This is a genomic window from Phycicoccus sp. Root101 (assembly GCF_001426245.1).
Lineage (GTDB): Bacteria > Actinomycetota > Actinomycetes > Actinomycetales > Dermatophilaceae > Pedococcus.
Genome location: NZ_LMCM01000002.1, coordinates 1 through 54,134, shown reverse-complemented (window position 1 = coordinate 54,134; position 54,134 = coordinate 1). Strand labels below are relative to the sequence as shown.

Here is a 54,134-nt window from a genome sequence, read left to right as displayed (position 1 = left end):
GCTCGCGCCCACCCTTGCTGTGTTCCGTTCCTACCCCGAACCGCTGCGGCATCCCTTCGACACCCAGCTCAGCCTCGAACAGGCCGCCGCGCTCACCGGCAAGAGGGCCGCCTACTTCCGTCGCAGGGTGCAGCACGGCAACCTGCACGTGGTCCACGACGCGGGCGTTTACCTGGTCAAGACCCGTGACCTGGACGTGGACCCCGACATCACCCCGGCGGAGCTCGGCGACCCGCACCCGCTTGCACGAATCTCCTGCACGCTCGGCGCAGCCGCAGACTTGGCCGTGGCCCAGCGACAGGTCGAGCAGGCCCGCTTCATGGACGACGCACAACTGGCCGGCACCTACATCCACATCCTTTCCCTCACCTACTCTGCAGCACGTCACGCCCTGGCCCATGGCGCAGTAGTGGACGCCGACCGCCCGCTGGCCATCTCGCGATACGCCGAAGAGTCCATCGACGCGCTCCGCGAAGGTGCGCAGCGTCCCCTCGCGCTCGAGCGGCTCACCGCCACCTCGCCGGAGCCGGCTCCAGCGACAATCAACGAGCGCCTCGAAGCAGCCGTCGAACACTGGACGATAGCCGCCGAGCTGGAGCTCCTCCGGCTCGTTCCGAGCGCAGACACCCTGCGCATGCTGGCCAACCAAGGAGCCCTCCTGTACGCGGTTACGCACCAGGTACTTACCGCGCCCCATGGCAACCTCGAGGACGCGCTCGACGGAGCCAGCACCTCTCTGGTAGCTGGTGCACGCGCCTTCCAGTCCGCCGACAAGTCCTGGGCACGGCTCACCACCGCAAGCCGCAGCAGCACCGAGTTCGTCGCCGCCAGTCGTGAGCTCTTCAACGCCCTCAACGAAGTCGGTGTGCACGCATCCGAACCAGCGGATGTTTGGGACAGGCCACGAGGACTACGCGACCTCACCCACGGTGTCGAGACTCTTGGACGAGTCATCATGGAGCTGAGTCAGACGCTTCCAGACCGACTGCTCCGATCCGGACTCGTCTTCGCCCCCGCACGAGCCCTGCCGGTCTCCGTGACCCGGATGCCAGCCAAGAGTCAGGGCAAGTTCGTCGCCGTCTCCAGCCACGAGGTGCCCGACCTCCAGATGCTGTGGAACGAGGCGTATCGACAGACGCAGCAGGTCAAGCACTCCATGGCACGGCCCGACCTACATCCCGGTCCCTCGCCAGTCCAGAGACTGCTCGAGCTCTGACCCAGCCACAGGGCTCTCCACGCGAGCAAGGCTTGTCGCCGTCCGGTTTACCCTCCGGCTTTGGTCGAGAAGAGCCAGGAAATGACGAGCACCCTCACAAGCTCCATCCGCACATTTATGCAGGTCAGAGACTATTCATGAAGTAGGACGAGTAACGACGCGCGCTCCCTCCGGATAATCAACGGATTCGGGGCTCGAGAGCACACCACTCTCGTCTCGAACTCACTGCACGTGGTTGAGCAGCAGCGCCGGCAACGATCACGCAACTCCAAGGTCAACTGAATGTGCTGACGCCAGGGCCAAACGGCGACCTGGCGCGGATGGTGCCCCCTCGTCACCGTTGTCCAGTCGAGAACGACAAGGGAGAAACCATGACCGCAGTGGCAGAACGCGCACTCCTCGGCATCACGGAAACAATGGAGCTGCTCAGCATGAGCCGCACCGTCGTCTATGAGCAGATCCGTGCAGGCCGCTTGCAGACCGTGCACCAAGGGCGCCGCTGCTACGTCACTGCGTCGGCGATCGAACGTTACGTCGCCCTGCTCGAGTCCGAGGCGGAGGCGGATGGCCACACGGCGTAGTCGCGGCGAAGGTGGTGTCCACTTCTCGGAGTCACGCCAGCGCTGGATCGCGACCGCTCAGGTGGGCTTCCACCCAGACGGCAAACGCATCGTCAAGACTGGGACCGGTCGCACCAAGACCGAGGCCAAGGACAAGCTCCAGAAGCTTATTCGCGACCACCGCGCGTGGGCTTCCACCCAGACGGCAAACGCATCGTCAAGACTGGGACCGGTCGCACCAAGACCGAGGCCAAGGACAAGCTCCAGAAGCTTATTCGCGACCACCGCGATGGCATTTCGGTAGCAGCCCGCATGACAGTTGCGTCGGCCATCGAGGACTGGCTGGAGTTCGGTCTGGCCGGCCGGTCCGCGAAGACCATCACCACGTGCCGGATCCTGGCCAACGGACATGTCATCCCGGACTTGGGCGCCAGAAAGGTGCAGGAGCTCACAGCCGAGGACGTGTCCGCGAAGACCATCACCACGTGCCGGATCCTGGCCAACGGACATGTCATCCCGGACTTGGGCGCCAGAAAGGTGCAGGAGCTCACAGCCGAGGACGTGGACCGATGGCTCAAGCGGAAGTCACCCGACCTGAGCCGTGCCACCCTGCAGCGCATCCTCTCCATCCTGCGTCGAGCCCTGTCTCGCCAGGTGGCCCGTGACCGGCTCCGGCGAAACGTCGCGTTGCACTGCGAGGTCCCGCAGGGACGAAAGGGGCGCCCGTCCAGGGCGCTGACCTTCGAGCAAGCTGCGGCCGTGCTGGCCGCTGCGCGTGGAACGGACATGAATGCCTACATCACGCTCAGCCTCGTCACGGGCGCCAGGACGGAGGAGCTGCGCGCCCTGACCTGGGCTCACCTGGACCTGACCGGCGACCTCGCGTCGAAACCACTGCGGCCGCCGACCATTCAGGTCTGGCGGTCGGTGCGTGAAACTGGCGACACCAAGACCAAGCGGTCACGACGGACCCTTCGGTTGCCTACCGTCGCCGTCGAAGCGCTCACGCTTCACAAGCTGGAGCAGGACCGTCGCAGGGAGGCAGCCGGGGACAACTGGACCGACAACGACCTCGTCTTCTGCACCGATTCCGGGCTCGCCCTGGACTCGGCGAACGTCCGCCGTGCCTTCCGCAGCGTCGTGCGCCGAGCTGGCCTGGTCGACGGGACGTGGACACCCCGCGAGCTCCGGCACAGCTTCGTCTCGATCCTGTCCGAGGCGGGAGTCCCCCTGGAGGAGATCGCCCGGCTCGTCGGCCACCGGAGCACCACGGTCACCGAGGCGGTCTACCGAAAGCAGCTCAGACCCGTGCTGACCGAGGGCGCGGAGGCCATGGACCGCATCTTCGTGCCGGAGGACGTCCGCCCGCGTCCGGACTCCGTTTCGACACCGGAACCGGACCCAAAAACGGATCCTTAGTCAAGCAGTTAGTCAAGCATCGCCCTTGAGGGCCGATTCGAAGCCCTACGAACAACAGCCCCTGACCGGCGTTTCCGCAGGTCAGGGGCTGTTTCGTTCTGGTGGGCGATACTGGGTTTGAACCAGTGACCTCTTCCGTGTCAAGGAAGCGCGCTACCACTGCGCCAATCGCCCGAGGGTGGAGATTTCGGGTTCGTACGTAGTCGAGGTGGAGACGGGATTTGAACCCGTGTACGCGGCTTTGCAGGCCGCTGCCTCGCCTCTCGGCCACTCCACCGTGAAGGCGGTCAAACCCTCCGAGCGGATGACCGGGCTCGAACCGGCGACCTCAACCTTGGCAAGGTTGCGCTCTACCAACTGAGCTACATCCGCATTACACGCGCGTTGGTGACGAACGGGGAGTTTTTGCTACCCGCTGCGCGTGCGAAGAAAACTTATCGGATCAGGCGCTTCCTCTCCAAATTGGGTGTCGTCCGAGTCGTCCGGGACGGGGGTCAGCGGCTTGCGCGCCTCCTCCCGGAGACCCGCCAGGGACCCCACGAGCTCCTCCTCCGCGGTGGCGTCCGCCTGGGCCGCGAGCAGCCCGGCCACGCCGCCGGACGCGACTGCTCCGTTGCCCGCAGGGGCGCCGTGGGCGGTGTCGGCGGGGGTTCGGGTCGCCGAGGCGACGGAGGCCGTGCCGGCACGAGCGCCACCCGGCGCAGGGGCCGCGGACCCGGCGCGGCGGGAGGCGAGCTTCCCCTGGACCCACTCGACGACGCGTGCCCGCAGCGACAGTCGCTCCTCGACGGGCCACAGGGTGCGGATGGCGGCGTTGAGCGCGGCGCCGATGAGGACCGCGATGGCGAGGGCGTACAGGAAGATCAGCAGCACGATCGGGGCGGACAGCGGTCCGTAGATCGAGGTGCCGCCCTTCAGCGAGGCCGCGACGGTGCCGCGCAGGACGTACGACGACAGGGACCACAGCACCAGCGTCAGCACCGCTCCGGGCACGTCGCGGAGCCACGGGCTGCGCCGTGGGGTGGAGATGTGGAACAGCGTCGCGATGCTGGCGACCGCGAGGACGGTCACGACGGGCCAGTAGAGCCAGGCCAGGAAGCCCGTCTCCTTGGGCAGCAGGTCCTTGAGCCACGTCGGGCCGATCACGACCAAGGGGATGACGACGATGCCGACCACGAGCGACAGCACGTAGAGCGTCAGCGACAGGGCCCGCGTCCGGACGATCCCGCGCACCCCCGACTGGCCGTACATGATCGAGATGGTGTCGACGAAGACGTTGAGCGCACGCGAACCCGACCACACCGACAGCAGGAAGCCGACCGAGATGAGGTCGAACCGGCCGTCCTTGAACACGTCCTGGACGGTGGGCAGCAGCGTGTTCTGGATGAGTCCGGGCGTGAGGAACTGCCCGGCCCAGGTCTGGATCTGGGCGATGATCCGCGTGACGGTGTCGTCCCCCAGCCACTTGCCGAGGTACCCCACGCCACCGAACAGCCCCAGCACCAACGGCGGCAGCGAGAGCAGCATGAAGAAGCCCGCCTCGGAGGCCAACCCGGTCACGCGGTACTTCAGGCAGACCCTGATCGTCTCCACCGTCATCCGCGCGACCGGCATGGCTCCGGGCACGCGCACCAGCTCGCGACGGACCCGCGCCTTCACACTCACCTGCCCACGGTATCCCGCATACTCTGCGGTCGTGCCCACCCACGCCGTCACCAACCAGGTCCCCGCCCTCCCCGACTACAACGCGTTGACCAGCAACGCCGCGCTGGCAGAGGCCGTTCGGCGCTGGGCCGACGACGCGGCATACGCGGAGGTCGAGCAGCTCGGCGCGCGCTCGGGGTCGGCGCAGGCGCGCGAGTGGGCCGAGCAGGCGAACACCCACCACCCCGTCCTGCGGACCCACTCCCCCACCGGCGAACGCCTCGACGAGGTCGACTTCCACCCTGCGTGGCACTCCCTCATGGAGGTTGCCGTCGGTGGCGGGCTCACCGCAGAGCCATGGACCCGGCCCCCGGGCACCGGAGCGCACGTGCGACGTGCGGCCGGGTTCACGACCTGGTCGGAGGTCGAGGCGGGCCACCTCTGCCCCGTCTCGATGACGTATGCCGCCGCGCCGGCGCTGGCGGCCAACGCCGCGCTCGCGCAGCGCTGGATCCCCCCGCTCGCCTCACGCAGCTACGACTTCGGCCTGCGCCCGCTCGACGCCAAGGCCGGTGCCATCGCCGGCATGGGCATGACCGAGAAGCAAGGCGGCTCCGACGTCCGCGCCAACACGACCCGCGCCGTGGCCACGGACGGCGGCCCGGTGACCGGCGGTGACACCTACCGCCTGACGGGGCACAAGTGGTTCTGCTCGGCGCCGATGAGCGACGCCTTCCTCGTGCTGGCGCAGACGGAAACGGGTGTCGGGTGCTTCCTCGTTCCCCGGGTGCTCGACGACGGTGAGCGCAATCCCTTTGCGCTCCAGCGGTTGAAGGACAAGCTGGGCAACCGGTCCAACGCGTCCTCCGAGGTCGAGCTCGACGGCACGTGGGGGGTGCGCGTCGGCGACGAGGGCCGCGGCATCCGGACCATCCTCGACATGGTCGCGGCGACCCGCCTCGACTGCATCCTCGGATCGTCCGCGACGATGCGAGCCGCTCTGCTCCGCGCGATCCACCACGCCCGACACCGCAGTGCGTTCGGCGCCCTGCTGGTCGACCAGCCGTTGATGCAGAACGTGCTGGCGGACCTCGCCCTCGAGTCCGAGGCGGCCACCACACTCGCGCTGCGGCTCGCGCACGCCGTCGACGAGGGCGACACGGCCCTGTCCCGACTGGGTGTCGCGCTGGGCAAGTACTGGGTCTGCAAGCGCACCCCGGTGATGGTCGCCGAGGCCCTGGAGTGCCTGGGCGGCAACGGCTACGTCGAGGAGAACGGCCTGGCGCGCCTCTACCGCGAGGCGCCGCTCAACTCGATCTGGGAGGGCTCGGGCAACGTCAACGCCCTCGACGTCCTTCGAGCCGTAGGCCGTGAGCAGGCCTCCGTCGACGCCTACCTCGCCGAGGTCGGGCTCGCGCGGGGCCACCACCGCGTGCTCGACGACGCCATCGACGGGCTTCCGGAGCTGCTCGCTCGGGCGACCCGACCAGATGCCCAGGCCGGGGCACGCTCGGTGGTCGAGGGACTCGCCGTCACCCTGCAGGCGTCCCTGCTGGCCAGGCTCGCCCCCACCGTCGTGGCTGACGCGTTCATCGATAGCCGCCTGGGCGGTCGGCACGGCGCGACCTTCGGGACGCTCGACGTCGGCCTCAGCACGCAGGCGTCCAGGACCCTCGTGGACCGCGCATTCACCCTCTGACCGGCCGGAAACACGCGACGAACGGCTGATCGACGCGGAGTCCACGCCGCCGCATACTCGGCAGCATGAGAGGTCAACCCGGACGGGGAGCCTTGATCGGGCTCTTCCTCGGCGCCGTGACCGCGGCGCTGGTCATCCTGCTGCCCGCAGCGATGAAGGGGCTCAACTACATGGACGTCCTGGACCCGCTGCTCTACATCGGGGGCCCGATCGTCGTCCTCTCGGCCTGCGGTGGCGCCATGCTCGGCGCGCCGGCACCCCGACCGCAGCACGAGGTCTGGATGCGCCCGATCCGCAAGCCGGGACCTGCCGCCACCGTTGCAGGGGGAATCGTGCTGCTGACGATCTGCGGGATCGCCACCTGGGTGATGCTGTGGGGGTTCGGCAAGGTCCCGCCGCCGCCCGGGCTGAGCTGAGCGCAGACCGGGCAAGGGCGGGGGCCCGCGCACCGCGCCTCAGTCCTGCCTCAGTCCTGCCTCAGTCCTGCCTCAGTCCTGCCTCAGTCCTGGATGACCGACAGGACGTTCCCGGCCGGGTCCCGGAACCACGCGATGAGCGGACCGCCCCCGCGGAAGATGCCCTTGGCGTCCGTCGCCATCGGCGTCCCCTCGTACTTCTCGAAGCTCACCCCTGCTGTCGTGAGGCCGTCCACCGTCGCCTCGATGTCGGCCACGGGGAAGTTCAGCACGGTGAACCCGGCCGGCTCGTGGTCGCGCTTGGGGTAGATGATCGCGCGGTGGTCACCCCCGAGGTGCAGGCTGAGGATGCCCATCTGCTCGGTCACCTCGAGCCCGAGAACGTCCGAGTAGAACGTCCGCGCTGCGTCGATGTCGTTGGCGGAGAAGCCACTGAATGCCTTCGATTCGCTGAGCACGCCCAGCTCCCTTCGTCGTGGCGGCGCCCGACGTGGCACCACCTACCCGTGAAGACTCCGCCGGGGAGCGGAACTCATCGCACCCTCACGTCACGCGGAGGCGCTGCTGCTCCTTGCTGACGTCGTAGTCGACTGCCGGCCACCGGGGGTCCATCGCCTCGAGGTGCTCGAGCACCAGGCTCTGGACGGCCAGGCGCGCGTACCACTTGCGGTCGGCGGGGACGACATACCACGGGGCTGCGTCCGTCGAGGTGCGGTCGAGGACCGCTTGGTACGCCTCCTGGTAGTGCGGCCACTGCAACCGCTCGTCCACGTCGCCGGGGTTGTACTTCCACTGCTTGTCGGGCCGAGCGAGCCGCTCGGTCAGCCGGGCCTTCTGCTCGTCCGAGGAGATGTGCATCATCACCTTGATGATCGTGGTGCCGTCGGCGATCGCCTTCTCCTCGAACGCGTTGATCTGGGCATAGCGCCGCGACCACGTCGCCTTGGGCACGAGGTCGTGCACCCGAACGATGAGGACGTCCTCGTAGTGCGAACGGTCGAAGACGCCGATCTGCCCCGGCGACGGCAGCGCGTTGCGGATGCGCCACAGGAACGGGTGCCGGCGTTCCTCTGCCGAAGGGGCCTTGAACGCGGTGTACCGCACGCCCTGGGGGTCCATCTCGCCAACGACGTGGCGCATGATGCCACCCTTGCCGGAGGTGTCCATGCCCTGGACGACGAGCAGGAGCGACCGCTGACCGTCCATCTTGGCCTCGGCGTACAGGCGTTCCTGGAACTCGCCGATCTCCCCCGCGCGCAGCTCCAGGGCCGCCTGCCCGGCTTCCTTGTCGCCGTCGAAGGCTGGCGTCGAGCGTGGGTCGCACTCGGCGAGGACGAAGCCCTCCCGCACCCGCAGCGCCTCGCTGAACGTCACGGGAGCCAGCGGGGTGACCTCAGCCGGCTTCGACTCGGGATGCTTGGTGGCCTTCTTGTCCTTCTTGCCCATTGGCGCATCCTGTCACCGCTGGTCACCCCGCGCGAGGGCTGTGAGACGGGAGATGGCGCGGTAGTACTTCTTGCGGTAGCCGCCCGACAACATCTCGGCGGAGAAGACCTCTCCCAGTGGCTGACCGCTGGCGAACACCGGGATGTCTGCGTCGTACAGGCGGTCCGCGAGGACCACGAGGCGCAGCGCGACCGCCTGGTCGGTCACCGGGCGCACGTGGGTCCATCCCACGGCCGTGACCCCGTCGAGCAGGGTGCGGTACCGGCTCGGGTGCACGGTCGACAGGTGACGGGTCACGTCGATGAAGTGGTCGAGCACCGCGCCCTCCCGCTGGGTCGCCTCGGCGACCTCCGGCTCGGTCAGCGGCGGCGGGCTGTCGACCGTGTCGCGGTGCCGGTAGTCCGGGCCGTCGACGGTCAGCACGTCGAAGCGCGATGCCAGCGCCTGGATCTCGCGCAGGAAGTCCTCAGCGGCAAACCGCCCTTGCCCCAACGCATCCGGCAGGGTGTTGCTCGTGGCCGCCAGCGACACCCCGGCCTCGGTGAGGCGCGCGAGCAGGGTCGCCATGAGGACGGTGTCGCCCGGGTCGTCGAGCTCGAACTCGTCGATGCACACCAGGGTGTGCGCGCTGAGCGCCTCGACGGTCTGGGCGAAGCCGAGCGCCCCGACGAGGTTCGTGTACTCCACGAACGTCCCAAAGGACTTCGGTCCCTCCGCCTCGTGCCAGAGGCTCGCCAGCAGGTGCGTCTTGCCGACGCCGAACCCGCCGTCGAGGTAGATCCCGCGCCCGGCCTTCGCCCGCTTGCGACGTCGCCCGAACAGACCGGTGCTCCCAGTGGCTCCGCCCAACGACGCGGCATACGCCTCGAGCCGCTCCACCGCCGCGGACTGGCTGGGCTCCGCGGGATCGGGGCGGTACGTCGAGAACCGCTCCGCGTCGAACCGCGGCGGGGGCACGAGGTCCCGCACCAGCCGTTCGCGGTCGAGCTTCGGGGAGCGTTCGGTGAGTGAGGAGGGCACGGGGGAAGCGTAGGTGAGGCAGACTTCCCGCATGCGCCTGCTGCTCAGCGAGACCGGCTCCCCCGCCCCCGGCACCGATGTGGACGACGCTGCCCTGCGAGAGGCGTATGCCGCGCCGGCCGACCGCGCGTGGCTGCGCGTCAACTTCGTGGCCTCCCTCGACGGCGCGGTGACCGGTGCGGACGGGCGCTCGGGGAGCATCAACACCCCGGCCGACTTCCGGGTCTTCTCCGTGTTGAGGCAGCTCGCAGACGTCGTCGTCGTGGGCGCGGGAACCGTTCGTGCAGAGGGCTATCCGGCGTTGCGGGACGAGGACCCGGAGGCGCCCGTGCTCGCGGTCGTCAGCAACCGCGGGGAGCTACCGCCAACCGTCGCTGCGATGACGTCACCTCGGGGAGCGGCCCTGCTCATCACGTGCGAGTCGGCATCCTCGTCCAACGTCTCCGCCGCCAGGGAGGTCCTCGGAGACGACCATGTCGTGGTGGTCGGCAAGGAAACTGTGGACCTGCGGGCGGCTCGAGCGGCGTTGGAGGACAGAGGGTTCCGCAGCATCCTGTCCGAGGGCGGACCGTCGCTCTTCGGCACGATGCTCAGCGCGGGAGTCGTGGACGAGGTCGACCTCACCTGGGCGCCGACCCTGGTGGGTGGCGAGCACGGCCGGATCACCAGCGGGCCGGACCTCGACGTCGCGCTCACCCCGATGCTGCTGCTCGAGGAGGACGGGACCGTCCTCAGTCGCTGGCGCGTCGACCACTGACGCACTCCTCTCACCACTTCCACTGGCGGCGAGTGGACGGCGCCAATTCGGTTCTGCTCAGAGCGAATTCGTGGGATCGGGGTGTGGACAACCCTTCTCAGAGCATTCGAACACCTGTACGATTGGGGCATGTCGACAGTCCCGCTCGCAGCACTCCCGGACACCGGTCCGGACGGTGGCTGGGGCATGCGGAACCAAGCGTTGTGGGAGCGGACCGCTGCCGTTGCGGGTCGGTTGAACCGGGCGCAGGCCGAGCTGGTCGACATCATCGACGAGGTCATGACCGACCGGCACTGGGGCGAAGGCGGGTTCAAGTCACCCGAGCACTACCTCGTCGTCCGCGCCGGCCTGTCCCATGCCCACGCGGCCGACATCGTCGCCGTCGCCAGGCGACGCACCGAGCTCACCGACGCAGCTGTGGCGTTGGAGGCCGGGGAGCTGTCCCTGGACCAGGTCGCCGTCCTGGCCCGCCACGTCCCCGTCACCCACCAGGCCTCGGTCACCCAGTTCGCCCGGAACGCGACCGTGACCCAGCTGCGCAACGAGGACCTCGCGCCGCTCAAGGAGAGCAGACGTGGTCCTGGTACAACATCTTCGCGTTCTGGATGTCCGACGTGCACAGCGTCGGCGGGGACATCACCGCCGGCAGCCTCTTCGCCCTGCCGGGGAGCTGTCCCTGGACCAGGTCGCCGTCCTGGCCCGCCACGTCCCCGTCACCCACCAGGCCTCGGTCACCCAGTTCGCCCGGAACGCGACCGTCACCCAGCTGCGCCGAGCCGTCGCCCGCCACGCGTTCGCCGCCCCCGCACCAGCCGCACACGCCGCCCAAGGCACCGACGCAGCGGGCAGCGATCTGTCCGTCGAGCCGCACACGCTGGGGTTCGGCGACCTGGACACCGCCGCCCTGCCGTCCACCGCCTTCGAGTCGGCCGCCGAGCAGCGTGCCTGCGCCAAGCCCGACCTGACCATGTCCTACGACGCCGACGGCCGATTCCAGCTGCGCTACTCCGCCCCCGCCACCATCGGCGCGCTGGTCGAACAAGCCGTCAAGGAAGCCAAGGACGCACTGTTCCTGCGCCGCCGCGACACCGACAGCAGTGACGCCAGCGACCCCACCCGGACTGGCTGGGCTGCCGACGTCGACGACCGCTACGCGGGGTCGCCGACCTACGCCGACGCCCTCGAGGAGATGGCCACCCGCTCCCTCGCCTCGGTCACCTCCACCAGCAGATCGGCGCACTACCGGGTCTACCTGCACCTCGACACGACCGGCGCCTGGGTCAACGGCGGCCACGCCATCCCCCTGCGCCTGCTCGGCCGGTTCATCAGACCGGCGCCTGGGTCAACGGCGGCCACGCCATCCCCCTGCGCCTGCTCGGCCGGTTCATCAGCGACGGGCAGGTCCAACCCGTCTGGGAAACCGAAGGACGACCCGTGTCCGTCGGCCGAGCCATGCGGATCCTGCCCCACCGCACCCGCCGCCTCATCACCGACCGCGACCGCGGCTGCCGCTTCCCCGGCTGCCCCACCACCGGGTTCGTCGAGATCCACCACCTCCAGGCATGGGCCGACGGCGGCCCCACCGACACCGACAACCAGATCAGCCTCTGCACCGCCCACCACGACGGCATCGACCGCGGCGACTACACCATCACCGGCGACCCCACCCACCCCGACGGCCTCACCGTCACCAACCGGTACGGGCTCCCCATCCGACCACCCCAACCCCACGAAACCGCCCCACCACCCGAAGGTGACCCACCCGTCCCCGCAGGCACCTACCAACCACCCAGCGGCGGACCCATCACCTGGAACGACCTCGCCATCCCCTCCCCACCCGAAGGTGACCCACCCGTCCCCGCAGGCACCTACCAACCACCCAGCGGCGGACCCATCACCTGGAACGACCTCGCCATCCCCTCCGACCACGAACTCACCCACGGCACACCACCCCCACCCGGGCTCAGCCTCGCCCCACCACCGCCAGCGCAGACCATCTCCTGGCTCGACGACCCCGACAACCCCGACCGCGGACTCATCCGCACCAACTGGGGCCACCACTGAGCCGAGCCGCGCGTTGCCCCCGCCGCGCGGCGCCCCCTACTCGTTGCCCCCGCACGCCGCCGGCCCGAGACTGGGGCGGTGGGCGTACGCAACTTCCTGGTCGAAGGCGTCTCCGGCACGGGGAAGACGTCCGTGTGCGATGAGCTGGGACGACGCGGCTACCAGGCCATCCACGGTGACCGTGAACTGGCGTACCAAGGGGATCCGTTGACCGGCGTGAAGGTCAGTGGTTCGGGCCACGAGCACCACATCTGGGACGTCGAGCAGGTGCGCGCCCTCGCGGCGGATGACAGCCAGCCGCTCACCTTCTTCTGCGGGGGCTCGCGCAACTTCGCGATGTTCATCGACCTGTTCGACGAGGTGTTCGTGCTCGACATCGACGCCGAGACCCTGCACCATCGGCTGGACCGTCGTCCCACGGACGAATGGGGCTCGGAGCCGGCCGAGCGAGAGCTCATCGCCCGACTGCACCGGACCGGGGAGGACGTGCCCGCCGGGGTGGTCGTCGACGCGACGCAACCCCTCACCCAGGTGGTCGACCAGATCCTCGACCACGTCCAGCAGGCCTGGACGACCGGCCGCGGAGGCCACCCAACGGCACGGCCGGGACAGGGACGGCCGGGACAGGGACGGCCGGGACAGGGACCGCCGGGACAGGGACGGCCGGGATAGGGACCGCCGGGATAGCCCACCGTGGCCAAGGTGCGTGCTGCTAGCTGCTCACGAAGTCGGCGACCGACCGCTCCCAGCGTTCGGGGTCGACGTTCCACTCCTTGGTGTGGCGCGAGGTGTCCCAGTGCTCCATCGTCACGAGGTCGGGGCGAGCGGCAGCCAGCTCCTGCGACGGCCCGACCGGGACGAACTCGTCGTCCACCGAGTGGATGATGAGCATCCGGTGGCGCAGCTCGGACGCCTTGGCCACCCAGTCGGTCTGCGCCACGTCGACGGGGTCGTGCACCCCGACGAGACGGCGGGTCAGCCTTCGCCCCATGAGGTACCGGCTCAGGCCACCGATGGTGTCGGGCACCCCGTGCAGGCGCCCGTGGTGGATGAGGACGTCGGTCCAGTCGATCACCGGTGCATCGAGGACCACGTGGCTGACGTGGTCGGCGAGCCAGGACCGGCTCAGGGTCTGGAGCACGATCGCGCCGCCCATGGACCAGCCCACGAGGATGAGCTCACGCGCTCCCTGCTGCACCGCGAACAGCGCAGCGTCCTCGATGTCGCGCCATTCCGAGAGGCCGAGGTTGTACCGGCCATCGGCCCCGCGTCGGGCGCCCAGGTCGTTGCGGTAGGACGGGATGATCACGTTGATCCCGCTGTCGTGCAACGGCTTCACGGCACGCAGGCCCTCGTCGCGCCGCGCCCCGCGGCCGTGCACCAGCACCGCCCACCGGGTCGACGGCTGTTCGGCACGGACCACCCAGGCAGGCATGGTGCCGAGCTCGGTCAGCACGTCGACGTACTCGGTGCGCAGCCCCAGCGCGCGGTCCGGGGGGCCGGCGTAGAAGTACTGGTCCCACCGCCCGTACCCCGGCGCCAGGTGACCCGAGTCGACCCCGAGGAGCTCCCGGCGCACGCGGCCGCGGTCCTCGTCGACATCCAGGAGGTCACCCAGCCGCACGTGCCCCGACGACCCGTCGAGCCACAGCCCGTACCGGCCCGGCACGATGCTCTCGGGCGTGAGGTCCAGCGTCACGCTCCCCTCGTCGACGGCGAGGATCTGGGTGTCGTCCGGCCGCTGACGGTCGGGGGTCAGGGCCCGCCGGGCGACATAGGCGGCCACGCCCACCGACGACACCGCCGCCGTGGCTGCGAGGGAGCCCGCGGTGACCCCTGCGACCGTCGCTGCGGTGCGCAGCTGACGGCGGTCAGAGCTCATCGGCCGGCCTCACCCAGGACGTCGGCGAGGTCGAAGCTCACGGGTTCCTCCAGCTGCTCGTAGGTGCACGTGAGGGGGTCGCGGTCCTCGCGCCAGCGCACGAACTGCGCGGTGTGGCGGAAGCGGATCCCCTCCATGTGGTCGTACTTGACCTCCACGACGCGTTCGGGGCGCAACGGGGTGAACGACAGGTCCTTGCCCGCGTTCCACCGGCTCGTGGCGCCGCTGGTGGGCGTCCTCGTTCCTGCCTCCTGCTCGGCCCACGCCCAGGGGTGGTCCTCGAAGGAGGTCACCAGGGGCTGAAGCTCCTCGAACAGCTCGCGCCGCCGCGCCATGGGGAACGCACCGATCACGCCGACGCTCATGAGCGACCCGTCGTCGGTGTAGAGCCCCAGCATGAGCGACCCGATGAGGTCGTCCCCGGTCTTGTGGGTGCGGTAGCCCGCCACCACGCAGTCAGCGGTACGGACGTGCTTGATCTTGAGCATCGTCCGCTTGTCCTGCTCGTAGGTGCCCGACAGCGGCTTGGCGATGACCCCGTCGAGCCCCGCGCCCTCGAACTGCTCGAACCACTCCTGCGCCACCTCGGGGTCGCGCGTCGCCCGGGTGAGGTGGATCGGGGCCGCCACCGAGTCGAAGGCCTGCTCCAGCAGCGCCCGCCGCTCGGCGAACGGCCGCCCCGTCAGGTCCTCCCCGCCCAGCGACAACAGGTCGAACGCCACGAACTGCGCGGGCGTCTCGGCAGCCAGCTTCTTGACCCGGCTCGCGGCAGGGTGGATGCGCTGCTGCAGCGCCTCGAAGTCGAGCCGGTCCCCCGACGCGCCCACGACCACGATCTCGCCGTCGACGACCGCCTGCTCCGGGAAGTTCTCCAGCACCGCCGACACCACCTCGGGGAAGTAGCGCGTCATGGGCTTCTCGTTGCGGCTGCCGATCTCCACCGCGTCACCGGACCGGAAGATGATCGAACGGAACCCGTCCCACTTGGGCTCGAACAGGTAGTCCCCGGTCGGGATCCCCTTGACCGGCTTGGCGAGCATGGGCGCGACCGGGGGCGGCACCGGCCCCCACTGCTGCCGAAGCTCGGCGTCGCGGTCGGCCTTGGGGGTCATGTAGTCGTCGTCGGCCTTGTCCTGGCGTCGCTTGCTCGGCTGCACCCGTGGCGGCTCCCCCGGCATCTTGGGGTAGTCCGGCGGGAAGTTCAGCTCACCGAGCCCGCGCTCGTTGATGTCCTTGTCCCACAGGGCGATTGCCCCGGCCACGTCGCCGACGGCCTCGTCCATCCCGGCCCAGGCGTCACCGGACGAAGCGAGGATGCCGGGCACCGTGCGGACCGTGAACTCCCCCGGATCCACACCGACGAGCTGGTCCCAGCCCAGCGGCATACTGACCGGTGCGCCGGCGAGGGGGCGCGTGCTGTAGGCGGAGGCGATCGTGCGGTCGCGGCAGGCCTGGTTGAAGTCGACGAACACGCGCTCCCCCCGCTCCTCCTTCCACCACGAGGCCGTCACCAGGTCGGGCAGGCGCCGCTCGAGCTCACGGGCGATCCCGATGACTCCGTGGCGGACGTCGAGGAACTCGTGGGTCGGGGCGACGCGGACGAACACGTGGACCCCGCGGTTGCCCGACGTCTTGACCCACCCGGTGAGGCCGATCTCGGTGAGCAGCTCCCGGAGGGCGACCGCGGCCTCCACCGCGTCGGCAAACGTCCGACCCGGCTGGGGGTCGAGGTCGATGCGCAGCTCGTCCGGCTTGTCCACGTCGGTCGTGCGGACCGGCCAGGGGTGGAAGGTCACGGTGTTCATCTGCATCGCCCACACCACGGCCGCCGGCTCGTCGACGACGACCTGCAGGTGCTTGCGGCCCGACGGGTAGGTGCACATGACCGGGGTGATGAAGTCGGGCATCCCCTTGGGCGGGTTCTTGGTCCAGAACTCCTCACCCGCGATCCCCTCGGGGAAGCGCTGCAGGGTCACGGGGCGGTGGCCGAGCGCGTTCATGAAGCCCGAGCGGACGTCCACGGCGTACTGCGCCAGGTCGAGCTTGGTGATCCCCTCGTCGGGCCAGATCAACCGGTCCGGGCTGGAGATCCGCACCTCCCGCGCATCCCCCCAGGGTCCTTCGGGCACGTCCACCGTCGTCGCCGCTGCCGCCATGGGCCGACCCTATCCGGCGGGTACGTCACGGACCCGTAAGAATCAGGGTGGCCGGGGCGGGACCATTTCCGGCCCTGCCGGCGTTGAGCACGACGTGAGACTGTTCCGAAGGAGTCACGACATGACCATGGACAAGACCGACCGCACGTATGCCGTGTCCAAGACCGAGGACGAGTGGCGTTCCGAGCTCAGCCCGGCCGAGTACCAGGTGCTGCGCCAGGCGGGGACCGAGCGGCCGTACGTCGGCGAGTACACCGACACCAAGACCGAGGGCGTGTATGCCTGTCGCGCCTGCGGTGCCGAGCTGTTCACCTCGGGCACGAAGTTCGACAGCCACTGCGGCTGGCCGTCCTTCTACTCCCCGCTCGCCGGTGACAGCGTGGAGTACATCGAGGACGTGAGCATGGGGATGAAGCGGGTCGAGGTCCGCTGCGCCAACTGCGGCAGCCACCTCGGGCACGTCTTCGAGGGCGAGGGCTACGGCACCCCGACCGACCAGCGCTTCTGCATCAACTCGATCTCGATGACGCTGCGCCCGGCCGACCAGTCCTGACCACCCCAGGCTGACCACACGAGGTCGTTGAGGTATCCGGCGGGCCAGGACCCGTCGGATCCTCGACGACCGTCAACGACCGGGTCCGCCGTACCGCGGGTCGGACTCCCACCACGGACGGTCGGAGGCCGGCTCGAGGTCCAGGCGGGCGTCCACCAGCGCCGCCTCGACCCGGTCGGCACGCACCCACGCGGCCACCGTCGCCGCGAGCAGCGGGAGGCCCACGGCCTCGGCCAGCCCGAACATCGCACCGCCGCCGACGTGCTGCTGGAACAACGGGTCACGGGCCGCCAGGTAGGCCGCCACCGGAGCACCCAGCAGCGCAGGCGACGCCATCACCACCACGCCGGGCACGGCATCGAGCAACCCGTCCCCGAACCCGATGAGCACCCGTACCCCCGGCGTGCACCAGGCCGGGGCGAGCTCGTCGGCGAGCAGCGGCAGGACGAACAGCAGCCCGGTGCCGACGAGCAGCAGGTAGGTGAGCTCTCGCAGCCACCCGAGCTCCAGCGACCGGGCCAGCCACGGCGTCACGAACATGGCCAGGTGGACCCCTGTCGCCACGACCGAGCCGACGAGCGGGAACATCAGCACCCGGGCCACCCGACCGCCGAGGAACTCGCGGACCGCGGCAGCCCGGACGGGGCCCACGGCCCGCAGCCCGAGCCCCACCGGGTCACCGAGGGCGAGGCCGACCGGGGTGATGGCCGCCAGCACGCCGGACTGCGCGGCCGCGGCGACGAAGGACGTGTCGCGGAACGCAGCCAGGCCGCCGTCGGTGGCCAGCACGAGGGTGCCGATCCCCAGCACCGCGTACGTGATCACGCGCAGGACCGGCACGGGCTCGTGGCGACGTCGCAGCGTCCACACGGCCGCGGCATACGCCCCACCCAGGAGGACGGCCAGCGCCGTCCCCACCGGCGACAGGACCCACGCGGTGAAGACGTCGCCGAAACCGAAGGGTGCCACCCCGGGAGCCTGCTCCCCCCACCTGAGACGCGCCTGAGGACCGCCGCCGACCCGAGCGAACCACCGGGACAGGGAAGGGCCCCCGACCGTGGTGGTCGGGGGCCGTCCCCCCCTCCGCGCCGGACGCCTCAGACGGCGTGTGCCGGCGTGGCCGCCCTGCCGACACCGATCCGGACCTCTTCCTCGACCGGGACGGTGCGGCGGTGCCACATCCCGAGTCCGCTGAGGATGAACATCAGGCCGGAGCCGACCAATGCCGCGATCGCACCCCACAGGGCGATGGTGCCCATGGTGCCGAAGGCGTACGCGTTGAGGAGCAGGCCGCGCAACGTGTTACCCATGAACAGGGTCTGGCGCAGCTGCCCGAGCTCGGCGACGGTGGCCGGGTCGGAGGTCTTGTCCGCCGAGGCGGCGATGAACTCGCCACTGACCTCCTCGTAGGTCTTGCCACCACTGGCCTTGTTCATGTGGACGAGGATGTAGTGGTCGGCGTAGGCCTTGGCCTGCGCGCCGGTGGTGAGCTCCTGGCCCGCGTACTGGGACAGGTACGGCTTGATCAGCGGGTCCTCGATCGCCTTGCCCGAAGGCATCGTGATCTTCTGGTCGGCGAGCTGGCTGTGCACGTTGGCGCTGACGAAGCTGCTCGCCCAGGTCAGCAGTCCGCCGGCCGTGAGGAGCACCGCGGCCAGGATCAGGCCGCCGATCGTCAGGAGCGTGTCGAGAGTTCTGCGTCGCATGGTTGTCGTCTCCAGCTGGTCGGGGTTTGCGGCCCCGGGTGGTCATGCCCTTCTGGGCACCCCCAGCATCCGGGCACGCAGTCACCACCGACAGGGACCATCGTCCCCGACCCTGTGTGGTCCACGGCACATCCCTGTGCCGGCAAGGAGATCCGCAGTCGTGCGAAGCGTCAGCGCAGCGACGCGAGCAGGTCCGCGACCTCGACGCGGCGACCCGTGTGGAACGGCAGCTCGTCGCGCACGTGCATGCGGGCCCGCGACGCCCGCAGCTCGCGCATGAGGTCGACGATGCGGTGCAGCTCGTCGGCCTCGAAGGCCAGCACCCACTCGTAGTCGTTGAGCGCGAACGAGGCGATGGTGTTGGCCCGCACGTCGGGGTAGTCACGCGCCATCTGCCCGTGCTCGCGCAGCATGTCGCGGCGTTCCTTGTCGTCGAGCAGGTACCACTCGTAGGAGCGCACGAACGGGTAGACGCAGATGAAGTCCTTGGGCGTCTCGTCCGCGAGGAAGGCCGGGATGTGGCTCTTGTTGAACTCGGCCGGACGGTGCAGCGCCGCCGCCGACCAGGTCGGCTCGAGGAGGTGCCCGAGGTCGGTGCGCAGGAAGGCGCGGTAGGCCGCCTGGACGTCCTCGATCTTCTCCGCGTGCCACCAGACCATGAAGTCGCAGTCGGCCCGCATGCCGCCGAGGTCGTAGACGCCGCGCGTCAGGACCCCCTTCTCCTCGAGCTCGCCGAAGAGGGTCTCGACCTCCTTGGCCATCTGCTCGCGGTCCTCCCCCAGCGGCGCGGTGACGCTGAACACCGACCACATGGCATACCTGATGGAGTCGTTGATCTCGCGGATCCGGGACGGGGAGGGCTTGCTGCTCATGGGTTCATTCTCCCGCGTCCCCGTGGCGGGCGCGCAGGTGGGTGGTCACGGCCAGGGCCGCGGCCCGTCCGCTCGCGATGCAGGCCGGGATCCCCACCCCCTCGTATGCCGCGCCGGCCAGCTCCAGCCCGGGCACCGCCGCCGCTGCGGCCCGGATCCGGGCGACCCGGTCGACGTGGCCGACGGTGTACTGCGGCAGGGCACCGCCCCAGCGCTGGACGTGGGTGTCCACGACCCGTGGCAGCTGGTGGCCCAGCGCCTCGCTGACCTCGGCGACCGCGATCGCCACGAGCTCGTCGTCGGGTCGCTGGAGGTCCGAGGTCTCACCCCAGCGCCCCACGGAGGCGCGCAGGAACAACAGATCCCGGGCCGCCTCGGCGGTCCATCGCCACTTCGTCGACGAGAACGTGCTCGCCTTGATGGTGCGGCCGTCCACGGCCGGGACGAGGAAGCCGGAGCCGGGCAGCGGTCCACCACCGGAGTCGACGGCGAGCGTGACGATGGCCATGGAGGCGTACTCGACCTCGCGCAGGGACGAGGCGGCGGCGGCCGAGTGCGGCGCGATCAGCCGGGCGGCGGGGGCCGCGGGCACGGCCACGACGACGGCGTCGGCGGCCAGCCGCCGCGGGTTCGGCCGGGAGCCCGTGACGACGGCCCACCCGGCCCCGTCCCGGTGCAGCTCACGGGCGATGGTGCTGCTGAGGATCGTGACGCCCCGTGATCGCAACGTCTCCGACAGTGTCTCGGCGAGCCGGCCCACTCCCCCGTCGAGACCGGCGAACACCGGGGCCGACGACCCCGCGGACGACAGGGCCGACGTCTGGGCTGCGGTCGCGGCGGCTTCGGTGAGGGAGGCGCCGGCGGTCACGGCGGCATGCACCTGGGGGAGGCAGGCCCGCAGGGAGAGGCTCCGCGCCTGTCCTGCGTAGACCCCGGCGAGCAACGGCTCCACCAGGCGGTCGACGACCGCGTCCCCGAGTCGCGCGGCGACGTAGTCGCCCACGGACACGTCGTCGAAGTCCCCTCCACCCCAAGGCATCTCGGCCTCGGCTCGGGCGATCTCCTCGGGTGACAGCACACCCGCGGCCGAGGCCGCCGGCGAAGGGATGCCCATGAGAGTGCCTCGGGGCATCGGGTGGAGCTGACCTCGCGACCAGATGCTCGCCGTCGTCGCCTCGGGGTGGACGACGTGCTCGTCGAGGCCGAGCTCCGACATCAGGGTCAGCGCCTCGGGCCGCCGCGCCAGGACCGACTCCGCGCCCACGTCGAGCGCGACCCCGGCCACGGGCTCACGACGCAGCTTGCCGCCAGGGCGGTCGGACGCATCGACGATCGTGACGGTGACACCGGGCAGGGCGTCCAGCAGCTGCCAGGCGGCGGTGAGCCCGGAGATGCCTCCCCCGATGACGACGACGTGCGACCCGACCATCCCCCCACCCTTTCAGGCATCGTGACGGTTTCGACACCACGGGGTGGGAACGGGCCCGTGACGGGTGGAGTCCGAGTGGCATCACTCACCCGATCGACGCTGACCTGGGGGTCGCCATGTTCCGTGATCGTCCGCACCGCACTCTCGTCGGCCTCACGGCCGCGCTCCTCGCCACCGTCAGCCTCGCCGCCTGCAGCGGCGGCGGCAGCTCGAGCACCTCGGACAGCGCCGGCAGCAACGCGGTCGGCGCCGAACCGGGCCCGGCCGCCAGCGGCTCCGGCGCCGCCGGCGACTCGGCCAAGGAAGGGACGGCAGCCCAGCCGGGCACCGCCTTCCGGGGAGCGTCCGGAGGCCCGGCCGACACGGGGACCGGCGCCGTGGACCCCGCCGTCCTCACGGCCCCGGGGTCGACCCTCGCACGGCGGGCCACCGTCGCGCTCAAGGTCAGGAACCTCTCCCAGAGCGTCGCCGCGATCCGGTCCCTCTCGGTGGCCTCCGACGGCGTGATCCTCGCCGAGAACATCGGCACCGGTGGCACCTACGTCCCGCTGGAGGACCGTTCCAAGGTCACGGCGACGACCTACGGGGAGATCACCCTGTCGGTCCCGGCGACCCGGCTCGACACCGTCATGGCCGAGCTGGGCAAGCTCGGGACCGTCATCCGGTCCGAGAGCTCGAGCGAGGAGGTCGGCAAGCAGATCGTCGACACCCAGTCCCGACTGGAGACGATGCGCGAGAGCGTGGACCGGGTCAGGGCCCTGATGACCAAGGCGACCGACCTCACCCAGATCGTCAACCTCGAGGCCGAGGTCAGCCGCCGCCAGGCCGACCTCGAGGCGCTCGAGGCGCAGCTGGCGGCCCTGAAGAACAGCGTGGCCCGCTCCCCCATCCAGATCAGCCTCACCACCGAGACCGACGTCATCGCAGCCCCCAAGCCGGCCCAGGACACCGGGTTCATGGCCGGGCTGTTGGGCGGCTGGACGGCCTTCACCTCGTCCGTGCGGGTGGTCCTGACGATCGTCGGCGCGCTGGTGCCGTTCGCCGCCGCCTTCGCCCTCGTCGGGGTCCCGCTCTGGCTGGCGTGGCGTCGTCGGCGTCCGGCGCCGGCCACGGTGACCGTGCCGACGGTGCTCCCGGAGTAGCCCCGGGTCAGGCTTGGGTCAGGCTCGGGTCAGCGAGCGCCGACCTCGTGGACCAGCTCGACGACCCGGGTGATGACCTCCGGGTCGGTGGACGGCAGGACACCGTGCCCGAGGTTGAAGATGTGGCCAGGGGCAGCCCGACCCTCCTCGACGATCGACCGCACCTTCGCCTCGAGGGCCGGCCACGGCGCGAACAGGAGGGCAGGGTCGAGGTTGCCCTGCACGGCATACCCGTCCCCGATGCGGGCGAGGGCGTCGGTGAGGGAGACGCGGTAGTCGACGCCCACGACGTCGGCGCCGGCGGCGCCCATCGCGGGGAGCAGCTCGCCGGTGCCGACACCGAAGTGGATGGTCGGCGTGCCGTGCTTCGCCACCGCGGCGAGCGCGACGCGCGAGTGCGGCTGCACGTAGGTCTCGTAGTCGGCCCGGGGCAGGTTGCCGACCCACGAGTCGAACAGCTGGACGACCGAGGCGCCGGCCGCCGCCTGGACGTCGAGGAACGCACCGGAGATCTGCGCGAGCCGGGCGCACAGGTCGTGCCACAGCTCCGGGTCGCCGTACATCAGGGCCTTGGTGTTCTCGTGGTTCTTGCTCGGGCCGCCCTCGACGAGGTAGCTCGCCAGCGTGAACGGAGCCCCGGCGAACCCGATCAGCGGCGTGGCCCCGAGCTCGGCGACGAGCAGGCGCACGGACTCGGTGATGTCGGGGACGTGCTCCGGCGTCAGCTCCGGCAGCCGGTCGAGGTCGGCCCGGGTACGGAACGGCTCGGCCACCACGGGCCCGACGCCGGGGACGATGTCGAGGTCCACCCCGACGGCGGCAAGCGGCACGACGATGTCGGAGAAGAAGATCGCGGCGTCGACCTTGTGGCGACGGACGGGTTGGAGGGTGATCTCGGTGACCAGGTCCGGCCGGCGGCAGGACTCGAGCATGCCGACGCCCTCGCGGACGGCCCGGTACTCCGGCAGCGAGCGTCCGGCCTGGCGCATGAACCACACGGGGGTGTGGGTCACGGGCTCGCGGCGGGCGGCCCTGACCAGGGCCGAGTCGAGGGGGCTGTGGAGGGGGGAGGTCACGCGGGCAATCCTAGGTCGCGGTCGCGCGGCTCCTCACACCGCGATGATCGCAGCGCCGGCGAGGGACAGGATGGCCCCGACCTGCTGGATGGGGCGGAGCCGTTCCTTGAGGACGACGCGCGCCAGCAGGATGGTCATGACGGGGTAGAGCGAGCCGAGGACGCTCGCGATGCTCACCTCGCCCCGGGACGACGCGAGCGCGAACAGGCCGTTCGCCGCCATGTCCCCGCACCCGATAACCAGGAGGACGGGGACCTCGCGGGCGACGACTCCCCCCACGGAACGGGTGACCAGGGCGACGACGAGGAAGACCACGAGGGACGTGGAGCGCATGCCCCACAACGTCATCAGCGTCGAGCTCCGGGCACCGCGGTCGAGGCAGAACAGCGCGAGGCCGAACCCCACCGCTGCCACTCCCGCCAGCACGACCGGCCTCGTCGAGACGTCCCCACTGAGCTCGGGTCCGGAGGCGAGCGTCACGCCGATGACGGCCACGAGGATGCCCACCCACGTCCACGCCGACGGCTCGTCGCCGGTGGCCACCCCGAGCAGCACGGGCACGGCGACCCCGAGGGCGGCGATGGGGGCGACCACGCCCATCGTCCCGGTGGACAGGGCGGTGTAGAAGCACAGGAGGCCGCTGAGACCCGACAGTCCGGCAGCCACCGACCACAGCGGCCAGCCCGTCCACGTGACGTCCCCGAGCTGGGTGAGGACGACCACGCTGAGCACCAGGAAGGCCAGTGACTGGGTCCACCCGACCACGGCGACGGCCGGGCGTCGTCGGGAGAACAGCCCGGCGAAGAAGTCCGAGGTGCCCCACACCGCACTGGAGGCGAGCGCGAGGAGGGAGAGCACCCGCGCACGCTACCCGGCGGTCGCGACACGGCGCGGCCTCAGCCTCCCTGTGATACGCGACCGGTCGACATACTCTCTGACGGTGGGCAGCAGAACGGTCCCCGGCGACCAGTCACCCGAGTTCGCGCAGGCGCTCAGCGACCTGCGAGGTGCGCGGTTGCGCCCCGAGATCCGGCTCACCGAGGTGCCCGCGCCCCAGCGCATCGCCCCGTATGCCGTGGCCCTCACCGCCGAGGTGGTGGGTGCGGCCGCCGACGAGGACGAGCTGGCGTCCGGCCGCTTCGTCCTGCTGCACGACCCCTCGGCCCCGGATCCCTGGGACGGCGCCTGGCGGGCGGTGACGTTCGCGCGGGCCGAGCTCGAGCCCGAGCTGGCGAACGACCCGATGCTCGGTGCGGTGGGCTGGTCCTGGCTGACCGACGCCCTCGAGTCGCACCACCTCGGGTACACCGCCGAGGCCGGGACCGTCACGCGGGTGGTGTCCGAGAGCTTCGCCGGGCTGTCCGACCGCCCCGCCAGCGTCGAGATGGAGGTCCGCGCCTCGTGGACCCCCGTCGCCGGCAACGTCGGTGCGCACCTGGTGGCGTGGTCGGACCTGCTGTGCACGATCGCCGGCCTCCCCCCGCTGCCCGAGGGAGTCATTGCGCTGCCTGGGCCGCGGCGCTGAGCACCGCGCCGGGTAGGTTGGGCCGGTGACCGACACCGACGCCGAGGTCCCTGCAGGGGAAACGGCGCCCTCCACCGCTGACGCGGACACCTCCGTCGACGACTCGGGCACCACCGAGACCGTCGAGCTCATCCCTCTCGACATGCCCGCGGACGGCGTCCCCCCGGTCGTCGAGACCGAGCGCGGACTGATGGAGGCGGCAGCGGCGATCGCCGCGGGCGAGGGCCCGGTCGCCCTCGACGCCGAGCGCGCCAGTGGCTACCGCTACGGCCAGCGGGCCTACCTCGTCCAGCTGCGCCGTGAGGGTTCCGGCACCTGGCTCATCGACCCGATCGCCTGCCCCGACCTGTCCCCCCTCGACGAGGCCATCGGCAACGCCGAGTGGATCCTGCACGCCGCGACGCAGGACCTCGCCTGCCTCGCCGAGGTCGGCCTGCGTCCCCGTCAGCTGTTCGACACCGAGCTCGCCGGGCGCCTGCTCGGGCTCCCCCGGGTGGGACTCGCCGCCGTCGTCGAGCACTACCTGGGGCTGTCCCTCGCCAAGGAGCACTCGGCCGTGGACTGGTCCACGCGTCCCCTGCCCGAGCCGTGGCTGCGGTACGCCGCGCTCGACGTCGAGGTGCTCGTCGACGTCCGCAACCTCATGGGTGTCGACCTCGCCAAGCAGGGCAAGGCGGGGTGGGCCCGTGAGGAGTTCGAGGCGCTGCTCGACTTCACCGGGCCGGCTCCGCGCGTGGACCCGTGGCGACGGACGTCCGGCATGCACAAGGTCCGCCAGCGCCGCATCGCCGCGGTCGTCCGCGAGCTCTGGGAGACCCGCGACGCCATCGCGCAGGACCGGGACGTCTCCCCCGGCCGGGTCCTCCCCGACGCCGTGCTCGTCGAGATCGCCATGGCTGCCCCGACGACCCCGGCCGGCCTGCCCTCGGGTCACCGTTCCGTGCGCCGGTACCAGCGCCAGTGGCTCGAGGCGGTCACGCGTGCCAACGCCGTCCCGGAGGCCGACCTGCCCCCGATGACGCTGCGCTCGGACGGCCCGCCCCCTCAGCGCGCCTGGCCCGAGCGCGACCCGGTGGCCGCCGCCCGCCTCGCCGCCACCCGTGAAGCCCTCACGGCCTTCGCCACCGAGCACTCGATCCCGGTGGAGAACGTGCTGTCCCCCGAGCCCCTGCGCCGCGTCATCTGGAGCCCGCCGGCCGACCGCAGCGCGGCCGGGTTCGCCGAGGCCCTGCAGGGGCTCGGTGCGCGGCACTGGCAGACCGACGTCGTCGCGCCCCTCGTCGCCGCAGCCTTCGAGGCCCACCCCGACGAGTAGGTCGGCAGGTGCAGTGACCGGGGGTGACGGCTCTCACGCGCGGGGTCGGGTGACCGCCTTGTTACCGGGAAGTAGCATCGGTGGCAGGTGCACGGGCGGACCGCCCTGCGCCGAACCACCCGTCGCTCCAACACAGGAGGCCACCCGTGCCCCGCACCCTTCGTGAGGTCGTCTTCGTCGACGGCGTCCGGACGCCGTTCGGCAAGGCCGGGGAGAAGGGCATCTACGCCCAGACCCGCGCCGACGACCTCGTCATCCGCTGCATCCGCGAGCTCATGCGCCGCCACCCCGAGCTGCCCCCCGAGCGCGTCGAGGAGGTCGCCATCGCGGCGACCACCCAGATCGGCGACCAGGGCCTGACCCTCGGGCGGATGGCTGCCCTCCTGTCCGGCCTCCCCAAGACCACCCCGGGGTACTCGATCGACCGCATGTGCGCCGGCGCCATGACCGCGGTGACCGCCACCGCGTCGTCGATCGCGTTCGGCTCCATCGACATCGCCATCGCCGGCGGGGTCGAGCACATGGGCCGCCACCCGATGGGTGAGGGCGTCGACCCCAACCCGCGCATCGTCGCCGAGAAGCTCGTCGACCCCAGCGCGCTCGTCATGGGCTCGACCGCCGAGAACCTGCACGACCGCTACCCGACGCTGACCAAGGAGCGCTCGGACGCGTATGCCGTGGCCTCCCAGGAGAAGCTCGCCAAGGCCTACGCCAACCACCAGGTGCAGCCCGACCTCGTGCCCGTCGCCACCCGGCACCAGGACCTCGGCTATGGCCTCGCCATCCAGGACGAGCCGCCGCGCCCGGGCACCACGCGCGCGGACCTCGACGCCCTGAAGACCCCGTTCCGGCCGCACGGCAACGTCACCGCCGGCAACTCCGCGGGCCTCAACGACGGCGCCACCGCGTGCATCCTCGCCTCCGAGGCCGCCGCCCAGGAGCTCGGCCTCCCCATCCGTATGCGGCTCGTGGACTTCGCGTTCGTCGGTGTCGAGCCCGAGGTCATGGGCATCGGTCCGGTGCCGGCCGCCGAGAAGGCGCTCGGCAAGGCGGGGCTGTCCATCGAGGACATCGGCCTGTTCGAGCTCAACGAGGCGTTCGCCGTGCAGGTGCTCGCCTTCCTCGAGCACTTCGACATCGCCGACGACGACCCGCGCGTCAACCAGTACGGCGGGGCGATCGCGACCGGCCACCCGCTCGCGTCGTCCGGCGTGCGCCTGATGACCCAGCTGGCGCGCCAGTTCGAGGAGCACCCCGAGGTGCGTTACGGCATGACCGCCATGTGCATCGGCATCGGCATGGGTGGCGCCGTGATCTGGGAGAACCCTCACCACGCTGACTACGGCAAGGAGGTCGCAGCATGAGCGACCAGGCGACCACTCAGAACCCGGCCTTCGACGAGGTCGTGACCCACACCCCGGTCCGCGACATCACCCTTCCCGGCGACGCCGGCGTGCTGGCGCTCATCACCCTCGACAACGGGTTCGACCACACCAAGCCCAACACGTTCGGGCCGCAGACCATCGCCAACCTACTCTCCGTCGTCCAGGGCCTGCGCACCCGGGCCGAGGCCGGCGAGATCCAGGCGGTCGGCATCACCGGCAAGCCGTTCATCTTCGCCGTCGGAGCCGACCTCAAGGCCGTCGCGCAGGCGACCAGCCGGGACCAGGCCCTCGAGGTCGCCCGCGCCGGGCACGCCGCGTTCGGCGCGATCATGGACCTCCCCGTGCCGACGTTCGCGTTCGTCAACGGTGCCGCGATGGGTGGCGGCGTGGAGATCGCCCTGTCGGCCGACTACCGCAGCATCTCCGCCGGGGTCCCGGCGATCGCGCTGCCGGAGACGTTCCTCGGCCTGGTGCCCGGATGGGGTGGCTGCTACCTGCTGCCGAACCTCGTGGGACCGGTCAACGCGCTCAAGGTCATCATCGAGAACCCCATGAACACCAACCGGATGCTCAAGGGCCCGCAGGCCTTCGAGCTCGGTATGGCGGACGTGATGTTCGCCCCGGCCGACTTCCTCGAGGAGTCGCTGCTGTGGGCCGCAAGGGTCCTCACCGGCGAGACCGAGGTCGACCGACCCGAGGTGACCCGCGACGAGTCCGAGTGGGCCGGTGCAATCAAGGCGGCCAAGGGCCTGGTCGACCTCAAGACCGGCGCGAAGTCCCCCGCGCCGTACCGCGCACTCCAGCTCGTCGCCGCGGCACGCACCGCGACGCGCGACGAGGCGTTCGCTGCCGAGGACGAGGCGCTCGCCGACCTCGTCATGGGTGACGAGCTGCGCGCCGGGCTCTACTCGTTCGACCTCGTCCAGCGTCGGGCCAAGCGTCCGGCCGGAGCACCGGACAAGGCCCTGGCCCGCAAGGTCACCAAGGTCGGCATCGTGGGTGCCGGGCTGATGGCCAGCCAGCTCGCCCTCCTGTTCGCGCAGCGGCTCGAGGTGCCGGTCGTCATGACCGACCTCGACGAGGAGCGCGTGGGCAAGGGCGTGGGGTACGTCCACACCGAGGTCGACAAGCTGCTCGGCAAGCGCCGGGTCAGCCCCGACAAGGCCAACCGCATCAAGGGCCTGGTCACCGGCTCCACGAGCAAGGACGGGTTCGCCGACGCGGACTTCGTCATCGAGGCCGTCTTCGAGGAGATGTCGGTCAAGAAGCAGGTGTGGGCCGAGGTCGAGGCCGTCGTGTCGGCCGAATGCGTCCTCGCGACCAACACCAGCTCGCTGTCGATCACCGAGATGGCCGCCGAGCTGCAGCACCCGGAGCGGGTCGTGGGGTTCCACTTCTTCAACCCCGTCGCCGTGATGCCGCTGCTCGAGATCATCAAGGGCGAGCAGACCGACGACGCCACGCTCGCCACGGCCTTCGCCACCGGCAAGACGCTGAGGAAGACGACCATCCTGGTCAAGGACTCGCCGTCGTTCATCGTCAACCGGCTCCTCGGCCGCTTCATGGGAGAGGTCGCCAAGGTCGTCGACGAGGGCACACCCATCGAGGTGGCTGACCGCGCGTTCGCGGGCCTCGCACCGATGCCGCCGTTCATCCTGCTCGGCCTCGTCGGGCCCGCGATCGCCTTGCACAACAACGAGACCCTGGCCAAGGCGTTCCCCGACCGGTTCTACGTCTCGGAGAACCTGCGCAGGGTCGTCGCGGCGAAGAAGTCGGCCATCTACACCTGGCCCGAGGGCAAGCCGGTCGTGGACCCCGAGGTCGAGGCGCTGTTCGAGAAGCCCGCCGACCCCGTGGTCCTGACCACCGAGCAGGTGCGCGAGCGCGTCCTCGGCGTCCTGGCCGACGAGGCCCGACGGATGCTCGACGAGGGCGTCGCCCAGGCGCCGATGGACCTCGACCTGGCGATGATCACAGGTGCCGGGTTCCAGTTCTGGAACGGTGGGCTCACCCCGCTGCTCGACCGCGAGAGCGTCTCGGAGAAGGTCACCGGCAAGCGGTTTCTGCCCGCCGGAGCGGCGAGCGTCCCCGCCTAGTCCGTACCCGGCATACCCGACGACGCCCCGACAGCTCCTTGTCGGGGCGTCGTCGTCGGAGGACCATGCCTGCATGACCACGACCGCCGACGCCTTCGTCAACGCCCTGGCCGCCAAGGACGAGGGCCGGTTGCGACAGGTGCTGCGCGACGACGTGGACTTCCGCGGTCTCACCCCGAACGACACCTGGCAGGGGACGGGTCACGACGAGGTGCTGGGGGTCCTGCTCGGCCACTGGTTCGAGCCGCAGGACGAGATCGTCGAGGTGCGCGAGGTGGACGTCGACACGGTGGGTGACCGCGACCGCGTGACGTACCGGCTCGGGCTGAGCTGTGAGGGCGAGGCGCGGGTGACCGAGCAGCACGCGGTGTTCGAGACCGATGCCGAGGGGCGGATCGGCTGGTTGCGGATCATGTGCTCGGGTTTCCGTCCCGATGCCGCGAGCCGGTGACCTGGCCCGGCCACACGGAATCCCCACACACAGGTCCACCGAGAACTGTGGCTCGCCGCCACATGATCGACTCTGCACCGCGGACCTAGTCTCGCGGCATGCCGACGACGCCTGCGCTCCTCGACCTGACCGGACGGACCGCCCTGGTGACCGGCGCCGCGAGCGGGATCGGCGCCTCGTGCGTCGAGCGGCTCGCAGCGGCCGGGGCGCGGGTGCACGCGGTGGACCGGGACAAGGAGGGCCTCGAGCGGTTCGCGTCCTTCACCGGGGTCGAGACCCTGCCGACCGACCTGTCGGACCTCGCGGCCGTCGACCAGCTCCCGGGCGACGTCGACATCCTCGTCAACAACGCCGGCATCCAGCACGTCAGCCCGATCCACGAGTTCCCGGTCGAGACGTGGGACCTCATCATCCGGCTCATGCTCACCTCGCCGTTCCGGCTCACCCGCCGGGTGCTCCCCCACATGTACGCGCAGGGGTTCGGCCGGATCGTCAACGTCTCCAGCGTCCACGGCCTGCGCGCGAGCGCCTTCAAGGCCGCCTACGTGTCGGCCAAGCACGGCCTCGAGGGGCTGTCGAAGGTCACGGCCCTCGAGGGCGCCGAGCACGGTGTCACGAGCAACTGCGTCAACCCGGCGTACGTCCGGACGCCCCTCGTGGAGAAGCAGATCGCCGACCAGGCGTCGTCGCACGGCATCAGCGAGGACGACGTGGTCAGCCAGATCATGCTCGAACCCGTCGCGGTGAAGCGGCTCGTGGAGGCCGATGAGGTCGCCGAGCTCGTGGCGTTCCTGTGCGGCCCCTCTGCTGCCTCGGTGTCGGGGGCGTCCTTCGCGATGGACGGCGGTTGGACGGCCCACTGACCGCACCCGGCCGCCTAGGATCCGACTCGATGGACGCCCACGACGACTCAGCGATGACCCTCCTGCGCCTGCTGGCGGAGGGGGCACCCGCGTCGGAGCTGGGGACCGTGGCCGATCCCGGTGGTGAGGCCCGCGAGCTGGCCCTGCGGGTGCGGGCGGCGTTCGACTCACGGCGCCGCCGCGAGGCGGAGCTGACCGCGCTCGTGGAGACCGCGCGGGACCTCGCCGCCCTGCGCGACCCCAGCGGCATCCTCGAGGCGATCGTCCGGCGGGCCCGCACCCTCATCGGCACCGACGTCGCCTACCTCACGCTGTACGACCCCCGGGCCGGTGACACCTTCATGCGTGCCACCGACGGCTCGGTCAGTGTGGAGTTCCAGAGCGTGCGGCTCTCCCTCGGCGACGGCCTCGGCGGCCTGGTCGCCTCGACGCGCAAGCCCTACTGGAGCGCCGACTACCTGCACGACCACCGGTTCCAGCACACCGGGACCATCGACAGCGCCGTCGGTGACGAAGGCCTGGTGTCGATCTGCGGGACCCCGCTCACCGTCGAGGACGAGTTCGTCGGGGTGCTCTTCGCCGCGAACCGCTCACCGCGACCGTTCTCCCCCGACCAGGTCGCCCTGCTCGGCTCGCTCGCCGCGCTGGCCGCCGTCTCCATCGTGCAGACCCGCAGCGCCGAAGAGGTCCGCCGCCACACGGCCGGGGTCGAGCGGGCCGCTGCCGCGCACGACCGGTTCGCCGAGCTGGTGCTCGCCGGTGGTGGGGTCGACGACATCACCAAGGCGCTCGGCGACCTGCTCGGTGGCTGGGTCGTGCTGCTGGGTTCCGAGGGTGAGTGCCTCAGCACGCACGGTGACGCCCCGCCGACCGACGACTCCCGCGCCGGCCTGCTGGCCGACTCCCCCGTCGTCCGGATGACGCAGGCCTCGGGCCGCCTCGCGCACGACGCCCCGGGCGACCGGTGGGCCATCGGCGTCAAGGCTCCGCAGACCCCGCTCGGAGTGCTGGTGCTGGGCGGTGTCGGGGTCCTCGACGACGCCGACCGGCGCACCGTCGAGCGCGCCTCCGTCGTCACCGCCCTCGTGCTCCTGTTCGAGCGCACCGCCGCAGAGGCCGAGCAGCGGGTGCGCACCGACCTCGTCGCCGACCTCGTCAGCGGACGCGGCGACCCCCAGACCCTCGCCTCACGCGCGCGCGGCGAGGGCGTCGACCCCACCGTCCCCCACGCCGTACTGGTAGCGGACGCCGACGGCCAGGTGCCGCGCCGCACCCTGCTGCTCGCCGCCCACGCGGCGGCCGGACCGGACTCGGTGGTGGGCGAGCACGACGGTCGCGTCGTGGCGCTGGTCCCCTCCGACGACGCCCACCAGGCGGCCGGCGAGCTGGCCCGTCGGCTGGGCCGCCTCGGCCGGGTCAGCGTCGGCGCCGCAGGGCCCGTGAGCCTCGGCGACGACGTCCCGGCCACCTGGGCGGAGGCGGTGCGGACCGTTCAGGCGCTGGAGTCGCTCGGCCTCGGCGGCACCGGCGCCAGCTCGGCCCACCTCGGCTTCGCGGGCCTCGTCGTCGGTTCGGCCCCCGACGTGGACGGCTACGTCACCGACCACCTCGGCCCCCTGCTCGACTACGACGCCAGGCGCGGCTCCGAGCTGGTGAAGACCCTGCAGGCCTACTTCGACGCCGGTGGGAGCCCGCGGCACGCCGCGACCCAGCTGCACGTCCACGTCAACACGGTGAGCCAGCGGCTCGAACGCATCTCGGCACTGCTGGGCGCGCACTGGCAGCAGCCGGACCCGGCCTTGGAGCTGCAGCTGGCACTGCGGCTGCGCCGGCTCAGTGCAGGCGCGTCGCCAGCGACGTCGCCACCGCGTCGGCGGTGAGCCCCAGCTCGTCCAGGAGCTGACCGCGCGAGGCGTGGTCGAGGAACGTCTTCGGTATGCCGTGCAGGTGCACCGGCACGTCGAGGCCGGCGTCGCGCAGGGCGACCGTGACGGCCACCCCCACACCGCTCGTGACGAGGTTGTCCTCGACGACCGCGACGGCACCGGCGGTGCGGGCCAGCTCGACCAGGTCGTCGCTCACGGGCAGCACCCAGCGCGGGTCGACCGCGGTGACCCGCAGCCCCTGCGCCTCGAGCTTCCCGGCCACGTCGACGGACAGTGCGGCGAACGCACCCACCCCCACGACGAGCAGGTCGCAGGCCTCCGTCGACGTCTCGTGCAGGACGTCCAGCGAACCCACCTGGCGCACGGCCGGCACCGGGTCGCCCACGTCGCCCTTGGGGAAACGGATCACGGTCGGGGCGTCGGCGACGTCCACGGCCTCGCGCAGCTGCATACGGACCTGCTGGCCGTCACGCGGCGCGGCGAGGCGCAGGCCGGGGACGATCGAGGCGATCGCCATGTCCCACATGCCGTTGTGCGACGCACCGTCGCTGCCGGTGACGCCGGCACGGTCGAGGACGAAGGTGATGCCGGCCTTGTGCAGCGCGGCGTCCATGAGCAGCTGGTCGAACGCGCGGTTGAGGAACGTCGCGTAGACCGCCACCACCGGGTGCAGCCCGGCGAACGCCAGCCCGCTGGCCATGGTCGTCGCGTGCTGCTCGGCGATGCCGACGTCGAACACGCGGTCGGGGTAGGCCGCGGCGAACCCGTCGAGTCCGACGGGGATGAGCATCGCCGCGGTGAGGGCGACGAGGTCGGGGCGCTCGGCGCCGAGGGCGACCATCTCGTCGTTGAACTCGTCGGTCCAGATCCGGCCGCTCACCTCGAACGGCAGCCCGGTCTCGGGGTTGATCTTGCCGACGCTGTGGAACTGGTCGGCGTCGTCGTTGACGGCCGGCTGGTAGCCCCGGCCCTTCTGGGTGATGACGTGCACGAGCACCGGCCCACCGAAGGCGCGGGCCTTGCGCAGCGCGGACTCCAGCGCCGGTTCGTCGTGCCCGTCGACCGGGCCGAGGTACTTCAGGCCCAGGTCCTCGAACATCCCCTGCGGGGCGACGATGTCCTTGATGCCCTTCTTCATGCCGTGCAACGTCTCGTACATCGCCCCGCCCACGACGGGGGTGCGGTGCAGGGTGTTCTTGCCCCAGTCGAGGAACCGCTCGTAGCCCCGGGTCGTGCGCAGCGTGGCGAGGTGGTCCGCGAGTCCGCCGATGGTGGGGGCGTAGGAACGCTCGTTGTCATTGACGATGATCGTCAGCGGCAGGTCCTTGTCGGCGGCGATGTTGTTGATGGCCTCCCACGCCATGCCGCCGGTGAGTGCCCCGTCACCGATGACGGCGACCGTGTGGCGCCCGCGCTCGCCCTTGAGGCGGCGCGCCTTGGCGATGCCGTCGGCCCACGACAGGGCGGTGGAGGCGTGCGAGTTCTCGACGACGTCGTGCTCGGACTCGGCGCGGCTGGGGTAGCCGGACAGGCCGCCCTGCTTCTTGAGCTTGCTGAAGTCGTGGCGGCCGGTCAGCAGCTTGTGGACGTAGGACTGGTGGCCGGTGTCGAAGACGATCGTGTCGCGCGGGCTGTCGAAGACCCGGTGCAGGGCGATGGTGAGCTCGACGACACCGAGGTTGGGTCCGAGGTGGCCACCGGTCTTGGACACCGACTCCACGAGGAACGCACGGATCTCACGGGCGAGCTCGGCGACCTGGGGCGCGGGCAGCGCCTTGAGGTCGGCGGGGCTCTGGATCGTCTCGAGCAGTCCCACGCAGGGCCGTCCTTTCACACAGTCGGTTCGCCCGGTCGACCGCAGCGGGTCCACGCCACGGTCCACCGCATCGGGCAAGCGACTGAGTCTAAGCGTTGCGGCTAGGCGTTGCCGCCGCGCACCCTGACCTCGACACCGTGCGGTGTCCCGGTCACCTCGACCTGCCCGTCCCTGTCAACGCTCACGGTGACGGTGGCGTCCCCGATGCGCAGTCCCTCGACCCGCACCGCGCCGAACGGGGCCGGCACCACCGGGTCGATGTCGACGTACCCGGCGGGCACGTCGGCCCGCAGCCCGAGGGCGACCGTCACGAGGGCACCCGCGGACGCCGCCGACCAGGCCTGCGGACGGCACGACGCCGGGTAGGGCGACGGGCGGCCCATCATGGGCAACCCGGAGTACAGCTCGGGCCAGCGGTGGTCGAACGCCTCCCCCGAGGCGACGAGCGAGCGGGCCACGAGGGCGCTCTCGGCCCGATGTCCTTCTCGGGCAAGGCCCAGAGCAGCGATGGCCGTGTCGTGGGTCCAGATCGAACCGGTGTGGTACCCGATGGGGTTGAAGCCACCGTTGCCGCTGCCGAGGGTGCGGATGCCGAACTCGTCGAGCAGCTCCTCACCGGTCAGCTGGGCGGCGACCGAGGCGGACTCGGCCTCCGTCAGGACACCGGTTCCGAGGACGTGCCCCATGTTGGAACCGAGGCCGTCGACGGCCTCGCCGTGCCCGTCGAGCGCGATCGCGAGGTGGCGACCGGCGTCGGTCTGCACCCAGAACCGGTCCGCGATCCGCTCGCGCAGCTCCTTGGCCTGCCGCTCGGCGTCGTCCGCCCCGTCCTCGCCCAGGGCGCGCAGGAGGCGCGCGGCGCCGGAGAGGGCCTCGACGGCATACGCCTGGGCCTCGACGAGGGCGATGGGGGCGTCGGCGACGCGCCCGTCGCGCCAGCGGATGGAGTCTCCGGAGTCCTTCCAGCCCTGGTTGGCCAGGCCGCTGCCGGAGGTGTCGAGGTACTTGAGCAGCCCGTCGTCGTCGGGGCGGCCGTCCGTGGTGAGCCAGCCCAGGGCGGCGCGCACGTTGGGCAGCAGGGCACGCACCTCGTCCTCGGCCAGACCCCACTGCCACGCCTCCACGAGCAACGTCACCCACAGAGCCGTGGCGTCGACCGTGCCGTAGTAGACCGGCGGCAGCGCCAGTCCGCTCTCGGGATCGAGGTATGCCGTGCGGCGCAGCTCGTGGGGGATCTTGCCGGGCGCCTCGGCGCTCCGGGGGTCGACCTTCGTCCCCTGCCGGCGCGCGAGGACGCGCAGGGTGCCACCGGCGAGGTCGGTGCCGAAGGGCAGCATCATCCGCGCAGCCCAGATGGAGTCCCGCCCGAAGAGCGTGAGGTACCAAGGGGTTCCGGCCGCGGCGAACACGTCGTCGGCATCCTCGGGGTCACGCAGCAGCAGGTTCTGGAGGTCGTCCATCGAACGGGCGACGAGCTGGCTCAGCCGCGGGTCGTCGGCGACGACCCGCACCCCGGCCCAGGTGACGGCGGCGTGCCCGGGGTCTGCGTCCAGGGCCGATGCGGACTCGCGGGACGTCGCGACACGCAGGGTGGCCTCGGTGCTCCCACCGGGTTCGACCGACAGCTGCAGGTCGACGACGGCCCGACCGTCGGACAGGACCACGGCAGCGGGCGCCGGGTCGAGCTCGACGCGGGTCGTGTGCCGGTCGAAGGAGAACACGAGGGCGTCACCCTCGCGGGACGGGAGCACCTGAGGGTGCGCGACGTGCCCGGCCTTGACGGAGCCGATCGGTGCACCGTCGCCGGCCAGCTCGACGCTCAGCGTGGTCGTGACCGTCTGGCTGGCCCGCGAGGTGAGGACCAGCCGCTCGACCATGACACCGTCCTCGAGCACCCGGGTGCGGTGCACCTCGACGGTGGGGTCAGGGCCGGGGTTGCCGAGGTTGCGGGCCGAGAGCACGAACTCGGCGCGCGCGCCGCTCGCACCCTGGGCCACGAAGGCGGGTGCTTCGCCGTCGAGCCGGACGATCGCCGTGCTGAGCACCCGCACGTCGTCGACGTACAGACCGTGCGGGGTCCCCGGGTCGATGTCCCCACAGGTACCGGACAGGGCCGTGGCGTTGCCGTTCACGCAGATGGTGAGCTCGTGGAGCCAGGGTTGCCGCGCCGGGACAGCTGCTCCGGCAGCCTCCGTCGCCTCGTGGTCGGACACCTGTTTGCCTTCTCTCCGTCGACGTCTGGGCAGGTCAGCGAGCTGTCGGCACCGTCGCGACGACGCAGCGCGCCAGCTCGGTCGGTCGGTTCGCCATCCCATCATGCCCTTGACGATGCCGGGTGCGTGCAGCATGCTCGCATTTGTTGGAACGTTCAAACCCGTTCCGATTTGAACGATCACATCGCACGACCAGATCGCAAGGGAGCGAGCCATGGCGGAAGGGTCGAGGGTCACCGTGCCGTCGACGCGGGCGACCATCGTCGACGTCGCCCGTGCCGCTCGCGTCTCCCGCCAGACCGTGAGCAACGTGCTCAACCGCCCGGACAAGGTCGCTCCCCCGACGCTGGAACGCGTCCGCGCGGAGATCGCCCGCCTCGGGTTCACCCCTCACGTCACGGCCCAGCAGCTGCGCCGCCGCAAGGCTGCCGCGTTCGGGTTCGAGGTCAACCCCTCCGGCCACGCCAAGATGGGCCACATCCTCGACGAGTTCCTCGTCCAGCTCACGGTCGCCGCACCCGGCCACGGCTCGCACGTCATGACCTTCGCCCCGGATCCCGAGGACGTCGTCGAGGGCTACCGGCAGACCCTCGCCACCGGACTCGTCGACGGGTTCGTCCTCGCGGACACCCGTCCCGGCGACCCCCGCCCGCAGTGGTTGCTCGAGCACGACGTGCCCTTCGTCGCCTTCGGTCGCGTCTGGGACCTGCCCGACCTGCACCAGTGGGTCGACGTCGACGGCGGGATCGGCGTCCGCCACGCCGTGGCACATCTCGTCGAGGCCGGGTACGACCGGATCGGCTTCCTCGGCTGGCCGGCCGGCTCCCCCGTCGGCGACGACCGCCGGAACGGCTGGCTCGCGGGGCTCGCCGACGCCGGCCGCACCGACCCCGACGAGGCCGAGGCCGAGGAGTCGGTGCAGGACCTCGACCAGGCCACCGCAGCGGCCGAGCGCCTGCTCGCCCGCCTCGGTCCCGGGAGCGCCGTCGTCTGCGCCTCCGACATGCTCGCCCTCGGCGCCGTCCGCGCCGCCCGCAACGCGGGCCTGGCCCTCGGCCCGGACGTCGGCGTGGTCGGTTTCGACGACACCGACGTGGCCGAGGCCCTGTCGGTCACGAGCATCCGGCAGCCCATCGCCGAGGCGGCCCAGACCGCCTGGCGGATGCTCCTGTCCCCCCGAAGCACCGAACCCGTCCTGCTCGTCCCCGAGCTCACGGTTCGTTCCAGCAGCACCCGCACCCCCTCGTCGGCGGCCACCCGGCCGCACGACACTCTCATCACCGAGGAGCAGCAATGAGGCGCACCACCACCATGGGACTGGTCCTTGTGACCACGTCCGCACTCGCCCTGTCCGCCTGTGGCGGAGGCGGGTTCGACAGCAAGAGCTCCAGCCCCCAGCAGACGTCCGGCCCGGCCAAGCTGCAGATCCTCATCGGCACGTCCGGCGACGCGGAGACGGCTGCGGTCAAGGCCGCCGCCGACGCGTGGAGCAAGAAGTCCGGCAACACCGCGGAGGTCGTCGTGGCCTCCGACCTCAACCAGCAGCTCGGCCAGGGCTTCGCCGGCGGCACGCCGCCGGACGTCTTCTACGCCGATGCCGCCCGGATCGGCGACTTCGCCAAGGCCGGCAACCTGTACGCGTACGGAGACCAGGTCAAGGACGCCGGCTACCTCGACAGCCTCGTCCAGACCTACACCTACGACGGCAAGCTCCAGTGCGCGCCGAAGGACTTCTCGACGTTGGGCCTGATCATCAACACCGACCTCTGGACCAAGGCGGGCCTGACCGACGCTGACATCCCGAAGGACTGGGCCGGCCTGGAGACCGTCGCCAAGAAGCTCACCAGCGGCAAGGTCACCGGTCTCGTCATCGGTGGCGAGTGGGCCCGCCTCGGCACGTTCATGCTGCAGTCCGGCGGCTGGGTCGTCAGCAAGGACGGCAAGACGGTCACCGCCGACTCCCCCGAGAACGTCGCGGGCCTGACCGAGGCGCAGAAGCTGCTCAAGTCCGGCTCGATGAAGTACGCCAAGCAGGTCGACGCGGGCTGGGGTGGTGAGGCGCTCGGCAAGGGCAAGGCCGCTATGACCATCGAGGGCAACTGGATCCGCGGTGCGCTCAAGAACGACTTCCCCGACATCAAGACCAAGGTGGTCGAGCTCCCCGCCGGTCCGGCCGGCAAGGGCACGCTGCTGTTCAGCAACTGCTGGGGCATCGCCGCCAAGTCCAAGAACCAGGCGGCCGCAGTCGACCTCGTGAAGTCGCTGACCTCCGTGGACCAGCAGATGACCTTCGCCAAGGCCTTCGGCGTTATGCCGTCCACTACCGAGGGTGCCAAGCAGTACGCCGCGCAGTTCCCGGACGACGCGGCGTTCGCCGCCGGTGGCGACTACGGCACCGGCCCGGTCAACCTCGCCGGCTTCGACCCGGTGATGTCGGCGTTCAACACCGACCTCGAGCAGCTGGCCACCAAGGACCCCAAGTCCATCCTGGCCACCCTGCAGAAGAACGGTGACTCGGCCCTCAAGGGCCAGTGACCGTGACCACCACCACCATCGGGTCCCGTCGCCGCCAGCGCGGCGGCGGGATCCGCGGTCGCGAGGGGGCAGCCGGCTGGTTGTTCATCTCGCCCATGATCATCGTGCTGGGCCTGTTCCTGTTCATTCCGGTCCTGATGGCGCTTTACGTGAGCTTCACCGGTTGGAAGGGCAACGGCTCGCCGTTCCAGGGCGGGGAGAACGCCCCGATGGTCGGAGTGCGCAACTACACGGCGCTGTTCACCCAGGACGGCCTGAAGCGCGACAACTTCATGCAGTCACTGGGCAACAACTTCTGGTACGTCTTCTTCGTCGTGCCGCTGCAAACCGCCGTCTCGTTCTTTCTGGCCCTGATCGTCAGCAACCGCTTCCTCAAGGGCAAGAGCTTCTTTCGGACCGCGTTCTACTTCCCTTCGGTGACCAGCTCGATCGCGATCAGCGTGGTGTTCCTCTTCCTGTTCGCCAACTCCGGCGCGGTCAACGCCGTCCTGGAGATCTTCGGGATCCAGGGACCCGCGTGGTTCAGCGACTCCCGCGGGCTGTTCCACATCTTCTTCAACGCCGTGGGCGTCGAGGACAATCCGTCGTGGGCCCAGGGCGAGGTGCTCGGCAGGTCGGTCTGGGAGTGGATCTCCGGACCGTCGGTGGCGATGTGCGTCGTCATCATCCTCGCGATCTGGACCACCACCGGCACGTTCATGCTGATGTTCCTGGCCGCGCTGCAGGACCTGCCCGTCGAGGTCGATGAAGCAGCGGCCCTCGATGGGGTCTCCCCCTGGCAGAAGCTGCGGTTCGTCACGCTGCCGATGCTCAAGCCGACGATCTTCCTCGTCACCACCCTCGGACTGATCGGCACGTGGCAGGTCTTCGACCAGATCTACGTCATGGGCAAGGGTGCGCCGGCCAACACGACGCTGACCCCTGCGTTTCTGTCCTACAAGCAGTCCTTCACGAGCCTCGACTACGGCAGTGGTGCGGCCATGTCGTTCATCGTGTTCCTGCTGATCATCGCGCTGACCGGGTTCCAGCGGTGGCTCATGCGCGACAAGGACACCCCGCGACGTGGCCGGCGCGGACCCATGGCCACGTCGGGCACCCGAAGCGGACCCGCGGCCCCGGCCACCGCGGTCCTGGCCAACGACGAGGTCGCCGACTCCGGCGCAGCGAGAGGCACGACGCTATGACCAGGCGCACCACCGGATGGAAGCTCATCCTCTTCTATGTCGTGCTCGTGCTGTTCTCGGTGATCTACCTCTACCCGTTCCTCATCCAGATCGCGACGTCGTTCAAGACCGACAGCGCCTCGACCGACAGCCCCCTGAGCCTGGTGCCCAACCCGTTCGACACCACGGCATGGAAGCGCATCTTCGGCATCGGTGGCGACAGCTCCGTGCCGATCACGCGCTGGTTGGGCAACTCGGTCGTGATCACCCTGGTCGTGACCGCCGCCAGGGTGTTCTTCGACAGCCTGGCGGGATATGCGTTGTCCCGGTTGAAGTTCCGGGGCCGCAAGTTCATGTTCGCGACCGTCCTGGCCGTGATGAGCGTCCCCGGCGTGGCCCTGCTCATCCCGAAGTTCCTCATGGTGAGCTACCTCGGGATTTACAACACCTACTCCGCGATGGTGCTGCCCCTGCTCGTGGACGCGGCCGGGGTGTTCATCATGAAGCAGTTCTTCGACTCCATCTCGGTGTCGGTCGAGGAGGCCGCCCGGATCGACGGGGCCGGGGTGTTCCGCACCTTCTGGTCGGTGGTGCTGCCGATGGCACGACCGGCCCTGATCACCTTGACGATCCTGTCGTTCCAGGGGTCGTGGAACGAGTTCACGCACTTCCTGGTGACCACGCAGAGCCCGGAGCTCAAGACCCTGGTGACGGGACTCGCGAGCCTGGCCAGCGGTGATCTAGGCGCCGGATCGCAGTACCCCCTCAAGCTCGGTGCGGCGTTGCTCACCACCATCCCGGTGGCACTGCTGTTCTTCGCCTTCCAGCGGCAGTTCGTCCGTGGCGGCAACGAGGGTGCCGACAAGGGCTAGCGCGATCGGGGCTTCACAGCTGCAGGCGGGCCGGAGGGACGTACCCGGCCCGTCTGCACCGCTTCGCCGCGTGAGCCCAGGCTCTGCTGTCCCCGGACCGGGTGCAGCCTTCCCCGGCCCACCCCAGGCGTCATACGGCAGGGTGGGCCCGTGACCGATCCCCAGAAGGACAGGCTGCACGTCTAGGGCAGCGCCGAGATCCTGGCCACGTGCCGCGCGAACACAGCTCACGCGGACGAGACCATCACTGCGCTCGGCCTCCACGCGTGGGGCACGTGGCGTGGTGGCAACGACCGGAGGACACCGAGCCTGGTTCGCGCGACGACCGGTGGTGAACGGGCCACTGCGCGAAGATCGAGGCGGCGGTGCTCAGCGCCTCGGGCTGACGGCGAGGTAGACGGTGTTGGCGGACTCGCCGCCGGTGAGCGGGTTGGGGAACGGGACCACGTGCGCTTCGGCCCGGTCGAAGGCCTCCCCCATCCGTCGCACGACCTCGGGCTCGGGCGGCTCGTCGGACCACAGCGCGAACACCCCACCGTCGACGAGCATCGCGCCCACCCGGGCGAAGCCCTCGACGGTGTAGAGGTCACCGTGGTCGTCGCGCAGCAGCCAGTCCGGCGCGTGGTCGATGTCCACCAGCACCGCGTCGTATGTGCGGTCGGCGCGGCCGGTCCGCACCACGTCGAAGAAGTCGTCGCGGACCAGGCGCACGCGGGGGTCCGCCGCCAGCCCACGGGTGTCCGGGAACAGGTCTCGCTCGTGCCAGGAGATGACGGCCTCGAGCGCCTCGATGACGGTCAGCTCGGCGACGCGGTCGTCCTCGAGGGCGGCGGCCGCCGTGTACCCGAGGCCCAGGCCGCCGACGAGGACCGTGAGCGAGGTGCCGGGCGTGGCTGCCAGCCCGATGCGCGACAGCTCCTGCTCACCCACGGTGAACTGGCTGGACATGAGGAAGTCGTCGCCGAGCTTGACCTCGTGCACGTCACGCTCGGTGACGCGGTCCCAGCGCCGGCGAAGGCTGATCTCGCCCCAAGGGGTGTCGCCGAAGTCCAGCTCCTCGATCTTCACCTCCCGAGACTAGTCCCGTCACGCCCGGACCCGGCCCGCGCGCCCGCCCGCCCCCACGATGGTTGGATCAGGACATGCGCATCTTCTTCACCGGCGGCAGCGGCAAGGCCGGCAAGCACGTCGCGGCCCACCTGGCCGAGCAGGGTCACGACGTGACGAACGCCGACCTCGTCCCCCTGGGCCATCCCGACGTCGCCGACCTGCGGGTCGACCTCACCGACATCGGTGAGACCTACTCCGCCATGGCGGGCCTGGCTCGGATGGAGGAGCTGGAGCTCGCGGAGAAGCCCGCGTACGACGCCGTGGTGCACTTCGCCGCGGTCCCCCGGATCCTCCTCACGACCGACGCGGCGACCTACGCGACGAACGTGCTCAGCACCTACAACGTGCTCGAGGCCGCGACCCGCCTCGGCATCCGCAAGGTCGTCTTCGCCTCGTCCGAGACGACGTACGGGATCTGCTTCGCGCAGGGCGAGCGGCGTCCGCTGTACGTCCCGGTCGACGAGGACCACCCCACCGTCCCGGAGGACTCCTACGCGATGTCCAAGGTGGCGGGCGAGGTGACCGCGCGGTCGTTCCAGGCCCGGACCGGCACCGACGTCTACGGCCTGCGCATCAACAACGTCATCGAGCCGCACGAGTACGCCGAGCTGTTCCCGGCGTTCCTGGCGGACCCCTCCCTGCGGCGGCGGAACATCTTCGCCTACATCGACACCCGCGACCTGGGCCAGCTGGTCCAGCGCTGCCTCGAGGTCGACGGACTGGGGTACGAGGTCTTCAACGTCGCCAACGCCGACATGTCAGTCGCCGTGACGACCGACGAGGTCCGCGAGCGCTTCTACGCCGGGGTCGAGCAGCGACGGGAGATGGGCCGCGACGAGACGTTCTACTCCATCGACAAGGCGCGCGACCTCCTCGGGTACGCGCCCCGGCACTCGTGGCGCGACGTCCTCGACGACCCCTCAGCCGCCGTTGCGCCCCAGCCAGACGGGAAATGACGGGTCGCCACCCTCGAACGCCACCCACACCGCGTCGCCGACCGCAGGAACGGGTGGTTCCCCGCCCTCGGCGGAGGGGACGGTGGCAGGAAGGCAGGCCACGGCCCATACCGGTCCGTCCTCCACGGTCACGTCGGGGACCGACACCAGCAGGCGGCTGCGCAGGAGCGGGTCGATGTTGTTCACGACGACCGCCCGGTGCACGCCGATGGCGGGGCGCGGCGGCTCCTCCACCACGTCGCCGTCGAGCGGCACCCGGCCCTGTTGCTGGCGCACCGCGACGTACCCACCACCCTGCCGGTAGCGCGCGCTGATCGAGCGACCCCCTGGCGGCCGACCGCCGTGCACACCGTCACCGAGGTCGAGCCCGGCCCGTCCCTCCTCGCCGAGGTAGGCCTCGTCAGCGATGCGGTCCGCGTGGCTCGCGAGCAGCTCCCCCACGAACGCGAACAGTTCCAGGAGCGCCACGCCAGGGTCGTGGTCGGTCCGGTCCGTCCAGTCGCGCAGTCCGGCGCGGGCCCGCTCGACGAGGTCGTCGAGCTGCGGCCGGCCCTCGGGACCGCCTGCGCTGCTCATGACCGCACGCGTGTGTTCATGGCCGTCATTGTCCGCGCCCGTCGTCTCCCAGCCAAGGCATGCAGCAACCCGGTATGCCGTGCTGCGCCGGCTCACCGCGCCACGTCGGCACTGCCCCGGCTCCCCCCGTTGGCCACCCCGGTGGCGAGTCCGGGTGACCCCGCGGGTGTGGCACCCGGCGTGGCAGTGGTCACCGCTCCGGACGTCACTCCGGACGACGTTCCCGTCGCTCCGGTCGTCGCTCCTGATGGAGACAGGGGCGACGGCAGGAGCGCGCCGATGGTCAGACCGGCCAGGCCTGCCAGGTACTCATTGACCTGTTGGCCCCGCACCGACAGGTAGATCACGGCTCCCAGGGTCGAGAGAGCAGCCACGATGACTGCCAGGCTCGAGATCCGGGCGGTGAATGTGTCGCGCATGACGACCTCCAACCGTGGGCCGGGCAGGACGTCCAACCCCTCTGTCAGCAAGGAGGGCCCGGAGCTGCTGTTGATACGCCTGTGGTGCAACAGGATCCGAGCCTGTCCGGCAGCGACGGGTGGTCGCGGTGAGAGCACCAGCACCCGCGCGTACCCGGTGGCGACGGCCCGCCAGCGCTGCGCCGTCGAGCCGCCGAGCCGGCACCGTCGAGGACCAGGGCCCGCTCACCGGCGGCAGGGAGCCGAGGGGTGGCGTCGATGCGCGGGTCCGGCGACGGTGTCATGTCCACGGGAGTCGCGACTCAACCGGGGTAGGACTCGAGGGCCTGGATGGCGCGTTCGAGGAAGGCCTCCTCGCCGAAGGTGTTGACCTTGAAGAACACGGCTTCGCTGCCACCCGCGCTCACCATCGAGAGCGACATCTCCTCCCCCACCGCGAGGACGCTGATGCACAGGCTCACCCGGTTGCCACCCAGGGCGCTGTAGCGCTCGTACGCCCGCACCAGCATCCGCGCGTCACCGACCCGGTGATCCGATCCCGCCTCGTACTTCGCGCTGATGCTCCCCTGCGGGATGGCCCGGTCCAGGTGGGCGACGAGGTCGTCCACGTTCCCGGTCAGGTCCCGCTCGTAGTGCGCCATGCGCTCACGCTAGAACCGCGGGGGCGCCTATGTCGGAGAAATCGAGGGGTCGGTGGAGCGTGCCTGCGGTTCGAGGGTTACTGCCGATCGGCCGAGGAAGAGCAGTAGCGACAGCATGCTCAGTCCCCCGGAGAACAGCAGGGTGCTTCGCAGCTGCGGGAGGTAGTCGAGCAACGGCTTCTCGTTCAGCACCCATGCCGCGAACGCTCCGGCCACCAGGGCCGCGCCGATCCCAACCGCGGTAGCAGCCCGGTCCTTCAGCACGGCCAGGACCGCCAGGAGCAGGACGAGGGTCAGCACGATCGCGGGCAGGTAGACCTCGAGGTTGATGGCGAACGACGGCCCCGCCTCGAGTTCGACCATCGGGTCGTCGGATGCGGGAAGGCCGAACAGACCGAACAGCAACACACCCCACGCCGCGCAGAGCAGGACCAACCCCAGCGACCCGAGCAGCTTGCGCACCCCCACGTCGCTGACCCTACTGCCGGCTCGCGACGGAATGACCGCTTTCTGCTGCTAAGTCGTCGCAGGAGCGGGTCGTCCCATGGGAGCCTGACGAGGTGGTCGAAGCCGACCGCGCCCACTGGGGCAGTCCCTTTGCACGGTGACTCGAGACAGGAGAAGCGCGTGCCTGACTTCACGTGGCTCCCAGCGAACCAGGCGGCGATCCAGGACGTCGATGCGGTGTTCGCCTCGGGTGGCGCGCACAAGTGCCGGTGCCAGGCGATGAAGGTGCCCGGCTGGATCTGGCGCGACACCACGCAGGAGCAGAGGGACGCCGCCCTGGTGGAGCAGACCGCGTGCGGCACTCCGGGACCGACCTCCGGGCTGATCGGGTACGTCGACGGCGAGGCGGCCGGCTGGGTCGCGATCGAGCCGCGCGAGAACTACCCCAGGCTGTGGAGCCGGAAGCAGCCGTGGATGCGGATGGACCCCGAGCTCGAAGGCGTCTGGTCGGTCACCTGCTTCGTCGTGCGCAAGGGCTTTCGCCAAGCCGGGCTGACCTACGAGCTCGCCGCCGCCACCATCGAGTACGGCGAGCAGGTCGGTGCCCGCGTCCTCGAGGGCTACCCGATCGAGCCGCCACCGGGGAAGACCGTGATCTGGGACGAGGCGTCGGTCGGGCTGCTGCAGGTCTTCGTCGAAGCCGGGTACGAGGTCGTGGCCTCCCCCACCCTCCGCCGACGCGTCGTGCGTCGCGTGCTACCGCCTCGGTGGGGCGCATGATGGCCCCGTGCTCACCTCGAAGGACGTCATGGACAAGACGCTCACGCCGACGCAGTTTCACGCCGGGTATGACGAGCGCGAGGTCGACGACCTGCTGGACAAGGTTGCGAACGCCTTGCGCTACTACGAGGCGGGAGGTCGACCCGGGCCAGGGGCGCCCGCCTCTCCGACCCCAGGGCACCGTTTCACGTCAACCAAGCTTCGGCGCGGGTATGACGAGCAGGAAGTCGATGACTTCCTCGAGCAGGTGATCGAGACCTTCCACTACTACGAACAGGGAGGTCGACCCGATCCGCAGGCCTTGGCGGGCAGTGTCGGATCTCCGTCGGAAGGGCTGGGTCAGAAGGCCCTTCGCTGGTTGCGCGGAGATCCGAGGTCGTGAATCGGTGGTGTGGAAGACACCATCCGCTTTCGACGGTGGATGGCGGTACCTCCGCGCCCACGCCGGGTCCTCAGCCTGTCGCCTCACTCAGCTTCTGCCTTCTGTGACGACTCTCCGATGCAGTTCGGTCGTCAACGCGTGGATCTGCCGGGTGAGGTCGGTGTTCGTCTTCAGCTCGATCTCTGACTCGACGAAGTCATGGTCGGCCTTGGCCTGTTGAAAGGCGGCCTGCCGGTTCTGGCCGATCATCACGAACGTCGACAGGAAGATCGCTTCCAAGGAGACGATGAGCGTGAGCGTCGGCCACGGGCTCTTCTCGACGAGCAGCATCCAGCCCGCGAAGGCTCCGGCGTGGAGGTAGACGAACGGCATCGATCCAGCGAAGGCGGTGATGCGATCCGCAATCATCAGTTGGAGGTTCTCGGCGCGCTGGGCGGTGAGCGCCCGCGTGACGGGATGCAGGGGGTGGGCTGGGGACTCAGTGGGCGTCATGGGCTCAATGTCCGCCCCCAGCACCGATGCGCGCCTACTCCCCTCGACGCGGCGGTGTACCGCACACGAATCCGTCGGGATGGCCTACCGAGCGGATGGCCGCAGACGGCTGCGACGAACTCCCCCGGTGTGTGGGTCAGGATGGACCCATGGAGTCCCACGCCACCCCCAGCGCCCCTGAACAGTTGACGAGATCGCTCTCCGTGCACGGGCAGCAGCGCCGAGCCCCGACCCGCCGACTGCAGCAGTTCCTGTCGCGCGTCGAGGACGGCGACCAGGACACCTACGGTCGGGGTGGAGCGGTGGCCCGGCTGGAGGGACGCGTCGCCGAGATGCTTGGCAAGGAGGCGGCCGTCTTCATGCCCACGGGTGCGATGGCCTCGCAGGTCGCGCTCAGGCTGCACGCCGACGCCCGCACGTGTCGCACGATCGGGTTCCACCCCAGGGCGCACATCGAGGTGCACGAGCACAAGGGGTACGAGATCGTCCACCAGCTGCACGGAATGCTGCTCGGCGATCACGACCGCCTCGTCACCGTGCAGGATCTGGAGGCTGTCCGCGAGCCGTTGGCCGCCGTGCTCCTCGAGCTGCCCCAGCGCGACCTCGGCGGGCGCCTCCCCTCGTGGGAGGAGCTGACCGCCCAGACGTCCTGGCTGCGCGCCCGAGGCATCGCGGCCCATCTCGACGGCGCGCGGCTGTGGGAGGCGCAGCCGTACTACGGGCGTCCGCACGTCGAGATCGCCGACCTCTTCGACACGGTCTACGTCTCCCTGTACAAGGGTCTTGAAGGTCTTTCCGGGGCGGTGCTCGCGGGGCGGTCAGACCTCATCGACCAGGCTCGGCAGTGGCGGGCTCGGCTGGGCGGGCAGCTCCACCACGCGTGGCCGCTGGCGGTGTCCGCGGAAATCGGACTCGACACGCTCGTGCCCAGGATGCCTGCCTTCTGGGAGCGAGCCCGCGAGCTCGCTGCGGCACTCCAGGACATCCCCGGCGTCGAGGTCGTCCCTGACCCGCCGCAGACCCCTCTTTTCCACGTCATCGTTCCAGTGCCGCCCGAGGCACTGGCGGCAGCACACCAGCGATTCGTCGAGCGCCGGGGACTCGAGCTCTTCCTCTACCCGCGGCCCACCACGTCGCCGAGGTGCAGCCGGTTCGAGGTCACCGTCGGTGAGAACGCCATGACCGTCGATCCCCAGGAAGTGCGCCAGGCCCTGCAGGAGGTCATCCGGGACGCAGCGGGCTAGCAGCCGGTGCCTGTCGGTGCGCGTCCCAGTCGATCTCGAGGCTGGCAACCTGTCGGATGGGCACGCTGCCCAACCATGTCGGGTCGCCGATCGTGCGCAGGCCTGGGAGGCAGCCGAACAGCATGGGGAGGGCGACTTCTGCGTGGAGGCGAGCCAGCGGTGCGCCCAAGCAGTAGTGGACGCCGGCGGAGAACGACACGTGCGGGTTCGGGGTTCGTGTCGGGTCGAAGGTGTCGGGGTCTGTGAACGTGCTCGGATCTCGGTTGGCGGCGGCGAAGACCACGGCACGGTTGGCGCCGGCGGGGACCTCACAGCTGGCGATCTGCACGTCGGCAGTTGCGGTCACACCTGTCAAGGTCGTTGGTGAGACGAGGCGCAGGAGCTCTTCGACCGCCGGCATCCAGCCCGCAGGGTCTTGTTGGAGGTCAGTGACGTGGTGGGGGTGCGACGACAGGATGTGAACCCCGGCAGTCAGCAGGCTTGTGGTGGTTGCGTGTCCGGCGAGGACGAAGAAGATGCAGTTGGCGAGCAGGTCCTCGTGGGCCCCGTCCGATGCTGCGCTGGCCCCGAGCAGGGTGAGCACGTCGTCGTCAGGCTGGCGCTGACGTTGGCGCAGGAGGTCGTCGAAGAAGGCGAGCATCTGTGACGCCGCCGCATTTCCGGCGTCGATGTTGGCCCGGTCGCGTTGGCCCGCCACTCCTCGACCGAACGTGTCCATGCGTTCGGCCAACCAGGGCTGCTGGCTTTTCGGCACGCCTAGGACCTGACAGATGACGGCGAACGGGAGGGGGTGAGCGAACGTGGTCACGATGTCCACTGGCCCGGTGGCTGGCAGACCCTCGAGCAGCTCGGCGGCGGTGGCTTGGATCTGTGCGCGGTACCGCTCAACTCGTCGTGGCGAGAACAGGCCGCTGAACGCCTTTCGAGACGCCGTGTGACGCTCGCCGTCGACGCGCGACATGAACCGTGCGGCGACCTGGAACATCAGATCCTCCGACGGGGGTATGGGTGTCGCCATCAGCCGCCGGTCGTGGAGTGCCTCCGTCACGAAGGCATAACTGCATCCGGCCACCGGCACCGAACGCGCCGTGGCCGCCGGGTCGCTCCGTCCGTCCGGGCTGAATAGCGCACCCATGAGCGCCCTCTCAGCTTCGAGGGCCGGGTCCTGCACCTCATCGCTCACACTCCGATGGTGGAACGGCGGATCCATCAGTGCAACGACCACCTGAGTCAGCAGCAGACACGTGTTGGCCTGCCCGCCCGGGGTGACCTGCCTTCTGCGGATGGAGCGTCTCGCCGCGCGCCAGCATTTCCACCATCTCGGTGATCTTGCGGGTGCGGCTCTCAGGGCGCTTCATGCTCTCGACGCGATGGATCAGCGCGAACCGGTTGGCGCTCGTGAGCACGTCGAACACCGCCTGCGCGTCCGGCGCCGCCGCTATCGCCTTCACCAGGTCGTCTGGCGCCTGGCGGGTCGCCGGTCCGGCGTACGCCGCGTCCCACCGCCCATCGGTGCGCGCGGCCTCGACCACCGCGCGACCGGCGTCGGTCATCCGTCCCTGCTCCTCGAGCTTCGTCACGAGCGCGACGTTTCGCTGGGACCAGCTGCCCTTGGACCGGCGCGGAGTGATGCGCACGGTGTAGCTGTGCTCGTCGCGCTTGCCAGTCTGGCCATCGATCCAGCCAAAGCAGAGCAACTCCTCGACCGCGCTCGCCCACGTGATCGTGGTGTCCGAGCCGCCCTTCTTGGTCAGCACCAACCGCACGCCGAGCGAAGTCGCGTGGTGTTCTTCCAGCCATGCTCGCAACGCGGCCCGGTCAGTCACGAGCAGCTCGGGCAGCAGGGTTGCCATGCGCAACACGCTAACCGTGTCCGCCGACACCTGCGTCGCTCAGATGGCGAACCGGGAGGCGGCCAGGTGGGTGATGGGAATGCACCGCCCACTTGGCCCAGGACGGTCCGCTCGCGGCGGTAAGACGCAAGGTCGCCTCGGCGAGCGTGGGTCCCCTGAGTTGATCCCCTGACGCGGCTCCGTGGATGGCTCGGTCCGTGGTCGGGATGAGTGACGGGTATCGGTCGAAGTAACTGTCGACCATCACCCGAACTTTCAGGCTTTGACTAGAGACCAATGTCGAGCCTCAGGCGAAGTCAGACAACATGGCGGTGCTCGACAGATTCAACCTGCCGACCACCTGCTTAAAGTGTCCGAACCAGGCTCCGAGTTGACCTGGATTGCTTTGCGACGCAATGGGTTTCATGCTGAACCAACGAACCTCAAAGTCGGCTGACCGTTTCCGGGTCTTCGTGGCCACCGAAGTACTGCTCGAGGACAGCGCAGAACACCGCGCGTTCCTCGTCGCTTTCCGCTGCATGCTTGAAGAGGGTCATCGATGAACGGAGCTTCTGGGCGTCGACGTCGCCCAGAACCACTGAGGGATCGTCGCCGGGTAGGTCCCGCAGCGCGTTGGCGCACTCGACCAGCCGTGGGCCCAGGACCGCGTGATCGAGGTAGGCCCGGGCCTGGTCGAGTCCTGAGATCGCGTAGAACTGCGACGTCGGGCTGTGGCCGAGCCCGGCGACCTGTGGAAAGACGAACCACATCCAATGACTGCGCTTGCGCCCCGCGCGCAGTTCAGCCAGCGCCGTCGCGTAGGTGCTGCGTTCGTCGTGGGCGGTCAGGAAGCGACTCGGATCCAAAGCCATCCCCACATGCTGCACGATCCGGTATCTGTGCGCTGATGTTCACCCGCCGCACTAGTAGTGGTCTGAGTGGATGTCTCCCGCGTTGACGCATTGCTATCTTCCGAAGGACAGACGTCACGTAGGAGGGGTTGCGGGATGGGGCCGATGGAGCACCAACGCTCTTATCAACCGCGAGCGGCGCCGCTGTCCGAGGACGATCCGGTGGTGCAGTGGCTGCTGCGGGGCGATCCAGCGATCCGCTGGCAGGTGCTGCGTGACCTCGTGGATGCCTCCGACACCGTGGTGGCGACCGAGCGCGCGCGTGTCGGGCACGAGGGCTGGGGCGCCCGGCTGCTGGCCTTGCGGGCACCTGATGGCCAGTGGGCGAACGGGGCATGCTTTCCCGGTACCGCGACATTCGCAGAGGCCACCGCGCAGGCCCTGGCTGCCGGTGAGCCGCCGCCGCCCTTCCCGTCCACCGACGCGGAGCCGGCCGAGGTACCGAGCGACGGGTCGGGTGCCGAGCCGGGCCAGCCTTGGACCGCGACGTACCCGGTGCTTCTCGACCTGTGCCACCTGGGCGCGCCACCCAGCAGTCCGGTGATGCAGGAGACCGCGCGCTTGGTGGCTCGTAACTGCCGCTGGGAGTATGACGGGCTGCCGTTCTTCGACGGTGAGGTGGACTGCTGCATCAACGCCGGCACGATCCTGATCGGTACCTACCTGCGCGTCAACGTCGACCGGCCGGTGCATCGGCTCGTGGCTGACCAGATGCCTGATGGTGGCTGGAACTGCTGGGCCACGACGCGCCCATCGCCGTCATCTTTCGCCAGCACCCTGGATGTGATCGACGCTCTGCTGCGGTGGGAGCGCCAGACGGGCGGATCCGAAGAGGTCCGTCGAGCTCGCCAGGCGGGAGAGGAGTACCTGCTCCGGCGCAACCTCCTCCGGTCATTGCGCACGGGCGAGGTGGTCAACCCGCAGTGGGGACTGTTCTCCTACCCCCCACGCTGGTACTACGACCTGCTCAAGGCCACGGAGTACTTCGCGCGGCGTGGGGGCACTCCGGATCCGCGGGTGGACGAAGCGGTCGAACACGTCCGCGCCAAGCGCCAGCCCGACGGGCGTTGGCTGCTCGAGAACACCCATCCCGGCGAAGTCCACTTCCGGTTCGAGGAACCCGACGGCGGACCTAGCCGGTGGAACACCTTGAGGGCGCTGCGGGTGCTGCGCTGGTACGACGCGTCCGCCCACTCTGTCAGCGCGGGCCCCCCTTCACACCGCAGACACTGATGCCTCGCTGGTGAGATACCAACGCTTCTCGTACCCGGGTGATCCGTCAAGAGGCGGGCGACACCACTTCCTTGACTGACCTGCTGCCGTGGTCCTCGCCGAGCTCGTTCCTGAGCATGACCGTCCCTCCCTGGGAATCGGATCTTCTCTTCCCCCGATCAGTTCATCGTGCGAATCGAAACGAATGGACCCTGTCATGGCGGGCTCGTGGCCCTTCCCAGTCGTGCTGCTCAGGGGAATCTCGGGTCGCACCCCGGAGGTGCGCATGATCTCGCGCCCGCAGCCTTCTGCTCCTGACGTCCCTACAGACACGTGCGAGGTGACCCGGCGTCGGGCTGTGGTCATGGCTGCCGCGCTGGCTGCTGTGATGATGGTCAGCGGTTGCGCAGGGAACGACCCTTCCAGCGGTCGCGCGTCGACGCCGAACCGGCATCTGCCGCGCGACCAGTCCACCAGCCGCAAGCACAGTCACCTCCGTCACCGACAGGTATCGGTCCAACATCTTGTCGCCGGCGATCACGAACGTCCGATCCGTCCTGGTCACCGTCGAAGGGACGCCGCTGGTGCAGCTGTACCGCTCCAGCACACCGGCGCAGGCGCATCTCGAGCGAAGCGATCGATCCCGACGTCATCAACGCCGACAAGGTGCCGGTGACCGAGTTGCAGGGGCTCCCCCCGCGCCCTCAAACGCTGAACAGCTAGTCCGGCAGCTCGAACCACGCCGTGGTGCCACCCCACGGAGAAGGCTTCACACCGATCCGACCTCCGTGCGCCTCGACGATGCGCCGACACGTCGTCAGACCGATCCCCGAACCCTCAACGTCAGGATCGACCCGCGCCAGCGGCTCGAAGACCCGTTCGCGATCTGCCTCCGCGATCCCCGGTCCACGATCGGACACCTCGACCCGCCACCCACCGGCGATTCGATGGGCAGCGACCTCCACGTTCGCCTTCTCCCCAGGCCGGGTGAACTTGGCCGCGTTCGCCACCAGATTCTGTACCACGGCCCCCAACTGAACAGGGTCACCGGTAACCCTGGGGAGGTCACGCACCTCGACCGTTGCGCCCATCAAGGCGACCGCCAGGTCTTCGACCACCCCCCTCGCCACCGCAGAAAGATCGACCGGGACCCGGACGAGTTCACCCCCCAGACGAGCGAAGGCCAGCAGGTCGTCGATCAGGCGCTGCATCCTGTTCGAGCCGCTGATCGCGCGATGCAGTAACCACCCGATGTCTTGGAGGGCGTCGCCTGCAAGCCCATCGCTGCCGATTGCCTCATCGATCATTCTCAGCGCCATCGACACCGCTGTCAACGGATTGCGCAGGTCGTGGCTCACCTGGCCCGCGAAGGCGGTCAGCCGCTCGTTCGAGCGGCGCAGTTCCGCCTGAGCCGACTCGAGCTCTGCCACCGTTTCGCTCAGCCTGCGGGTGCGCAAATCCAGTTCGAGCAGGTCGACCACCCGCTCAGCCAAGCCTCCCAGGGCCTGCGCCTGCTCGCCGCTCATGGTGCGCGGCTTCGTATCGAAGACGCACAACGCCCCGATCGTGACCCCCTGCGGGGTGATCAGCGGATGGGCGGCATAGAACCGGACTGCACCGGTGGTGCCGTCGACGTTGGGACTGTTCTTGAAACGCTCGTCCTTACTGGCATCCGGCACGACCACCGGGCGCTCGAGATCCAGCAGCACGTTGCACATCGAGTTCTCCCGGGCGCCGGACCCGGCGGCGTAGCCGTGCGTCGCGACCGGATGTTCCTCGATGTCGGTGAACAGGTTGATTGCCGCCATCGGCATGTCGGCCATCTGCGCCGCCACCTCGACCACGGCAACCAGGTCGCTGCGAGCTGGCTGTTCGATCACCTTGTAGTTCGCGAGCTCGGCGACTCGGGCATGGTCCTGCTCCAACGTCGTCACTGTGCAGCCTTCCTTGCTATA

General features: G+C 70.1%; 51 protein-coding genes, 3 tRNA genes and 1 pseudogene. 27 read left to right on the top strand and 28 right to left on the bottom strand.

From position 1 onward, the window contains the following. From ASC58_RS04540 to xerC, 3 genes are all read left to right on the top strand, one after another. On the top strand, positions 1-1,216 hold a 1,216-nt coding region (locus ASC58_RS04540), incomplete at its 5' end, for a hypothetical protein (RefSeq protein WP_235529101.1). A 371-nt stretch (positions 1,217-1,587) separates the two neighbouring features. Beyond that, on the top strand, positions 1,588-1,797 hold the full coding sequence (locus ASC58_RS04535) for a helix-turn-helix domain-containing protein (RefSeq protein WP_056918510.1): 210 nt from the start codon (positions 1,588-1,590) through the stop codon (positions 1,795-1,797). 291 nt (positions 1,798-2,088) lie between these two features. Continuing rightward, the gene (gene xerC / locus ASC58_RS04530) at positions 2,089-3,195 is read left to right on the top strand and encodes a tyrosine recombinase XerC (protein ID WP_157598359.1); all 1,107 of its coding nucleotides are present in this window, start codon (positions 2,089-2,091) and stop codon (positions 3,193-3,195) included. Positions 3,196-3,294: 99 nt separating this feature from the next. On the opposite strand, the gene ASC58_RS04525 is transcribed toward xerC, so the two are convergent. The 4 genes from ASC58_RS04525 to ASC58_RS04510 all read right to left on the bottom strand — a co-directional run bounded on the left by ASC58_RS04525 (position 3,295) and on the right by ASC58_RS04510 (position 4,860). Further along, a tRNA-Val gene (locus ASC58_RS04525) sits at positions 3,295-3,369 on the bottom strand. Positions 3,370-3,401: 32 nt separating this feature from the next. Continuing rightward, positions 3,402-3,472, bottom strand: a tRNA-Cys gene (locus ASC58_RS04520). Positions 3,473-3,494: 22 nt separating this feature from the next. Then, a tRNA-Gly gene (locus ASC58_RS04515) sits at positions 3,495-3,567 on the bottom strand. Positions 3,568-3,603: 36 nt separating this feature from the next. Further along, the gene (locus ASC58_RS04510) at positions 3,604-4,860 is read right to left on the bottom strand and encodes a YihY/virulence factor BrkB family protein (RefSeq protein WP_235529100.1); all 1,257 of its coding nucleotides are present in this window, start codon (positions 4,858-4,860) and stop codon (positions 3,604-3,606) included. A gap of 31 nt (positions 4,861-4,891) precedes the next feature. Between ASC58_RS04510 and ASC58_RS04505 the strand changes: the two genes are divergently transcribed. Both ASC58_RS04505 and ASC58_RS04500 read left to right on the top strand, forming a co-directional pair. Then, a complete protein-coding gene (locus ASC58_RS04505) occupies positions 4,892-6,538 on the top strand; it encodes an acyl-CoA dehydrogenase family protein (RefSeq protein WP_056918517.1) in 1,647 nt (548 codons plus the stop codon). 65 nt (positions 6,539-6,603) lie between these two features. Further along, positions 6,604-6,954: a hypothetical protein gene (locus tag ASC58_RS04500; RefSeq protein ID WP_157581296.1), complete on the top strand. Its 351-nt coding sequence runs from the start codon at positions 6,604-6,606 to the stop codon at positions 6,952-6,954. Between the two features lie 83 nt (positions 6,955-7,037). Here the strand turns inward: ASC58_RS04500 and ASC58_RS04495 are convergent, their stop codons facing one another. The 3 genes from ASC58_RS04495 to zapE form a co-directional block, all read right to left on the bottom strand. Continuing rightward, positions 7,038-7,412, bottom strand: coding sequence for a VOC family protein (locus tag ASC58_RS04495; RefSeq protein WP_056914774.1), 375 nt, complete (start codon positions 7,410-7,412; stop codon positions 7,038-7,040). Positions 7,413-7,497: 85 nt separating this feature from the next. Further along, on the bottom strand, positions 7,498-8,400 hold the full coding sequence (locus ASC58_RS04490) for a polyphosphate kinase 2 family protein (RefSeq protein WP_056914775.1): 903 nt from the start codon (positions 8,398-8,400) through the stop codon (positions 7,498-7,500). A gap of 12 nt (positions 8,401-8,412) precedes the next feature. Continuing rightward, positions 8,413-9,453 carry a cell division protein ZapE gene (zapE, locus tag ASC58_RS04485; RefSeq protein ID WP_056918516.1) on the bottom strand — a complete coding sequence of 347 codons (1,041 nt, stop codon included), beginning with the start codon at positions 9,451-9,453 and terminating at the stop codon, positions 8,413-8,415. On the opposite strand from zapE, the gene ASC58_RS04480 reads away from it, so the two are divergent. Then, a complete protein-coding gene (locus ASC58_RS04480; protein WP_056918509.1) occupies positions 9,452-10,177 on the top strand; it encodes a dihydrofolate reductase family protein in 726 nt (241 codons plus the stop codon). The two genes, zapE and ASC58_RS04480, sit on opposite strands and share 2 nt — an antisense overlap. A gap of 129 nt (positions 10,178-10,306) precedes the next feature. Next, a pseudogene (locus ASC58_RS21915) lies at positions 10,307-10,660 on the top strand (DUF222 domain-containing protein); the annotation flags it as partial. A 76-nt stretch (positions 10,661-10,736) separates the two neighbouring features. On the opposite strand, the gene ASC58_RS21520 reads toward ASC58_RS21915, so the two are convergent. Next, positions 10,737-11,219 carry a hypothetical protein gene (locus tag ASC58_RS21520; RefSeq protein WP_162246816.1) on the bottom strand — a complete coding sequence of 161 codons (483 nt, stop codon included), beginning with the start codon at positions 11,217-11,219 and terminating at the stop codon, positions 10,737-10,739. Positions 11,220-11,611: 392 nt separating this feature from the next. On the opposite strand from ASC58_RS21520, the gene ASC58_RS04465 reads away from it, so the two are divergent. Together ASC58_RS04465 and ASC58_RS04460 are read left to right on the top strand one after the other, a co-directional pair. Next, entirely contained in the window at positions 11,612-12,241 is a 630-nt protein-coding gene (locus ASC58_RS04465) for an HNH endonuclease signature motif containing protein (protein WP_157598358.1), read from the top strand. A 78-nt stretch (positions 12,242-12,319) separates the two neighbouring features. Beyond that, entirely contained in the window at positions 12,320-12,913 is a 594-nt protein-coding gene (locus ASC58_RS04460) for a nucleoside kinase (RefSeq protein ID WP_200947730.1), read from the top strand. A 40-nt stretch (positions 12,914-12,953) separates the two neighbouring features. On the opposite strand, the gene ASC58_RS04455 is transcribed toward ASC58_RS04460, so the two are convergent. Together ASC58_RS04455 and ASC58_RS20450 are read right to left on the bottom strand one after the other, a co-directional pair. Then, positions 12,954-14,123, bottom strand: coding sequence for a S9 family peptidase (locus ASC58_RS04455; RefSeq protein WP_056918505.1), 1,170 nt, complete (start codon positions 14,121-14,123; stop codon positions 12,954-12,956). Continuing rightward, the gene (locus ASC58_RS20450; protein ID WP_082552950.1) at positions 14,120-16,279 is read right to left on the bottom strand and encodes an ATP-dependent DNA ligase; all 2,160 of its coding nucleotides are present in this window, start codon (positions 16,277-16,279) and stop codon (positions 14,120-14,122) included. Before ASC58_RS20450 ends, ASC58_RS04455 begins: the two co-directional genes overlap by 4 nt. Before the next feature lie 121 nt (positions 16,280-16,400). Here ASC58_RS20450 and msrB point away from each other — a divergent pair, with 121 nt between their 5' ends. Continuing rightward, entirely contained in the window at positions 16,401-16,832 is a 432-nt protein-coding gene (msrB, locus tag ASC58_RS04445; protein ID WP_235529098.1) for a peptide-methionine (R)-S-oxide reductase MsrB, read from the top strand. A 72-nt stretch (positions 16,833-16,904) separates the two neighbouring features. Here msrB and ASC58_RS04440 read toward each other — a convergent pair whose 3' ends face one another. The 4 genes from ASC58_RS04440 to hemG form a co-directional block, all read right to left on the bottom strand. Beyond that, on the bottom strand, positions 16,905-17,801 hold the full coding sequence (locus ASC58_RS04440) for a cytochrome c oxidase assembly protein (RefSeq protein ID WP_056914779.1): 897 nt from the start codon (positions 17,799-17,801) through the stop codon (positions 16,905-16,907). Positions 17,802-17,929: 128 nt separating this feature from the next. Next, positions 17,930-18,538 carry a hypothetical protein gene (locus ASC58_RS04435; RefSeq protein WP_056918504.1) on the bottom strand — a complete coding sequence of 203 codons (609 nt, stop codon included), beginning with the start codon at positions 18,536-18,538 and terminating at the stop codon, positions 17,930-17,932. 170 nt (positions 18,539-18,708) lie between these two features. After that, on the bottom strand, positions 18,709-19,410 hold the full coding sequence (gene hemQ / locus ASC58_RS04430; RefSeq protein WP_056914781.1) for a hydrogen peroxide-dependent heme synthase: 702 nt from the start codon (positions 19,408-19,410) through the stop codon (positions 18,709-18,711). A gap of 4 nt (positions 19,411-19,414) precedes the next feature. Further along, entirely contained in the window at positions 19,415-20,839 is a 1,425-nt protein-coding gene (gene hemG, locus ASC58_RS04425; RefSeq protein WP_056918503.1) for a protoporphyrinogen oxidase, read from the bottom strand. 116 nt (positions 20,840-20,955) lie between these two features. Between hemG and ASC58_RS04420 the strand changes: the two genes are divergently transcribed. Next, complete coding sequence (locus tag ASC58_RS04420; protein WP_056918502.1) at positions 20,956-21,981, top strand: DUF4349 domain-containing protein; 1,026 nt, start codon at positions 20,956-20,958, stop codon at positions 21,979-21,981. A gap of 29 nt (positions 21,982-22,010) precedes the next feature. Here the strand turns inward: ASC58_RS04420 and hemE are convergent, their stop codons facing one another. Both hemE and ASC58_RS04410 read right to left on the bottom strand, forming a co-directional pair. Further along, on the bottom strand, positions 22,011-23,057 hold the full coding sequence (hemE, locus tag ASC58_RS04415; protein WP_235529097.1) for a uroporphyrinogen decarboxylase: 1,047 nt from the start codon (positions 23,055-23,057) through the stop codon (positions 22,011-22,013). Between the two features lie 33 nt (positions 23,058-23,090). Continuing rightward, on the bottom strand, positions 23,091-23,915 hold the full coding sequence (locus ASC58_RS04410; protein ID WP_056918501.1) for a DMT family transporter: 825 nt from the start codon (positions 23,913-23,915) through the stop codon (positions 23,091-23,093). A gap of 82 nt (positions 23,916-23,997) precedes the next feature. On the opposite strand from ASC58_RS04410, the gene ASC58_RS04405 reads away from it, so the two are divergent. The 7 genes from ASC58_RS04405 to ASC58_RS04375 all read left to right on the top strand — a co-directional run bounded on the left by ASC58_RS04405 (position 23,998) and on the right by ASC58_RS04375 (position 32,572). Then, the gene (locus tag ASC58_RS04405) at positions 23,998-24,582 is read left to right on the top strand and encodes a DUF3000 domain-containing protein (protein ID WP_056914786.1); all 585 of its coding nucleotides are present in this window, start codon (positions 23,998-24,000) and stop codon (positions 24,580-24,582) included. A gap of 25 nt (positions 24,583-24,607) precedes the next feature. Beyond that, positions 24,608-25,897, top strand: a complete 1,290-nt coding sequence (locus ASC58_RS04400; RefSeq protein ID WP_082552949.1) for a ribonuclease D — start codon at positions 24,608-24,610, stop codon at positions 25,895-25,897. A 146-nt stretch (positions 25,898-26,043) separates the two neighbouring features. Next, positions 26,044-27,261 (top strand): thiolase family protein, encoded by a 1,218-nt coding sequence (locus ASC58_RS04395; RefSeq protein ID WP_056914787.1) that lies wholly within the window; start codon positions 26,044-26,046, stop codon positions 27,259-27,261. Next, positions 27,258-29,378 (top strand): 3-hydroxyacyl-CoA dehydrogenase NAD-binding domain-containing protein, encoded by a 2,121-nt coding sequence (locus tag ASC58_RS04390; RefSeq protein ID WP_056918500.1) that lies wholly within the window; start codon positions 27,258-27,260, stop codon positions 29,376-29,378. Before ASC58_RS04395 ends, ASC58_RS04390 begins: the two co-directional genes overlap by 4 nt. Positions 29,379-29,451: 73 nt before the next feature. Next, positions 29,452-29,829 (top strand): hypothetical protein, encoded by a 378-nt coding sequence (locus ASC58_RS04385; RefSeq protein ID WP_056914789.1) that lies wholly within the window; start codon positions 29,452-29,454, stop codon positions 29,827-29,829. 98 nt (positions 29,830-29,927) lie between these two features. Next, positions 29,928-30,692, top strand: coding sequence for a 3-hydroxybutyrate dehydrogenase (locus ASC58_RS04380; protein WP_056914790.1), 765 nt, complete (start codon positions 29,928-29,930; stop codon positions 30,690-30,692). A 29-nt stretch (positions 30,693-30,721) separates the two neighbouring features. Further along, a complete protein-coding gene (locus tag ASC58_RS04375) occupies positions 30,722-32,572 on the top strand; it encodes a helix-turn-helix domain-containing protein (RefSeq protein WP_056918499.1) in 1,851 nt (616 codons plus the stop codon). Here ASC58_RS04375 and dxs read toward each other — a convergent pair. Both dxs and ASC58_RS04365 read right to left on the bottom strand, forming a co-directional pair. Continuing rightward, the gene (gene dxs, locus ASC58_RS04370; protein WP_056914792.1) at positions 32,526-34,394 is read right to left on the bottom strand and encodes a 1-deoxy-D-xylulose-5-phosphate synthase; all 1,869 of its coding nucleotides are present in this window, start codon (positions 34,392-34,394) and stop codon (positions 32,526-32,528) included. The two genes, ASC58_RS04375 and dxs, sit on opposite strands and share 47 nt — an antisense overlap. A 101-nt stretch (positions 34,395-34,495) precedes the next feature. Further along, the gene (locus ASC58_RS04365) at positions 34,496-36,607 is read right to left on the bottom strand and encodes a glycogen debranching N-terminal domain-containing protein (RefSeq protein WP_056918498.1); all 2,112 of its coding nucleotides are present in this window, start codon (positions 36,605-36,607) and stop codon (positions 34,496-34,498) included. A gap of 214 nt (positions 36,608-36,821) precedes the next feature. On the opposite strand from ASC58_RS04365, the gene ASC58_RS04360 reads away from it, so the two are divergent. Genes ASC58_RS04360 through ASC58_RS04345 form a run of 4 tightly spaced genes read left to right on the top strand, consistent with a single transcriptional unit; the run spans position 36,822 to position 41,177 of the window. Continuing rightward, positions 36,822-37,904 (top strand): LacI family DNA-binding transcriptional regulator, encoded by a 1,083-nt coding sequence (locus ASC58_RS04360; RefSeq protein ID WP_056918497.1) that lies wholly within the window; start codon positions 36,822-36,824, stop codon positions 37,902-37,904. Then, positions 37,901-39,142, top strand: a complete 1,242-nt coding sequence (locus ASC58_RS04355; protein ID WP_082552946.1) for an extracellular solute-binding protein — start codon at positions 37,901-37,903, stop codon at positions 39,140-39,142. Before ASC58_RS04360 ends, ASC58_RS04355 begins: the two co-directional genes overlap by 4 nt. A 2-nt stretch (positions 39,143-39,144) precedes the next feature. Then, positions 39,145-40,326, top strand: coding sequence for a carbohydrate ABC transporter permease (locus ASC58_RS04350; protein ID WP_200947729.1), 1,182 nt, complete (start codon positions 39,145-39,147; stop codon positions 40,324-40,326). Further along, positions 40,323-41,177, top strand: coding sequence for a carbohydrate ABC transporter permease (locus ASC58_RS04345; RefSeq protein ID WP_056918496.1), 855 nt, complete (start codon positions 40,323-40,325; stop codon positions 41,175-41,177). Before ASC58_RS04350 ends, ASC58_RS04345 begins: the two co-directional genes overlap by 4 nt. Positions 41,178-41,546: 369 nt before the next feature. Here the strand turns inward: ASC58_RS04345 and ASC58_RS04340 are convergent, their stop codons facing one another. Next, positions 41,547-42,245, bottom strand: a complete 699-nt coding sequence (locus ASC58_RS04340) for a spermidine synthase (protein ID WP_056918495.1) — start codon at positions 42,243-42,245, stop codon at positions 41,547-41,549. Positions 42,246-42,319: 74 nt separating this feature from the next. Here ASC58_RS04340 and ASC58_RS04335 point away from each other — a divergent pair, with 74 nt between their 5' ends. After that, positions 42,320-43,243 carry an NAD(P)-dependent oxidoreductase gene (locus tag ASC58_RS04335; protein ID WP_056918494.1) on the top strand — a complete coding sequence of 308 codons (924 nt, stop codon included), beginning with the start codon at positions 42,320-42,322 and terminating at the stop codon, positions 43,241-43,243. Here ASC58_RS04335 and ASC58_RS04330 read toward each other — a convergent pair. From ASC58_RS04330 to ASC58_RS04315, 4 genes are all read right to left on the bottom strand, one after another. Beyond that, positions 43,208-43,819: a phage baseplate assembly protein V gene (locus ASC58_RS04330; RefSeq protein WP_056918493.1), complete on the bottom strand. Its 612-nt coding sequence runs from the start codon at positions 43,817-43,819 to the stop codon at positions 43,208-43,210. The genes ASC58_RS04335 and ASC58_RS04330 overlap by 36 nt on opposite strands. A 92-nt stretch (positions 43,820-43,911) precedes the next feature. Beyond that, positions 43,912-44,238, bottom strand: a complete 327-nt coding sequence (locus ASC58_RS04325; RefSeq protein ID WP_157598356.1) for a hypothetical protein — start codon at positions 44,236-44,238, stop codon at positions 43,912-43,914. Positions 44,239-44,540: 302 nt separating this feature from the next. After that, positions 44,541-44,879 carry a DUF6054 family protein gene (locus tag ASC58_RS04320; RefSeq protein ID WP_056918491.1) on the bottom strand — a complete coding sequence of 113 codons (339 nt, stop codon included), beginning with the start codon at positions 44,877-44,879 and terminating at the stop codon, positions 44,541-44,543. A 27-nt stretch (positions 44,880-44,906) separates the two neighbouring features. Next, complete coding sequence (locus ASC58_RS04315; protein ID WP_056918490.1) at positions 44,907-45,347, bottom strand: hypothetical protein; 441 nt, start codon at positions 45,345-45,347, stop codon at positions 44,907-44,909. A gap of 159 nt (positions 45,348-45,506) precedes the next feature. Here ASC58_RS04315 and ASC58_RS04310 point away from each other — a divergent pair, with 159 nt between their 5' ends. Further along, on the top strand, positions 45,507-46,106 hold the full coding sequence (locus tag ASC58_RS04310) for a hypothetical protein (protein WP_056918489.1): 600 nt from the start codon (positions 45,507-45,509) through the stop codon (positions 46,104-46,106). A gap of 7 nt (positions 46,107-46,113) precedes the next feature. Next, positions 46,114-46,488 (top strand): DivIVA domain-containing protein, encoded by a 375-nt coding sequence (locus ASC58_RS04305; protein WP_056918488.1) that lies wholly within the window; start codon positions 46,114-46,116, stop codon positions 46,486-46,488. Between the two features lie 87 nt (positions 46,489-46,575). Here ASC58_RS04305 and ASC58_RS04300 read toward each other — a convergent pair whose 3' ends face one another. After that, a complete protein-coding gene (locus ASC58_RS04300; protein ID WP_056917138.1) occupies positions 46,576-46,980 on the bottom strand; it encodes a DUF1003 domain-containing protein in 405 nt (134 codons plus the stop codon). Positions 46,981-47,129: 149 nt separating this feature from the next. On the opposite strand from ASC58_RS04300, the gene ASC58_RS04295 reads away from it, so the two are divergent. Then, a complete protein-coding gene (locus tag ASC58_RS04295) occupies positions 47,130-48,224 on the top strand; it encodes a low specificity L-threonine aldolase (protein ID WP_056918487.1) in 1,095 nt (364 codons plus the stop codon). On the opposite strand, the gene ASC58_RS04290 is transcribed toward ASC58_RS04295, so the two are convergent. From ASC58_RS04290 to ASC58_RS04280, 3 genes are all read right to left on the bottom strand, one after another. Continuing rightward, positions 48,202-49,434: a cytochrome P450 gene (locus ASC58_RS04290; protein WP_082552945.1), complete on the bottom strand. Its 1,233-nt coding sequence runs from the start codon at positions 49,432-49,434 to the stop codon at positions 48,202-48,204. The two genes, ASC58_RS04295 and ASC58_RS04290, sit on opposite strands and share 23 nt — an antisense overlap. Continuing rightward, complete coding sequence (locus tag ASC58_RS04285; protein ID WP_082552953.1) at positions 49,397-50,077, bottom strand: YdeI family protein; 681 nt, start codon at positions 50,075-50,077, stop codon at positions 49,397-49,399. The genes ASC58_RS04290 and ASC58_RS04285 overlap by 38 nt, the downstream gene beginning before the upstream one ends. 422 nt (positions 50,078-50,499) lie before the next feature. Further along, positions 50,500-50,928 (bottom strand): DUF1810 domain-containing protein, encoded by a 429-nt coding sequence (locus ASC58_RS04280; RefSeq protein ID WP_056918513.1) that lies wholly within the window; start codon positions 50,926-50,928, stop codon positions 50,500-50,502. 144 nt (positions 50,929-51,072) lie between these two features. Between ASC58_RS04280 and ASC58_RS04275 the strand changes: the two genes are divergently transcribed. Beyond that, positions 51,073-52,200 (top strand): hypothetical protein, encoded by a 1,128-nt coding sequence (locus ASC58_RS04275; RefSeq protein ID WP_056918512.1) that lies wholly within the window; start codon positions 51,073-51,075, stop codon positions 52,198-52,200. Positions 52,201-52,898: 698 nt separating this feature from the next. On the opposite strand, the gene ASC58_RS04270 is transcribed toward ASC58_RS04275, so the two are convergent. Beyond that, on the bottom strand, positions 52,899-54,134 hold a 1,236-nt coding region (locus tag ASC58_RS04270), incomplete at its 5' end, for a GAF domain-containing sensor histidine kinase (RefSeq protein WP_056918485.1).

Bases quoted from the DNA above. Each gene is read 5' to 3' on its own strand.
- ASC58_RS04345 (WP_056918496.1), top strand. From the start codon at position 40,323: ATGACCAGGCGCACCACCGGATGGAAGCTCATCCTCTTCTATGTCGTG.
- ASC58_RS04480 (WP_056918509.1), top strand. From the start codon at position 9,452: ATGCGCCTGCTGCTCAGCGAGACCGGCTCCCCCGCCCCCGGCACCGAT.
- ASC58_RS04285 (WP_082552953.1), bottom strand. From the start codon at position 50,077: ATGGCAACCCTGCTGCCCGAGCTGCTCGTGACTGACCGGGCCGCGTTG.
- hemQ (WP_056914781.1), bottom strand. From the start codon at position 19,410: ATGAGCAGCAAGCCCTCCCCGTCCCGGATCCGCGAGATCAACGACTCC.
- ASC58_RS04280 (WP_056918513.1), bottom strand. From the start codon at position 50,928: ATGGCTTTGGATCCGAGTCGCTTCCTGACCGCCCACGACGAACGCAGC.
- ASC58_RS04330 (WP_056918493.1), bottom strand. From the start codon at position 43,819: ATGAGCAGCGCAGGCGGTCCCGAGGGCCGGCCGCAGCTCGACGACCTC.
- ASC58_RS04320 (WP_056918491.1), bottom strand. From the start codon at position 44,879: ATGGCGCACTACGAGCGGGACCTGACCGGGAACGTGGACGACCTCGTC.
- ASC58_RS04355 (WP_082552946.1), top strand. From the start codon at position 37,901: ATGAGGCGCACCACCACCATGGGACTGGTCCTTGTGACCACGTCCGCA.
- hemG (WP_056918503.1), bottom strand. From the start codon at position 20,839: ATGGTCGGGTCGCACGTCGTCGTCATCGGGGGAGGCATCTCCGGGCTC.
- ASC58_RS04295 (WP_056918487.1), top strand. From the start codon at position 47,130: ATGGAGTCCCACGCCACCCCCAGCGCCCCTGAACAGTTGACGAGATCG.
- ASC58_RS04325 (WP_157598356.1), bottom strand. From the start codon at position 44,238: ATGCGCGACACATTCACCGCCCGGATCTCGAGCCTGGCAGTCATCGTG.
- ASC58_RS04380 (WP_056914790.1), top strand. From the start codon at position 29,928: ATGCCGACGACGCCTGCGCTCCTCGACCTGACCGGACGGACCGCCCTG.
- ASC58_RS04420 (WP_056918502.1), top strand. From the start codon at position 20,956: ATGTTCCGTGATCGTCCGCACCGCACTCTCGTCGGCCTCACGGCCGCG.
- ASC58_RS20450 (WP_082552950.1), bottom strand. From the start codon at position 16,279: ATGGCGGCAGCGGCGACGACGGTGGACGTGCCCGAAGGACCCTGGGGG.
- ASC58_RS04300 (WP_056917138.1), bottom strand. From the start codon at position 46,980: ATGACGCCCACTGAGTCCCCAGCCCACCCCCTGCATCCCGTCACGCGG.
- ASC58_RS04435 (WP_056918504.1), bottom strand. From the start codon at position 18,538: ATGCGACGCAGAACTCTCGACACGCTCCTGACGATCGGCGGCCTGATC.
- ASC58_RS04290 (WP_082552945.1), bottom strand. From the start codon at position 49,434: ATGGATCCGCCGTTCCACCATCGGAGTGTGAGCGATGAGGTGCAGGAC.
- ASC58_RS04360 (WP_056918497.1), top strand. From the start codon at position 36,822: ATGGCGGAAGGGTCGAGGGTCACCGTGCCGTCGACGCGGGCGACCATC.
- ASC58_RS04335 (WP_056918494.1), top strand. From the start codon at position 42,320: ATGCGCATCTTCTTCACCGGCGGCAGCGGCAAGGCCGGCAAGCACGTC.
- ASC58_RS04535 (WP_056918510.1), top strand. From the start codon at position 1,588: ATGACCGCAGTGGCAGAACGCGCACTCCTCGGCATCACGGAAACAATG.
- xerC (WP_157598359.1), top strand. From the start codon at position 2,089: ATGACAGTTGCGTCGGCCATCGAGGACTGGCTGGAGTTCGGTCTGGCC.
- ASC58_RS04390 (WP_056918500.1), top strand. From the start codon at position 27,258: ATGAGCGACCAGGCGACCACTCAGAACCCGGCCTTCGACGAGGTCGTG.
- zapE (WP_056918516.1), bottom strand. From the start codon at position 9,453: ATGCGGGAAGTCTGCCTCACCTACGCTTCCCCCGTGCCCTCCTCACTC.
- ASC58_RS04275 (WP_056918512.1), top strand. From the start codon at position 51,073: ATGGAGCACCAACGCTCTTATCAACCGCGAGCGGCGCCGCTGTCCGAG.
- msrB (WP_235529098.1), top strand. From the start codon at position 16,401: ATGACCATGGACAAGACCGACCGCACGTATGCCGTGTCCAAGACCGAG.
- ASC58_RS04375 (WP_056918499.1), top strand. From the start codon at position 30,722: ATGGACGCCCACGACGACTCAGCGATGACCCTCCTGCGCCTGCTGGCG.
- ASC58_RS04385 (WP_056914789.1), top strand. From the start codon at position 29,452: ATGACCACGACCGCCGACGCCTTCGTCAACGCCCTGGCCGCCAAGGAC.
- ASC58_RS04455 (WP_056918505.1), bottom strand. From the start codon at position 14,123: ATGAGCTCTGACCGCCGTCAGCTGCGCACCGCAGCGACGGTCGCAGGG.
- ASC58_RS04490 (WP_056914775.1), bottom strand. From the start codon at position 8,400: ATGGGCAAGAAGGACAAGAAGGCCACCAAGCATCCCGAGTCGAAGCCG.
- ASC58_RS04500 (WP_157581296.1), top strand. From the start codon at position 6,604: ATGAGAGGTCAACCCGGACGGGGAGCCTTGATCGGGCTCTTCCTCGGC.